Here is a 57147-nt window from a genome sequence, read left to right on the forward strand (position 1 = left end):
CTGAGCAGTTCCACGGAGGGGGTGGCGGCGGTCGGGTCGAGTTCGGCGAGGACGTCCTGCCGGCCTGTCCCGGCCGCGGCGGCGAGAACCTCCTCGCGGATGCCGGGGCCGAACAGCGCGGCCAGTTCCTCCGACCACTCGCGGACGCCGGGGAACGAGGGTTCCCGGCCGCCGCCCGAGCCGCCACCGGGGCCGGGCAGGCCGCCCCGGGATCCCTCACCGTGTCCCGCGCCGTAGAGCTCGTCGAGAGCGGTCGCCAGGCGGGCGGCGCCGGACGGCAGCCGCTCCGGGCGCCGGCCGAGCACGAGCCGCCACCGGTCGGCGGGCGCGAGGGTCCGCGTGGGGGCGGCCTCGGTGGTGGGCGCGGGGGCTGTCCCGGTGGTGGCTCCGTCGGTCGGGTGCGCTGCGGCGGGGCGGTCGACGGGCGGCGGTGGGAGGCGGTCGTCGTGCGCGGGCGGCGGGACGGGCAGGCCGAGGCCGGTCAGGAGCTCGCGTGCCGCGAGGTCGGCGGCCGTCCGGCGGGCCAGCTCCAACGGATCGTCCGCGTCGAGGCCGTCCACCCGTTCGCCCAGCCGCTCCTCGACGGTGTCCAGCAGCCGGTCCCGGGCGGCCGGGCTCAGGGTGTCGAAGCCACCGCGCAGGGCCGGCAGCCGGGCCAGGAACGCGGTGTCGTCCAGCTCGACGACCCGGTGCAGCAAGGGGTCCAGGGCGCCGGCGCCGACGGTCAGAAGGGGGCCCGCCACCGTCAGGACGCCGGTGAGGCGGGCGGTGAGCGCGGCCCGGGAGGCACTGTCCACGGCTCCGTCCACCCAGCAGGCGACGCGCCCTCCGAAGCTCTCGGCCTCTTCGTGGCCCGTGAGCACCCTGACCGCTCCGGCGGCCGCGGCGATCAACGGCGTCCCGTCGGCGGCCAGCCGGGCGAGGGCGTCGGTGAGCCGGATGCCGCCCACCCGGTCGGCCCGCTGGGACAGTTCGAGCAGCGCCCGCGCGTCCCCGGGCTCCTCCGAGCCGGTCAGTCCGTCGACCTGGCGGACCGCGGCGGAGGTCAGGAGTTCGGCCGCGTGCGCGGTGCGGGCGGCACGGGCGGCGACAGTGGCGCCCGGGGCCGGGTGGCCGTCGGAGGGGGCCAGGCCCGGCAGGTGGCCGGCGTCGATGCGGTCCAGCAGGTCGAGTCCGCCCAGGAGTTCGGGAAGGGTGCCGCTCGCGGGGAGTACGGACGCCAGTTCCGTCAGCCGTTCCTCGGCCAGGGCGGGGAGCCCGCACTCGGCGGCCTCCGTGAGGCCCCGGACGACCTGGGCGGCCGTCGGCCCGTCCGCCGCGCGCTCCGCCGCGTGCCGCTGCCGCAGCACGCCCTCGGCCGCCTGGACCGGGGTGACGCCACGGGCCCCGGCCGCGGTGAGCATCGCGGCCGTCGCCGGGGTCCACCGCACCTGCCAGCGCGTCGTGAGACCCTCGGTGCCCGCCGCGCCGGTCACCCGCTGCTCCTGCGCGTAGGGGATGCCGCACACCGTCAGCCTGCGCAGCAGCAGTTCGCGGCGCCCGTCCAGGGTGGAGCGCGCCGGGTCGAGCCGGAGGTCGCGCGGTGTCTTCTCGTGCGCGTCCTGCGGACCGGGGAGGGAGAGCGCCGCCGTCGCGGCCTCTACGGCGGGGGCCAGTCCGCTGCGCGGGGCGGCGGGCGCGGGGCGTCCGGTGCGGGTTCCGACGAGTACGCGTTCGAGGGCCAGGGCGACGGCGCGCCCCGTGCCGTAGGTCTCGCCGCGCCCCAGCACCGTCTGCACGGCCTCCAGGAGTTCGCCGCGGCCGGGGGCGGGCAGGTCGCGCAGGCGGGCCAGGTCACCGGCGACCCGGACGATCTCCCGTCCGTCCGCCGGGCCGTAGGGGTGGCCCTGTTCCCGCAGGGCGGCGCAGACGCGGACCGCGGTGCGGATCAGCGCCTCGTGCAGCGCGGCCGGGTCCCCGGCGGCGTCCAGGACGGTGTGCTGCCACTCCGGGTCCCGGATGCCGGCCGGGTAGCCGGACCGCGAGTCGAGCAGCGGGTACGTGTACGGGATCAGGGAGACCGTGCAGGCGTCCGGTACGGGGTCGTCGGTGGTACCGGGATCCCCCGCGACCTCAGGGACCCCGGGATCCGCGGTGGCCCCCGCAGCCCCGCCGGCGGACGGCAGCAGCGCCGGGGTGTGGAAGGCGCCCACCACCACGGCGGGCCGTTGCCCGCCCGCCAGGGCCAGCGCGATGTGGCCGCGCATACACGCCTCGCGCGCCAGGTCCGTACGGTCCGCCCCGCCCCGCGCCTCGGACTCGTGGCGCAGCGCCCATCCGGTGAGCAGGGCCGCGCGGCGGAGCGCCTCGGGTGCCGAACCCGGGGCGAGGGTCTCCACCAGCCGGTCCCACAGGTCGTCACCGTCCCGGCCGGTGAGCCGGGACCTGAGCGCGTCGGACAGCCCGAGCCCCTCCGCCGGCGTGGGTACGGAGCCGGCGCCCGGGACCGGGGCGGGCGCGTCCGGACCGGCACCCGCCCACGCCCGGTCGGCCAGCGGCAGATCGCAGGCCACCGCCGGGACCCCGTTTCTCGCCGCCCAGCGCAGCGCGGCCAGTTCGGGCGAGAAGTCCGCGAACGGGTAGAAGGCGGGCCCCCGTTCGTCCGCCGGACCGGCTGCGGGCACGGCGGCCAGCGCCACCGGGGCCTCGGTCTCCTCGTGGGCGAGCCAGCCCAGCCAGGGCTGGAACTCGGCGGGCAGTTCGACGAGGAGGACGTCGGGGGCCGCCGCGTCCAGCAGGGCCGGGAGGGCGGCCGCCAGCGAGGGCGCGTGGTGGCGCACCCCGATCAGGAACGGCGACCCGGGTCCGGTCGCCGCGAGGGCCGCCACCGCGGCCTCCGGAGTGGCGGGCCCGGCCGCCGTGGACCGCGCCGGGAGGACGGCGGTCTCGGGGATGGTCGACTCGCTCATCCGTCAGTTCTCCAGCACCGAGCGCAGGTCCCACAGGGCACGCCAGGTGGCCGCCCCCTGCTCCGCCCGCCTGCGCACCGGCCCGTCCCAGTACCCCAGCAGCCGTGCCGCGTCGGCGGGGTCGTCCTTCCTGACGACCCCGAGCAGGTGGCCGGGCAGGAGGGAGAGCACATCGCGGTCGCCGGGGAAGTAGGCGGCGGCCAGGCCCAGGGCCCCCGCCACGGAGACCGCCTCCGCGGTGCTCATCACCGTGGAGGGGCGCTCGACCTCCCAGCCCTCCGCGGAGCGGCCCTCGCGCAGGTCCCGGAAGGCGGTGACCAGGGCTTCGAGGACCGCGTCGTCCACCTGGAAGGCGGCGCCCACGCGTTCGACGGCCGCCCGCGACTGGCGCCGGACGAGCGCGGTCTCGGCGTCCACGTCCCCGATCGGGCCCACGGTCTCGAAGTTGAAGCGCCGCTTCAGGGCGGCGGACATCTCCGAGACGCCCTTGTCGCGCAGGTTGGCGGTGGCGATGAGGGTGAAGCCGGGGGCGGCGTGCACCTGGGCGCCCTCGCCGCCCGCGAGTTCGGGGACCGCGATCCGCCGCTCCGAGAGCAGCGACACCAGGGCGTCCTGGACCTCCGGCAGGCAGCGGGTGACCTCCTCGACGCGGGCGACGGCCCCCCGGGTCATCGCGGCGAGCACCGGGGAGGGCACCAGGGCCTGCTGGGTGGGGCCCTGGGCGAGCAGCAGCGCGTAGTTCCAGCCGTACTTGAGCTGGTCCTCCGTGGTGCCGGCGGTGCCCTGCACGGTGAGCGCGCTGGTCCCGCAGACGGCCGCCGACAGCAGCTCGGAGAGCATGGACTTGGCGGTGCCGGGTTCGCCCACAAGCAGGAGCCCGCGCTCTCCGGCAAGGGTGACCACGCACCGTTCGACCAGGGCGCGCTCACCGACGAACTTCTGCTCGATCACCAGTCGGCGCGGCACCCCGGTGCCCGACCGGGCGCCCTTCGGCAGGCTCAGTGCCTCGCCCGCGCTGCCCATCACGAAGGCGACGACGGCGCGCGGGGTGAGCAGCCAGCCGGGCGGGCGGGGCCCGGAGTCGTGGGCGGCCAGGAAGGCCAGCTCGGTGGCGTACCGGTCCTCGGGCGGGGTGACCTGGCGGTGTTCCCGGCCGGTCGCCGCCGCCCGGTCCGGGGCGCCGCCGGACGTGGTGGTGGTGTCCACGGTGGTGGTCGTGGTGTCGTTCGTCATCGGCGGCGGCCCTTCCGGGGTGCGCGGGTGTCCAGTTCTTCGAAAGCCGGGGCGTCGCCGCCGCGGACCCGTGCCCAGGCGGCTGCGAACAGCTCGGGCACGGGGAGGTGGGGCATGGTCCTGGCAGAGCCGTCCACGGGGTACAGGCGTTCCTTCCAGGTCTCCAACGGGAGCCCGGGGGCGCCGCGTTCGAGCCAGCCGCAAGGGAGGAACAGGGTGCGGCCGGCGCGGGAGCGCTTCGCCTCCACGACGAGGGCGGTGGCGGCGAGCTCGGCGCGGGCCTTCTTGATCCGGGCCGGCTTCCACTCGGTCCAGCGGACGCAGTTGCGGTCCGTCGGGTCGGGCAGGGCGAGCAGCATCAGGTAGAGGGCGGCGGCGTCCACGCTCAGGCCGAGGGTGTCGGCGGCCTCAGCCACCAGGTCGGGCACCGCACGCGTCGGGTCCTGGGCCGGGTGGTGCGGGGAGCCGTCGGGGGCGCCCGCAGAGGCCAGCGCGTCGGTCTCCTCGCCCAGCAGTGCGCGCAGGGCGAGGAGATCGACGGTGCCGTAACCGCCGACGGTGCCCTCGACGAGGCCGAACGCCGGGTCGTCGGGGCCGGTCAGTCCGGCCGAGCGGATCAGCAGCTTCTCGCTGTCGCCGTGGCCGGGGGCGAGGAGCAGCGCCGTGCCGGCCCTGACCAGCCCGTCGGGCCCGGCGCCGCCGGACTCGGGGAGCCCGTGGGCGGCGCGGATCGCGGGACCGATCGAGTGCCCGGACTCCGTCCAGTCCAGTCCGAGGTCCAGCACCAGGCCGGGGTCGGCGAGGCGGCCGCGGACGGCCGCCAGCCCCGTGGGCAGGTGCGCCCGCAGCGGATGCCCGTACGGCAGCGTGTAGGCGAGGGTGCGCAGGGCGGTCAGGGCGGTTGAGACCGCACCGCGTGCGCCCACCCGGCGCAGGGCCGGGCGGCCGCTGCCGTCCTCGACATCGGTGCCGTGGCTGAGCCAGGCCCGGGAGCCCGCGTTGAGGATCAGGTCGACGGCGCCCGGCGTGGTACCGGACAGGTCGAGGTCCAGTTCCTCCGGGACCCGGACGAGGGAGGCCAGGCGCTCCCGCCAGACCTCGGTGGCGGCGGGCACGTCGGGGCCCGTGGACCACAGCTCCGCCGGGTCTGCGGGCAGCAGTGCCTGGAGCAGGGCGTGCCGGTCGTCGCGGGGCAGGGCGTTCAGTCTGCCCTGGGCCGCTTCGAAGGCACGCGTCTTCACCCCGAGCAGCGCGAGCGCCTCCGCGCCGGGCTCCTCGACGGCCGCGGAGAGCAGGGCGAGGGACTGGAGCGCGCCGATTCCGGTGGCCGTGTGGAACGCCTCCGCGGCCTCCGGACGCCAGGGTGCCGGGCCCTGCTCCCGTACCAGGGCGATGAGCCGGGTGAGCCGGTCGCGGGCGATGCCGTGCCGGTAGACGTGCTCGTGGTCCAGGGTGAAACCGGAGACGGGGCCGAAGGCACCGGTCGGGTCGTGGTCGAGGGCGAGCCAGCGTTCCGCGTCGCTCCGGTAGTTCCGGCCCCGGTTGGCGAGGATCACGACGGTGCGGGCGCCCTTGCGCAGCACCTGGCCGAGGCGGTGCACGGCCTCGGGGCGTCCCGGCCGGGATGTCGCCACGGCGAACGGCTCGACGAGCTCGACCTGCCGTACCGTGCCCGCAGGCTCGGCCAGCGGGCCCGCGGCGAGGGTCTCCAGGAGTACGAGGAGCCCGCTGCGGTGCTCGGGGGAGGTGGTCGCGCAGGCGGCCCGGTAGGCCAGTTCGGGCAGGTTGTCGAGGAGGGAGGCCCAGGTCAGGGCGTCGCTGGGCACGGTGTACTCGTCGCGCTGCCAGCCGTCCGCGGAGGTGAACGGGACCTTGGACGTGATGGCCGGACCGAACGCCGGCTCGCCGCCGAGGATATGGTTGACGGCGAGGATCTGCCGGATCACGGTCCACCGCTTCCCGGCCCCCCACCAGCCGCCGCGCATCCGCTCGGAGTCCCAGGCGGAGGCGGTCTGCAGGGTCGTGTCGTCCCCGTGCTCGGGCTCGTGTTCGAAGAACATGCCCTGGACGCGCGCGGTGTTCCGGGACGTGGCCGGCTGCGCGGGCTCGGGCGGTTCCAGGTACCGGGCGGCCGCGGCGGCGCGGTCCACCGCGTCCCGGACGACGGCGGTGACGCCCGCGAGGAGCCGTGCGTCGGACACCTCGGGCAGCACCCGGGCCATGGCCTCCTCACTCAGCTCCCGCGCCGAGGGCCCGGTGTACTCCTGGGCGGCCCGGAACGCCTCCAGGTGCCGGGCGACCGCGGCGGCGACCACCTCGAACAGCTCTCCCGCCCGGGAGTCGGTCAGGTTCCGCAGGGCGGTGGAGCCCCGCTCGTCCCTCGGACGCAGCGCGTGCCAGTAGTCGACGGGAGGCACATACGGGGTGCCCGCCGCGTCGTTCCCGCCGGAGGAGCCGGTGGGGACGGACCACAGGCTGCCACCCGCTCCGTCCGCGTCCGCCGGGTGCGCCGCGACGGAGCGGTGGTAAAGGGCCACCAGGGGCCGTGACCCGCCGGGCAGGGTGAGCGCGCCGAGCGGCACCGGGGACCCGCCGTCGGGCAGCGGGTACGGCAGGGTGACCGTGTGGCCGTCGGGGGTGCCGGCGACGATCCGGTGCCCGTCGGCGGGGGCGGCCGTGCCGGGCTCGGTGGCCGTGCTGCGGACCCAGCGGCCGAGGACGATGCCGTCCGTACCGAACGGGGTGTTCTCCAGGCCGGGTTGGAGGGGTAGCACCTGACAGTTCTCGGTGAGCAGCCGGGTGCCGTCCCGCACCCCGGAGCGGAGGAAGGCGGGCAGGGACGCCCGGCCGTGCGTGCCGGCGGCCGGATCGTATTCCAGCCACACCCGCTGCGTGCCCTGGTGGCCTTCCCGCCAGTGCCCTGTGCCGTCGGAGATGACGGCGCGCTGCGGCGGGAGGGAGGTGTCGCCCGCGTGCAGGGCCTTGCCTCCGGTGGCGCGGCCGCCGCCGGGCAGCGGCAGGCAGACGTCGTCCGAGGGGCCGGAGCCGCCCCAGCGGGGTATCTGCTCGCCGCCGACGGTGAAGGGCTCGGCGGGGCGGTGCGACCAGTAGCCGCGCGGCTTGCCGTCCTCCCACCACATGACCAGCAACTCGCCGTCGACGTAACGGAAGGCGAGCGACCGCCAGTGGTCGACGGTGGCGGGCAGCCGCAGGGTGTGCCGCAGCAGTACGCCTTCCGGGCCGACGACTACGGCCCGTTCGAGCGTGTTCAGGATCAGCGCGGGCCAGGCGCCGGTGACACCGACGTCCTCGGAGCGGCGGCCCCGCCGCTGCACGCCGGCGGATTCGGCGGCCAGTTCGGCGTAGGCCGTATCGAGGGCGGGCCAGCCCAGTTCGTCGAGGACACCGGTACGCAGGGTGGCCGCGAGCAGCGGCACGACCTCGTGCCCCCTGAGGAGCCGCACGGCCTCCGGGGCGACGTCCGCGACCACGGTGCGGAACAACGAGAGCCTGTTGAGGGCGGCTTGCAGCCCGGGGAGGCCTCGCGCGGCCGTGTACTCCTCGGCGCAGGCGGTCAGCCACTCCCGCAGGATGCCGGAGAGCACGGGGTGCGCCGCCAGCTTCGCCAGGCCGGCGTCGCTCAGCCGGCGGCCGTACCCGTCGCCGAGTTCGCCGATGGTCCGGCGCAGAAGGGCGCGGTAGGCCGGCTGTTCGGAGACGGCGGTGAGGTCCCGTGCGCCGGGCGCGGTGTCGGTGAGCCAGGAGCCGAGCGGGACACCGGGGCCCTGCCTGGTGCCCGCTTCCCGCTCGTCCGGTTCGGCGACGGGGATGCCGGAGCCCAGGCAGAGGTCGAGGAGGTCCAGGTCGGCGTTGCGCTGCCAGCGGCCCTGGAACAGTTCTACGGGGCACCCGTCGGCGCGCAGCCGGTCCGCCATCCGGGCGGCCAGGTCGAGGGTTCCCGAACTGCGGCCCGCCGTGGCCCGGTTGCGCCGGCGGTGCGCCTCCCAGCGGGCGAGCCAGTCCGCCGGGGAGACGAACGAGACGGACGCGGCGGAGTCGGCGGGGGCGGCGGGGGCGTTCCCCGCTGTGTCCGGGAGGCCGGTCAGCAGCTCCTCCGCGCCGGACTCGGCCAGCAACGCGAGCCAGTCGGCTTCGCCGGCCTTCTCCCGGTCGTCCTCGCTGAAGGTCTCCGGGAAGAAGCCGAGGAGCCGGGCCCGTACGGACGCGTCCTGTCGGGCGAGGCCGACGATCGCGGAGCGGTAGGCGGCCCAGAACGAGGCGGGGGCGCGGACGACTCCCGGGGCGGCGATCAGATCGGCCACCAGCTCGCGTTCTGCGGCCTCCCGGTCCAGCCCGGCGGCCTTCACCAGCGCGCGCACGTCCTGCGGCAGCGCCGCGTACGGGGGCATGCCGGCCGCGCAGCGCTCGACCAGCAGCCGGCGGAACTGCGCCCAGGCGTCCGCCGGTTCGAGCCGGGCCACCAGGTCCCGCACGTACTGCCGCAGCGCCTTGACGGTCAGCGCGCCGGCGAAGGCGAACTCCAGGAAGACGGCCCGCTGCCGGTCCTCGTCCACGACCAGCCCGTGCACCCGCTCGGCCTCGCGGGCCTTGCCGAAGAAGGAGGCGGCGTAGCTGGTGTTCTCGGCCTGGAGGAAGAGGCGCGCGACCTGCTCGTAGTAGGTGGGGAGGAAGTGGGGTACGGCCCGGCCGAGCCGGGTGCCGAGTGCGTCGAAGCCCTCCTTGGCCGCTCCGGCGCGGGTCCTGGCCTGCCGGCCCAGCCGCTCGATGTCCTTGACCAGGGCCAGGGCGTGGTGTCCGTTGGCCGGGTCGTTGACCAGCGCCCAGGCGGGGAAGCCCAGCGCCTCGCGGCGCACCTGGCCGACGACGGGGGCCTCCTCCGACCGGGCCAGCCCGAGGAACTCCAGGGCCAGGTCCTCGGCCTCACCGAGGGTGCCGGGCACGAGCCGGACCACGGTGCGGTCGCCGAGGGCGCTGTGCGTGTAGGTGCGGGCGGTCAGCGCGTCGGCGTCGTCCCGCTCCGTGGTGCCGGCCGGGAGGATCGCGCCCGCGTCCAGCAGGGCCGCCGCGCGGGCCTCGGCCACGGGGCCCCGGGCCTGCGTGGGCAGGAACGCCTCCGCCGCCGCCGTCGTGTCCATGTGGGTGTTCGTGTGGGTGTTCGTCGTCGTGGTGCTCATGCCGCCCGCTCCTCGTCCGCCACGTCGCGTCCGGCGTAGAGCGCCGCCGCCATGCGCATACCTTCGGACCACGCGACGGGGCCGACCTCGGCGGCCGTCAGCGCGCGCCCCGCGGGGTCTGTCCAGCCCAGCGAGCCCGTCTCGGTGCCGTACTCGTCGTATCCGTCGTGCTCACCGATCCAGATGCGCGCCTCTGTGGTGGCGCCGTCCTCGACGACCGGGCAGATCGCGTATCCGCCGCGCGACCGGTATCCGAGCTGGGTGACGCGGCCGTGCAGGAAGCGCAGTTCCTTGAACACACCGCCGGCGTAGGTGTCCACGGACGTGGTGTCCGGGTCGAGGCCGGGCGGGCGGCGCCACACCTCGCGGAACAACTGGTCCACGTTCTGGCGCACCTCCAGTTCGACCGCGAACTCCCGCAGCTCGTCCAGGTCGTCGAGGAGGACGGGGTGCGGCACACTGACGACGTCCGGGGTGATGCGGACCGTGTCGCCGTCCAGGTCGACGAGGCCGAGGCCGCGCTCGGGATCGACATCACGCAGGAACCCGGCGACCCCGCCGTCCACGCCGGTGATCACCACGTCCCGCAGGGCCGTCTGCCACGCCGGGTCGGGCCAGACCCGGGCGAGCACGGCAGTGGGAACGGGAAGCGAACGCACCATCCACTGCTCGACGTCGGTCAGGCACTGGTGTGCGTGCTGCTCCAGCCACTCGGTCAGCTGCCGGAGTCCGACGACCGCCGGGTCGTCCTTCAATCTGGCCGGAACGGACTTCAGCCGCCGGCCCTTCCCATTGCGGCAGACCACCGTGCCCGCCTCCAGGGCGACTTCGTAGTCGCCCGCCGGAACCCACCCCATGCGCTGTTCTCCCCATCGTTCCGGACGGCCGCCGAACCGGCGGCACGCCGATGAAACCCGTCAGGGGCAACGCACCGTGACGAGTGGGAGAGACTCTAAGCGGCGCCTGTGACAACGAGCCCGGCACCTCCGTCCGATCAGCCGGCTCGCGGCGGGGCGGGGCGCGCTACCGGCCCGCAAGACGGGTGGTGAGGTCCTCGTCCGTGATCTCGCGGACCACCCGGCAGGGCGTCCCGAGAGCGACCGTCATCGGGGGATGTCGCGGCTGACGACACTGCCGGCGCCGATGACCGACCCGTATCCGATGCGCACACCAGGCAGCACCACCACGTTGCTGCCGATCCACACCTTGTCCTCGATGACGATCGGTCCGGAGAACCGCGCGAAGTCGACCCGGCGCGCAGGGTGCACCGGGTGTCCCGTCGTGGCCAGGGTCACGCCGGGCGCGATCATGACGCCGTTGCCTATGCGGATGTCCACGTCGTCGACGAACGTCAGATTCACGTTCCCGAAGAAGTCGTCCCCGATGTGGACGTTGCTGCCGAACGCGGCGTGGAACGGCGGCAGCAGCAGCACCGTACGTTCCCCGACCGAACCGAGGATCTCGACGAGCAGCGAGCGGCGTCTCTCCTCCTCGCGCGGCGGTGTGTGGCTGTAGTCGAAGATCTGCTCCGCCCGCCGCTCGGAGTTCAGGGAAGCCGCTTCCGACTCGGTGTAGATGAGCCCTTCGGCGATCCTGGCGAGCACTTCGTCCTCATGCACATGCGTCACAGCGGGACGTTCCCTTCATCCATCTGTTCCAGTACTTCGGCCTGCTTGGCGTACTCCCGGGCGATCGCCGCGTTCGGGGCGATCGACTCCGCCGTCCGGTATACCCCGGCCGCCTCACACGCGCGGCCGAGTCGGCGCAGCGCGTCCGCGCGGACCGCGGGCACGGCGTGGTTCCCGGCCAGCTTCTTCGACGTACCGAGAGCGTCCACGGCGTCCAGCTGCGCCTGAGGGCCCTGGTGCATCCCGACCGCGACGGCGCGGTTGCGCTCGACCACCGGGTTCGCGCGCAGGGCGAGGAGCCGGTCGTACCACGTCACGATCGCCGCCCAGTCGGTCGCGGCCGCGGTCGGGGAGAGGGCGTGCTGCGCGGCGATGGCCGCCTGGAGGGCATAGGGGCCGCCCGCCCCGACGGCCTCGCGGGCGAGGGCCACGCCCTCCGCGATGAGGGCGTGATCCCACCGGGTGCGATCCTGCCGGTCCAGCGTGACCAGCCCGCCGTCGGCGTCGAGCCGGGCGGCGCGCCTCTAATGCTGGAGCAGCAACAGCGCGAGCAGCCCCCGCGCCTCCGGCTCGTCCGGGGCCTCGGCGACGACGAGCCGGGCGAGGCGGACGGCCTCCTCCGCGAGGCTGTCGCGCCGCGTGTTGCCGTCACTCGGTGCGTAACCCTCGGTGAACATGAGGTAGATGACGGCGAGTACCCCGTCCAGCCGTTCGGCGCGTGCGCCGGGCGGCGGCACCCGGTACGGGATGCCTGCCGCCGCGATCTTGCGTTTCGCCCGCAGGATCCGTTGCGACACGGTGTCCTCGCCCACCAGGAAGGCGCGGGCGATCTCGCGTGTGGTCAGGCCGCTGACGGCCCGCAGGGTCAGCGCGACCCTGGATTTCAGGGGGAGCGCCGGGTGGCAGCAGGTGAACACCAGCCGTAGCCGCTCGTCCCCGGGCGGCTGCGGTTCACGGGCCGCCTTGAGCGCGGCGACCTCGGCCAGCTTGCCGCGCTCGGTCGTCCGCCGGCGCCCTATGTCGAAGGCGCGGTGGCGGGCGGCGGTCACCAGCCATGCCCCCGGCTTCTGCGGCACCCCTTCCCGCTCCCAGGCCGGCAGGGCGCGGGCGAACGCCTCCTGTGCGCAGTCCTCGGCAAGCTCCCAGTCGCCGGTCAGACGCACGATCGTGCCGAACACGACGCCCCACTCGCCCCGGTACGCCTCCGAGAGCGCCGCCCGCACCTGTGCCGGCCCGGTGCTCACGAGAAGTCGCTCCAGAACTCGCGCAGTTCGACGCTCCCGGACCGCGCCATGGGACAGCGGGCGAGGTAGCGGACCGCCTCCTCCCACTCACCGTCCACGAACACGATTCCGGACACCTGTTCCGGTCCGTCCGTGTAAGCGCCGTCGGTGATCAGCAACTCCCCTTCGCGGCGGCGTACGAGGGTGGCGTCCTGGACGGGACGCAGGTGCTCACCGGCCAGGTAGCGGCCGGAGGCGAGGCCGTCGCGGACCCAGTCGGCCACCTCGGCGGGTTCCGGGGTGCAGGCGGGCGCGTCCGGGTCCGTCCGCAGGATCGCGAAGAAGCGGGAGGCGGGCGCGTCGCCCTCGTGCGGGACGTTTCCGGTGCCGGGTCCGAGATCGATCGGTTCGGCCGGCCGGATCTCGATGCGTCCCGCGATGGCCATCGGGTGCGAGGCGGCGACCTCGATCGCCTCGTCGAGGTCGGCGGCCTCCAGGAGGTCGTACCCGGCGATCTACTCGGCCGTCTCGGCGAACGGGCCGTCGGTGACCAGCACCCGGTCCCCGCGCACCCGGACCGTTCTGGCCTCCTCGGCCGGCTTGAGCGGCATTCCCCCCCGGGGTCCGGGGCGATGAACAACACGTACTTCATGACCGTTCTCCTTTCGGACGCTTCATGAGGACGACGAACGGCCTTCGCGGAATCCGACAACGCGGCGCGGATTATTCTTCCGGTTCAGCCCTGCTCCCCCGCCAGGGCCTTGATGGCGGGTCGGAGCAGTGCCGCGACGCGTTCGGCCGGGGCGTCCCGCAGCGGGGCCAGTTCGAGGAACTGGTGGCCGATGGTGATTCCGAGCAAGGTGGTGACGATCAGCGCGGCGCGCAGCTCGGGATCCTCCGCGGCGGGCAGGGCCGCACCGATGCCGTCCAGCTGGCTGCCGAGGGCGACGCGGACGTGTTCGGCCGCTGCCGGGTCGGTGAGCATGGACCGCATCATCGCCAGCGTGCCCTCGGGAAGGCCACCGATTTTCAGTCCGAGCGTGGCCAGCAGCTGATCGACGAGCTCGTCGGCGTCAGCGGTGCCCGACGGTACGGGGATTGCCTGCACGGCCTGGGTGAACAGTCCGCGCTTGGAACCGAAGTACTGCATGACCAGAGCCGGGTTGACGCCCGCCGCGGCCGCGACGGCGCGAATGGTGGTGCGCTCGAATCCCTTGGCGGCGAACAGCTCACGGGCACTGGCGAGAATGCGCGCCTCGGTGGACCGGCGGCGGTCGGCGCGGGACTGGTGAGGAGTGGACACCGATTTACTCTATGGTCGTTGACCGAGCTCTCGGCAGCTGGTGCGGCGAGAAGATCAGCGAGCGCCGAGCGAGGAGGTCGCTTCGGTGTCAGCGATGAGTTCGGGCGGTGGACCGAGTCTGCCCCGGTATGACTCGCACCAGCATCGGCGCTCCCGACTCCGTCTCTCCCGACGTCTCCGCCACAGGGCGGCCCCACCGCCCCGTCGGCGCCCAGGAGGTCTCCTTGGGCATCGAGTCGTTCGGTGAAGAGGACGCGCCACTCGTCCTGCTCGTGGGCGGGACGACCATGCTCTCCTGGCCCGACGCGCTGTGCGAGCGCCTCGCCGGGGGCGGGCGCCGCGTGGTGCGCTACGACCTGCGCGACAGCGGGGAGTCGACGACGGCGGACCCGCAGGCGCCCGCGCGGTCGCCGGGCGCGTCTGGGACCGCACACCGGGCTCCGCGCCGCCGGTCCACCTGGCCAACCAGCTGGGCCTGGTGTTCTCCAAACTCGACTGCACGCCCCGCTGGCGCGAGCGTCTGCCCGGGATCGCGGTCCCCGCACTCGTCGTGCACGGCCGCCGAGACCCGTTCTTCCCCGTCGGCAACGGTGAGGCGATCGCGCGCGGGATCCCCGGCGCACGGCTGCTCGTCCTCGACGGGGCGGCCACCGCGATCCCCGACGCGGCCGTCGACGAGGTCGCGGAGGCGATGCTCACGCTCGGACAGCCGGGGTAGCGGAGCGCGGGGATCAGCGCAGTCCGGCGAAGAGATCGTTCTCGGGCAGGGCAGCGCCGGTGGCGTCCTTGACGCGCACGAAGGTCTCCAGGCCCGTGAACTCGCCGAACCTCTCCTTGCCCATCTTGAGGAAGAAGATGTTCTCGCCCTGGCTGGCGTGCGCGGCCAGCGAGTCGAACTTCTGACCGCTGAACGCGGTGGTGTCCACCCATGTGGTGATCTCGTCGTCGGGGAGGCCGATCTCGGCCAGCGCGGCGGCCTCTGCGGGGTCCGGCTCCGGCATGTCCTCGCCGAACTCGCGCATGGTCTCCCCGAACCGCTGCATCGCCGAGCGGGGCATCGTCGTCCAGTACACCTTCGGGGTCAGCGAGGTCATCTCCAGCGCCGCCATCGTGATGCGGTTGGCCTGGATGTGGTCGGGGTGGCCGTAGAAGCCGTTCTCGTCGTACGTGACGACCACATCGGGCCGGTAGTGCCGCATGAGCTCCGCGAGCCCGGCGGCGCCCTCCGCCACGGGGGTCTGCCAGAAGGATCCGGGGGCCTCGTTGCTCGGCCAGCCCATCATCCCGGAGTCCGCGTAGTCGAGCATCTCCAGGTCGCTGATCTTCAGGACCTCGCAGCTGGCCTCCAGCTCCTTGCGGCGCATCGAGGCGACGACCGCCGGATCGTGCCCGGGGCTGCCCGGCTTGACACCCCCCGGTCCGTCACCGCAACCGCCGTCGGTACAGGTCACGAGAACCGTGCGGATGCCTTCCGCCGCGTAGCGCGCGAGGATTCCGCCGGTTCCGGTGGCCTCGTCATCGGGGTGGGCGTGCACAGCCATGAGGGTCAACGGCCGGTCAGTCATGGAAAAGTCCTCCTGCGGAAATACTTCTTCGTACGAGTGCGCGGCGGGTGTACCGCGGTCCAGGGGCCGTCACCCGGCGGGGCGGCCGACACTGCGGTCGCTGCGATTCCCCGCCCGTGCGGCGCCGGTCCCCCGGTGATGCAACCGCGCCGGCCGGACCGTCTGTTCCCGACGAGGGCCCACTGACCCAACTATGTGATCAACGTTTGAAAGCACCGACACGGTAAAGACGGTTCTTGACAGCGTCTCTATACGACTAGGTAGGAGAGGCATTATGGGCATCATTGCTTGGATCATCATCGGCTTGCTCGCGGGCCTCATCGCCAAGGCCCTGATGCCGGGCAAGGACCCGGGCGGCATCATCATCACGATGCTCATCGGTATCGCGGGCGGTCTGCTCGGCGGCTGGCTCGGCAAGGTGATCTTCGGCGTCGACTCCATCGACGGCTTCTTCGACCTCTCCACCTGGATCGCGGCCATCGTCGGCTCGCTCATCCTCCTCGTGCTGTACCGCGTCTTCACCGGCAACCGCCGCCACGCCTGACCCCGTACGAACGTCACCGCGCATCGGCTCCGCCCTCCCCGAGCGGAGCCGTTTCGCGCTCATGGCGGCAGCGGAGCCGCCCACTCACCGGCGGGCGTTCCGTCGACGTTCCAGCCGTACCGGCGTACGCGGGCAACGGTGGCCTCTTCTCCCGGAGGGGAGGGGAGGGCCAGCATGCGCGGGCCGGTCCGGGCACCCCAGTACCTGCCGTACAGGACGAGGGCCTCCTGCTCCCTGCCCGCCGCGTACGCAGATTCGGCCGCACTCTTCAGCGCCTGGATCTCGCCCTGCCGCCAGGCCTTCTCGTACCAGGTCAGTGCCTCACCGAAGCTGCGCGCGGCGGTCAGGGTGCCGGCGAACCACTGTTGGGCCCGCGCGTCCCCTGCCTCCAGCGCGCGGGCGTAGTAGTGCGCCGCCCGCTCGTGACCGGCGCCCTCCAGGGCGCGGGCGGCGTCCACCAGCGTTGCCGGGTCGATCGAGGCGGCCTCGTCGAACCAGGCCAGGGCGGACTCGGGGCGGCCGGCGGCGAGCAGCCATGCCGCGCCCGCGTGGAGGGACGACGCCCTGCCCTTCGCGGGCAGGGCCGCGCAGACCTGCCGGGCCTCGCCCGCGCGGTCCGCGTGGATCAGCCGGCTGACGACAGACAGGACCGGCATCTCGCGTGCCGGCCAGGGAAATGCCTTCAGCCGTGCCACGGCTTCGTTCAGACGGTCGTCCGGCAGCAGCTGTGCGTACAGCAAAACCTCCTCTCCGTCCGTCGGCACCGCTTCCAGTACGCCCAGCGCCTCCTCCTGGCGGCGCGACGCGGCCAACGTCGACGCCCGTCAGGTCTGACCGGGCCTCGGTCAGACCTGACGCCACGGCTGCCCGGAAGAAGGCGTTGGCTTCCGGCCAGTCCTCGTCCGGCACAGGGGCGTAGGACTCGAAGAGGTGGCGGGTGCGGCCGACGGCGACGGCACGCGCCAGCAACTCCCGGGCCTCGCGCCAGCGACGGACGTAGACAGCGTCCACGCAGGCCAGTTGGTAGGCATCGAGGTTTCCGTCCCGCGCGGCATTCTCGTAGTAGCGCAGAGCTTCGTCCCACTCACCCGTTTCGACCAGTCGCCAGGCGAGATCCAGGGCCGCCGTGCCGTCCGGGAACCGGTCGATGATCACGTCGTACCACTCCCGCGCCCGCTTGCTGTCGCCGCACTCGTAGAGGTGCCCGGCGGCATCCACCAGCGGCTCCGGGTCTGCCGCGGCGTCCACCGCCCTGGCGAACCACGGATCGCCCGCAGGGTCCGTCTCCCACCGCAGGGAAGCGATCCACGCCAGCGCGGCCGCGTCCGAGGCCTCGGCGGCGGCATCGGTCCAGGCTTCGGCCTCGGGGATACGTCCCTGATGCCGCAGGAACTCGGCCGCCTGCCACCACGCGTCTCGGTTTCCGGCCCGCAGCGCGTCGCCGCACAGATCGTGGGCCAGCCGGTACAGCCCCCGGTGGTGAGCGGTCCGCGCCAGTTCCAGCAGACCGGTGGCATCCATGTGCGCGGCCAGTGTCCGCCACAGCGCGGGAGGGACCGGCTCGACGGTCCGCTGCTCCTGCCCGTACTGGTCCAGGACGTCGCTCAACCGGTAGTGCGGGACTCCCGGTGGGGCGTCCGCGGGCGGCGGCGTGGGGGTGAGGGGCCCGGCGGCTCCGAGGCACTCCTCGGTGGCGTACGAGAGGGCCTCGCGCAGCCAGTCGCGGCGGCGCAGCAGCCGCTCGCGCTGGGAGGGGCTGAGGTAGACCGGCACCGCGGCTTCGAGGAGTGCGAGCGGAATCCTCTGATCGTGTCCGAGCCGACGGATGTCCATGGCGGCGAGCAGCAGCGCCCGCGCGTTCTCCGGCGCGGCTTCCCACCGGGCCAGGACCACGGGCGTTCCGGCCAGCCACTGCGCGACCTCCCCGTCGGCGGCCTGTTCCGAGGCCGCCGCGAGCCTCGCGTCGGTGCTCGCCGCACGTCCCAGCGCCCGCATGTCGTCGTCGGTGAAGCGGGGCGGAACGGGGATCGGATCCCGCAGCAGTGACTGGAAGCACCGGGCCCTCGGGGCGGTTCCGGCGGTCAGCTCGTGCCACGTCCGCGTCCACATCGTCCCCAGAACGAGTACGGGCGCCCGCCGCGCGCTGTGGACGAGGTCGTCGATCCGGTCGGCGAGCTGCCTGCCGTCGGCACCGCCGGTAGCGGGCAGGCACGTGAAGCGGGTCTCATCCAGCCAGATCACGGTGTGCGGCGCCACCCGGTGGAGCCCGGCGAGAGCTTCCTCCGCGCTGTACGGTGCCCACAGCCGCCAGTCACCACGACGCCGCAGCGCGCCGAGCGCCTCCCAGCAGGCGCGGCTCTTGCCGTAGGAGGAATCACCGGTCAGCCAGAGCAGTGTGCTCTCCCCCGCCGTGACCGCCGCGTCGACTCCGGCCGCCAGCCGTTCGTCGTGTGCGCGGCGTACGTAGGGCGGCAACGGGGGCGAACCCGCCGACCGCCCCCTGCGCACAGCGATGCTGCGGTGAACTCCCAGCGCGAAGGGGTCGGTCGCCTCGGTCAGCCAGTCCCCCACCGGCTCGTGCGGCGGGCGGGACGCCGGACCGGCGGGCGTGTTCCGCGGCGCGATGGGCTCTGTGGGTACGTCGACGGGTGCTGGGGCCGGAAGGCCGGGACCGGGCGCTCGCTCGCCGGGCTGCCCGGTCGGTCGCTCGGCGCGTGCCAGGCGTCGCCGGCTGAGCCACCGGTCGAACGAGAGGAGTCCTGGCGTCAGACGGTTCGCAGGGGACAGGCCCTGGCTCCGTCGGGCCTGGACCGTCGTATGGACCAGGGCGGTGACGACCCGCTCGTTGGGAACGTTCCTGCCGGAGCACCAGTCACTGAGGCGCTGCTCCGAGAAGCTCGGGGCGCGCTTCGGGGGATCCGGGAGTTTCCGTTCGATCAGGGCGGCCCGGCGCGCGAACTCCGCCCTGCTCAGCCCGGAGGCGTCGATCAGATCGACAACACGCGCGGCGAACTCCCGACGATGTGACGGCGGTTCGTGGTCCGTCAACCCCACCTCCGGATATCTCCGGTCCGGATCCGCTCCGGACAGTTCGACCGTAACCCCTCCCGCCTGCGGTTCTTCCCGGTATGCCGAAACCGGACCCTGCCGCGACACGGCCTCCGCCCCACCATCGCCACCATGACGAACACACCCACCCGCCAGTCCGCCGCGGGATCCCTGCGGCGCCCGCTCGCCCGCCCCTCCGGGCCGGCGCGAACCCGCGCTCGTACGGCCCGTGCAATCCGCTCAGCCCGTGCGGGCATGGCTGCCGCCGTGCTGGTCCTGCCGGTCCTGCTGATCCTGTCGGCCTCCGCTCCTGCTCAGGCCGTCGCGGAACCGAGCACCACCCCGGCCCCCGCGTCCGCCCCGGCACCGATGCCCGCACGGACCGACCCCGCGCCCGCGACTCCCGTACCGGTCACGGTGGTTCAGCCGCCGGGCATCAGCGGATACCTGCCGGCCGATGACGTGCCGGTGCTGTTCATCGCCACGTTGATCGCCTTCCTCGCCTCCCGGCCCGGTGGCAGAGAGGCGGTCAGGGCACTGGTCGCGGTGTGGCGCGACGGAGGGGGCGCGCCTCCGCCGGCATAGCCGCGGGCCTCGTCGTCACTTGGTGAAGACGAGACTGACGTTGTGTCCGCCGAACCCGAACGAGTTGGCCAGCGCGGCGGACCACTGCCCGGTGCGCCGCTCACCGCGCACCACGTCCAGTTCGACGCGCGGGTCGAGTTCGTCGAGGTTGCGCGTGGCCGGGACCGTACCCTCCCTGAGCGCGAAGAGAGCGGCCATGGCACCCACCGTTCCGGACGCGCCGATCATGTGACCGGTCATCGACTTCGTCGCCGTCACCGCGGCGTGGCCGCCGATCACCAGGTTGATCGCCTCGGCCTCCGCCAGATCACCGGACTCGGTGGAGGTGGCGTGGGCGTGCATGACTCCGATGTCCGCCGGGGCCAGGCCGGCGTCGCGCAGCGCCAGTCTCATGGCGGAGGCCTGGCCTTCCGCGTCCGATGCCGTGATGTGGCCCGCGCTCGAACCCACGGCGCTGCCGGCCAGCGTGCCGTAGGCGCGTGCTCCACGGGCATGGGCCGAATCGGCGCGTTCGAGCACCATCATCCCCGCGCCCTCGGCCATGACGAACCCGGACCGCTTCACGTCGAAGGGGCGGGACACGGTCTCCGGGTCCGTGGACCACGTCGACAGGGCCTTCATCTGGGCGAACGCCGCGATGGTGAAGGGGTGCAGGCATGCCTCCACCCCGCCTGCGAGGACCACGTCGGCCCGGCCGCCGCGGATCAGATCCTGCCCGAGGGCCAGCGCCTCGGCCCCGGAGGCGCAGGCGCTCACCGGAGTTCTGGCGCCGCCCTTCGCGCCCAGGTCCATGCTCACCCACGCGGCCGGCCCGTTGGGCATCAGCATGGGGACCGCGAACGGCGACAGCCTGCGGATTCCGGCGCGTTCGAAGACGTCGTCCTGCCCCAGTGTGCTGAGGACACCACCGGTCCCGGTACCGATGACAACGGCGAACCGTTCCGGCTCGACCTGCGGAGCCCCGGCGTCCTGCCAGGCTTCGCGGGCACAGAGTATGGCGATCTGCTCGCCTCGGTCCAGCTTCCTGGCCTCGGCCCTCGGAAGCAGGGAGGCGGGATCCACCGTGAGCCCGGCCGCCACGTGCACGGGCAGGTCCTCGGCCCATTCCTCCGCGAGGAAACGCACCCCGGACGTACCGGCCAGCATCCCCGACCAAGTCGACGGCGCGTCGGCTCCCAGTGGCGTCATCGCACCGACCCCCGTCACCAGCACACGACTGTCTTGGGTCATACGAGCCTCCTTGAACTGTATGAATGCTACAGAGAACCCGACTTGCCCCATGGCGATCATTTCAGTGTTCAGAAGGGAAATCAGGGCAGGAGTCGATCGATCCGAAAGTGAGAAATTGTTATACCTCAACAAATCCAGCCCCCGGCCCGGGTGGCGGCGGCGGCTTCACGGAGTGAGCCCCGGTTGCCGCCGGTGCTGAACTACCGCATCACGGAACGGGACTCGTGCCCCGCACTGCGGCACCTCGGGATCGCCCCGCGCCACACATGGCCGAATCCTTCCGGGACCAGGGCAAACATCGCCCGGCTGCGATCATCGCATCGAGTTAATATCGGCGGATTTCCTTGGTCCGGGCGGCGGAGCGGCCATTACTGTTCCCCTGGATCTGGACGGATTCACCTTCGTATCCCACGTTTCCGTCCAGTTGTTTGGTCTGTTCGCATATGACCTCGACTGCCCTGACCAAGGAGAGCCTCCCCGATGACTGTTGACTCGAACTCGGATGCACGTCTGGAACTGCCCAAACAGTCCAGTCTCGGGACAGCGGCTGCCCGTAACCTCGCCACCACGACCAAGTCCGCCCCGCAGATGCAGGAGATCACCTCCCGCTGGCTGCTGCGGATGCTCCCCTGGGTGGAGACCAAGGGCGGTGCCTACAGGGTGAACCGCCGGCTCGCCTACACCGTCGGGGACGGCAAGGTGGAGTTCGTCCAGGACGGCGCCGAGGTCCGGGTGATCCCCCAGGAGCTGGGTGAACTGGCCCTGCTCCGCGGCTTCGACGACCTCGACGCGCTGACCGCCATCGCCGGCCGGTGCGTCCAGCGTGACTTCCGGGCGGGCGAGACTCTGGTCGAGCGGGGAGCGGCGGCGGACCGGATCCACCTCATCGCACACGGCCGCATCGGCCAGACCTCCGTGGGCGGTTACGGCGACGAGATCACCCTGGACGTCCTCGCGGACGGCGACCGGTTCGGGGACAACGCACTGCTGGACGAGGAAGCCCGGTGGGAGCAGACCGCTGTCGCCGAGACCTCAGGCACGCTGCTCACCCTGTCCCGGGCCGACTTCATGTCCGTGGTCGCCTCGGCCCCCGACCTCCGCGACCACATCGAACAGTTCACCTCGCGCTCCCGCCAGGCGCAGAACCACCGCGGTGAGGCCGAGATCGCGATGTCGGCCGGTCACACCGGCGAGCACGCGCTGCCCGGCGCCTTCGCGGACTACGAGCTGAATCCGCGCGAGTACGAACTCTCGGTCGCCCAGACCATCCTGCGGATCCACACCAGGGTCGCGGATCTCTACAACGGGCCGATGAACCAGACCGAGGAGCAGCTCAGGCTCACCATCGAGGCGCTGCGCGAGCGCCAGGAGCACGAGCTGATCAACAACCGGGAGTTCGGGCTGCTCCACAACGCCGACTTCAAGCAGCGCATCCAGCCGCACTCCGGCGCGCCGACCCCGGACGACCTGGACGAACTGCTCTGCCGCCGCCGCGGTTCCAAGTTCTTCCTCGCGCACCCCCGGACGATCGCGGCGATCGGGCGGGAGTTCAACGCGCGCGGACTCTACCCGGACCATGTCGACCTCGGCGGCCAGCAGGTCCCTGCCTGGCGCGGGGTTCCGATCCTCCCCTGCAACAAGATCCCCGTCACGCAGGAGCGGACCAGCTCGATCCTCGTCATGCGTACCGGCGAGGAGAACCAGGGCGTGGTCGGCCTGCACCAGACGGGTCTGCCGGACGAGTACGAGCCGGGGCTGTCGGTCCGCTTCATGGGGCTCGACGAGAAGGCGATCACGTCCTACCTCGTCACCACCTACTATTCCGCGGCCATCCTCGTGCCGGACGCGGTCGGTGTGCTGGAGAACGTGCAGATCGCCAACTGGCCCAAGTAGCCGGCCGGCCCGTGCCGCGTGGTGCGAGGCCCCGGATCCGGCGGGCCGATCGCGCTCGCCCGGTGCCCCGCACCCGGAAGCCTCCGGACAACCGCCCACCCACCAAGGAGTCATGGATGCCCGCACCCGAGCTGCCGCCTCCGCAGCCGAGCCTGCCGGAGGCCGCTTCCCGCTTCGGGGCCCACGTACTCACCGAGCCCGCGTCGCGCGCCCGGGACATCGGCGCCGCCGCCGGGGGCCTGCCCCGTCCGCCGGTGCTTTCCCGGGCGGCCGCGCCCACGCCGCCCGCCCCCACCCCGGCCGCGCCGGATGCCGGGTCCGGACGGGTCCTGGGAGGGCCCACCGGCCTGGGTACCGCAAGCCTGCGCATGCTGCTGCGGGACGCGCCCCGGCGACCCCGGCCGCCACGCCGGAGACCGGTGCGGCGGCGGGTGCCCAGGCCGGCGCCGAGGGCAAGGTGATCCCGGGGCTCTACTACCACCCGATCCCCGAGCCCGATCCGGTGCGGGTCGAGGAGGTCAGCCGGAGGATCAAGGCCTGGGCCCTGGACGAGGTCTCGCTGTATCCCGAGGACCGGGAGGAGGAGTTCGACGGCTTCTCCGTGGGCCGCTACATGGTCGGCTGCCATCCGGACGCGCCCACCATCGACCATCTGATGCTCGCCACCCGCCTGATGGTGGCCGAGAACGCGGTGGACGACTGCTACTGCGAGGACCACGGCGGATCGCCCGTTGGCCTGGGCGAGCGGCTGCTGCTGGCGCACACCGCCCTGGACTCCCCGCACACCACAGCGGAGTACCAGCCGCAATGGGCGAAATCGCTGCACGCGGACGCGCCCCGGCGGGCCCACCGCTCCGCCATGGAGTACTTCGTCCGAGCCGCCGGCCCCTCCCAGGCGGACCGGCTCCGGCACGACATGGCCCGGCTGCACATGGGCTACCTCGCCGAAGCGGCCTGGGCGCAGATGGATCACGTCCCGCAGGTGTGGGAGTACCTGGCGATGCGCCAGTTCAACAACTTCCGCCCCTGCCCCACCATCACCGACACCGTCGGGGGTTACGAGCTCCCCGCGGACCTGCATGCCCAGCCGGCCATGCAGGAGGTCATCGCCCTGGCGGGAAACGCGACGACCATCGTGAACGACCTGTACTCGTACACCAAGGAGCTCAACGCACCGGGCCGGCACCTGAACCTGCCCGTCGTGATCTCCGAACGCGAGGGGATCTCCGACCGCGACGCCTATCTGAAGTCGGTCGAGATCCACAACGAGCTCATGCACGACTTCGAAACCGCCGCGGCGTCCCTGGCCGCGGAATCCCCCGTGCCGAGTGTGCAGCGCTTCCTGCGCGGCGTGGCCGCCTGGGTCGACGGCAATCACCACTGGCATCAGTCGAACACCTACCGCTAGAGCTTGCCCGACTTCTGGTAAGAGAATGGATTCATCCGTGACCAACGCCGAACTCACCGCCACCGTCGGCTCCACCCGCGCATCCGCCTCCGCCCCGGTGCGCATCCCCGGCCCCGCGCCCCCGTACCAGGGAGACATCGCGCGCTACTGGGACGGCGAGGCCAGGCCCGTGAACCTGCGCCTGGGCGATGTCGACGGGCTCTACCACCACCACTACGGCATCGGTGAGATCGACACCGCCGCGCTCGCCGCCGCCGGGGACGGCGCGGGCGAGAAGGCGCTGATCTCCGAGCTGCACCGGCTGGAGTCGGCGCAGGCCGAATATCTCCTGGGGCACCTGGGTGACATCGGGCGGGAGGACACCCTGCTGGACGCCGGCTGCGGCCGGGGCGGCTCGATGGTGATGGCGCACCAGCGCCTCGGGTGCAAGGTCGAAGGGGTCACGCTCTCCGCCAAGCAAGCCGAATTCGCCAACGGCCGGGCCCGCGAACTCGGCCTTCAGGACCACGTACGGGCGCGTGTCTGCAACATGCTCGCCACCCCGTTCGAGACCGGCTCCGCGGCGGCCTCCTGATCGCGGCGGACCGCGTCTGACCTCGCGCGCCGCGCCCCCTGACGCCCCGTCGGCCGCGGTCGGCGGGGGTGTCAGGGGGTGGCCGCGGACACGACGTACACGACGGGGGCCATCGGGTCGGTCATGTCGACAGTGATGTCCTGGGTGGGGCGCGGGTCCTTGTTGGTGTGCGTGGTTCCCGCCCACGCGACGCCCTTGCCGAAGTACCAGCCCGCGACCTTCGTGTCACGGGCGCCGACCGTGATCCTGCCCTCGGTCAGGGCCGCCCGGCCGGTGCCGACGTTGGTCAGGAACCGGTCGAGGCCGTTGGACGACGTGCGGAACTGCACGTACATCCGGCTGGCCTTCCAGTTGTTCGTCTCGTAGTACTCGACGTCCTGCGCGTCCCAGGGAATGGGCACCTCGAAGATCCGGCGCAGCATCCGGGACGGCCAGCCCTCGCGCAGACCCTGCGCGGCGGCCTCCGCGGCCTTGTCCTGGCCGGAGCGGCGGCTCTGACTCGCGGAGATCAGCAGATATCCGGCCGGGACGCCGATGAGCAGCACGATGATGGTCGCCGTGATCAGGCGCCGGCGGATCGTTCTGCGCCGGTCCTCCGGCAGCCGCCCGTCGCCCGGTTCGGGCGGCGGGGACTGACGCGGCACGACGGGGTGCTCGGCTGCGTTCATCGCTCTGGGAGTCCCTAGGAAGTGCGGGTGTTGCGGGTGTTACGGATGGTGCTCGCCGCCTGGTCGTAGATCTGCGCGTACCGCTCGTACCGCTCGACGCGGCGGCGGTTGGTACGGCGGAACCTGCGGGCCACCAGTCTGGCGAGGTCGGCGGCGCCGACCATACCCGCCTCCGGGCCGAGCTGCGCCTTCGCGATGCGCGCCTCCGGGCGGTAGCCGCGGCCGGTGAGGTGGCGTTTGAAGGCGTCCCTGGCCGGTCCGATCAGCAGGTCGTCGGCGGCGCTGACGCCGCCTCCGATGACGAAGCAGGAGGGGTCGAGCGCGGCGGCCAGGTTGGCGATGCCGACGCCGAGCCACTGGCCGATGTCCTGGAGGAGTTCGATGCACATCGCATCGCCCTCGCGGGCCAGTTCGGTGATGAGCGGTCCGGTGATCTCGGGGACGTTGCCCTTGACCCGTTCGATGATTCCGTGGGCCACCGGGGAGTCCGCCGCGGCCAGTTCTCTGGCCTCCCGGACGAGTGCGTTCCCGGAGCTGTACTGCTCCCAGCAGCCCCGGTTGCCGCAGGGGCAGCGGTGGCCGCCGGGCACCACCTGCATGTGGCCGAACTCACCCGCTACGCCGTATTTGCCGCGCTTGACCTGACCGTCCTCCAGGATCGCGCCGCCGATGCCGGTGCCGAGCGTGATCATGACGAGGTGGTCCTCGCCCCGGCCGGCGCCGAAGCGCCATTCGGCCCAGGCGGCGGTGTTGGCGTCGTTGTCGACCATCACCGGGACGACGAGCCGGGAGGCGATGGCGTCGCGCAGCGGTTCGTCGCGCCAGGCGAGGTGCGGGGCGAACAGCACCTTGGAGCGGTCCGCGTCGACCCAGCCGGCCGCGCCGATGCCCACCGCGTGCACGTCGTGCCGGTCGGAGAGGTCGAGGACCAGCTCGACGATGGTGTCCTCGACGACCTTGGGGCTCTTGGACTTGTCCGGCGTCTCGGTGCGCAGGGTCTCCAGGATGTTGCCGTCGGCGTCGACGACGCCGGCCATCACCTTCGTCCCCCCGATGTCGATGCCGACGGTGGGGACCCGCGGCGCGGTGAGGTGCGAGCGCCGCTCCCGGGTGCCGACGGTCCGCAGGACGGTGGCGCGGGCGGAGCCGCGGTGCGTGAAGTCGCGGTACGTGCTCATCGTCCCTGGGGGGTCGGGGGTGGCCGGGCTCGTGCCGATCCCGGCGGCGGGCGGCGCCCGTCGGCCCCGATTCTGCCACTGCCGGAGGGACGGGGCTGCCGGACGGGCTCCGCGGCCCGGCCGGACTACGGGGTGTCGTCCTTCGTCGCGGGGCCGCCCGGCAGGTCCGGTCCGGGGGTCCGCTCCAGCTCGTGGCTGAGCTCCTCCAGCTCGCTGCCGCCCGCCATCTGGCGGGTGAGCTCGTCCAGCGTGATGCTGCCCCGGGTGTGGCTGCCGGCCATCGCGCCGCGCTTGAGCAGCACGAAGCGGTCACCGACGAGGTACGCGTGGTGCGGGTTGTGCGTGATGAGAACCACGCCCAGCCCGGCGTCCCTGGCCGCCGCGACGTACTTGAGGACGACGCCGGACTGCTTGACGCCGAGCGCCGCGGTCGGCTCGTCCAGGACGAGCACCTTGGCGCCGAAGTGGACGGCCCGTGCGATGGCCACGCACTGGCGCTCACCGCCCGACAGGGTGCCGATGGGCTGGTCGACGTCGCGCAGGTCGATGCCCATCCGCAGCAGCGCGGAGCGGGTCGTCCCGCGCATCAGCCGGACGTCGAGGCGCTTGAAGGGACCCACGCCGGTCGTCGGCTCGGAGCCGAGGAAGAAGTTCCGCCAGACCGGCATCAGCGGGACGACGGCGAGGTCCTGGTAGACCGTGGCGATGCCCCGGTCCAGGGCGTCGCGCGGGTTGGCGAGGGTGGTCTCCTCACCGTCGACGAGGAAGCTTCCGGCGTCGTGCCGGTGCAGCCCCGCGATGATCTTGATGAGGGTGGACTTGCCGGCGCCGTTGTCGCCGAGGACGCAGGAGATCTCGCCCGCGTGCACCTCCAGCGAGACGTCCTCCAGCGCCTTGATGTTGCCGTAGTACTTACTGACGTGGTCGAGCTCGACCAGCGCCTGCGGCACGGTGTCCTTCGGCACGTCCGGTGCCTTGGGGGCCGTCATTTCGTCGCCTCCGCGCGCTTGCGTACCCATGCGTTGAGCAGGGTGGCCAGGAGCAGCATCGCTCCGAGGAAGAATTTGAACCAGTCCGGGTTCCACTCCGCGTACACGATGCCCTTGCTGGTCATGCCGAAGATGAAGGCGCCGACCGCCGAGCCGATCGCGGAGCCGTAGCCGCCGGTGATCAGGCAGCCGCCGATGACCGCCGCGATGATGTAGATCAGCTCGTTGCCGACCCCCTCGCCGGACTGCACCACGTCGTAGCTGAACAGCAGGTGCTGTCCGGAGACCCAGGCGGCGAAGGCGACGCCGAGGTACAGCCCGATCTTCGTCCGGATCACCGGGACGCCGACCGCGCGGGCCGAGTCGGCGCCGCCGCCGACCGCGTAGATCCAGTTTCCGAAGCGGGTGCGGAGCAGGATCCAGGTGGCGACGGCGACGAGGACCGCCCACCACAGGATGGTCACCTTGAGCTCGACGCCGCCGACGGTCCAGTAGGAGGCGAAGAGCTTGCGGGCGGAGGGAAAGCCCTCCATGTTGCCGATGGTCTTCGTCGAGACGGTCTTGCTGATCAGCTTGGTGAAGCCGAGGTTCAGTCCGGTCAGCATCAGGAACGTACCGAGCGTGATGATGAAGCTCGGCAGTTTGGTGCGGGTCAGCATGAAGCCGTTGAACGCGCCGATGGCGAGCGTGACCAGCAGCGACACGAAGACGCCGACCCAGACGTTCGCCGTCATCTGGTAGCTGAACATCGACGAGATCAGCGCGGAGCTGGTGACCATCACCCCCGCGGAGAGGTCGAACTCGCCGCCGATCATCAGCAGCGCCACCGGCGCGGCCATGATCCCGATGGTGGAGGCCGCGTACAGCACCGTGCCGAAGCTGGTGGCGCGCAGGAAGCTGTCGGCCACGATCGCGAAGAAGAGGAAGACGGCCAGCGCGCCGACGACCGAGCCCAGCTCGGGGCGGCCGAGCAGCTTGCGCAGCGGTGAGGTGCGCAGCAGCCGCTCGTCCGTCCCGGCGGGCGACGAGGATCCGGAGGCGGCGGTCATCGGGTTCCCCGGTCCGCGTACTCGGCGAGCTGGGCGGCGTCGGCGGAGGTGATGACCTGGGGGCCGGTGAGGACCGGGCGGCCGCCGCCGAGCACGTTGCGGTTGTAGCGGTAGAGCCAGAGCAGGTCGATGGCCTCGTACCCCTGGAGGTAGGGCTGCTGGTCGACGGCGAAGCCGAGGGTCTTGGCCTTCAGCTCCGCGGCGACCTTGGCGTTCAGGTCGAAGGTGTCGATCTCGGCCTTGCTGCCCGCGGTCTGCTTCGCCTTGACGGCGGCGTCCGCGAACGGCGCGCCGAGGGTGACGACCGCGTCGATGTCCTTGTCGGCCTGGAGCTTCGCCTCGATGGAGGCCTGGACGTCCGGCATGTTGGTGCCCTCGACGTACAGGTTCTGGATCTGGCCGTCGAAGGCCTTCTTCGCTCCGGCGCAGCGCTGCTCGTGGCCCACGTTGCCCTGCTCGTGCAGGATGCACAGGGCTTTCTTGCGGCCGCGCTTGTTGAGCTCCTCACCGACGGCCTCGCCGGCGATGGACTCGTCCTGGCCGATGTGGGTGAGCGCGCCGAACCGCTTGGACTCCGCGACGCCCGAGTTGACCGTGATCACCGGGATGCCGGCCTTGGTCGCCTTGGCGACGACGTCCTTCATGGCGTCGGGCTTGGCGAGCGTGACGATCAGCCCGTCGACCTTCTTGTCGATGGCGGCCTGGACCAGCTGGGCCTGCTGCTGCGCCTCGTCGTTGTGCGAGTACAGGAAGTTGATGTTGTCCTTGCCGGCCGCCATCTTGGCGCCCTTCTGGACGATGTCCCAGAAGGTGTCGCCGTCGCCCGAGTGGGTGACCATGGCGAAGGTCCAGCGGGGCGTGTTCACCGCGGACCGGCCCTCGGCGGCGGACTGCGCCGCTCGCTCCTCCGCCCGCTTGCCGCCGGTGCTGCTGCATCCCATGAGGGAGGCCCCGAGCACCGCCGCAAGCACGGCGCCCATCGCACGTACCCCTGTCCGAACCCTTGCCACGACTGCGTGCCCTTCTCGTGCTGCTCGTTGTGCTGCCGGCCCAGCCGGGGCCCGTACGGTCCCGGTCCGGCTGGGCAAGTATCCCCGAGAAGCCGGGAAGCCTCCGACACCGTACGGAAGTCATGGGGCGCTGTCACCGTACGGGGCGGCGGGAATCGAAGGAGTGAGGCGGGGGGCCCGGCAGGGCGGGCACGGGCCGCACTCCGACACCTGGCCGACTTTGTCAGGACATACAGTTGACAGCGTTGCCGGTGACCGGCACGTTGGGTCCATGCGCATCGGACTCATCGGCACCGGCCGGATCGGCTCCTTCCACGCGGCGGTGCTGTCCCGCCACCCCTCGGTGGACGCCCTGGTGGTGACGGACACGGACCCGGCCCGCGCGGCGGAGGTCGCGCGCCGGACCGGGGCGGCCACCGCCGGCTCCGCCGTGGAGGTGTTCGGCGCGGGCGTGGACGCCGTGGTGATCGCCTCGGCCACCGCGGCGCACGCCGAGCTGATCGGCCGGGCCGCCCGCGCCGGGGTGCCCGCGTTCTGCGAGAAGCCCGTCGCCCTCGACCTGGCGGGCACGCTGGCCGCGCTGCGCGAGACGCGGGAGGCCGGGAGCGTGCTCCAGCTCGGGTTCATGCGACGGTTCGACGCGGGGTACCTGGCGGCGCGCTCGGCCGTACGCGGCGGGGAGCTCGGCCGGCTGCATACCGTGCGGACGGTGACCTCGGACCCGGCGCCGCCGCCCGCTGCCTACCTGCCGCTCTCCGGCGGGCTGTACCGGGACTGCCTGATCCACGACTTCGACATGGTGCGCTGGGTGACGGGCCATGAGGTGGCCCGGGTGTACGCCACCGGCTCGGACGCCGGACCCGCGATGTTCCGCGAGGCCGGTGACGTGGACACCGCGGCGGCGCTGCTGACCCTCGACGACGACACCCTCGTCACGGCGACGGCGACCCGCTGCAACGGCGCCGGGTACGACGTGCGGATGGAGCTCGCCGGGGAGCTGGACCAGCTCGCGGTCGGCCTGGACGACCGCACCCCGCTGACCTCCGCGGAACCGCAGGGCCCCGCCGCCCCGGCCAAGCCCTGGCCGGGGTTCCTGGAACGCTTCGCCCCGGCGTACGAGGCCGAGCTCGACGCCTTCGTCCGGCTGGTGCGGGGCGAGGCGGCCAATCCCTGCGACGGTCGGGAGGCCCTGCACGCGCTGCGGGTCGCGGAGGCGTGCGAGGTCTCCCGCCGGGAGCGCCGGCCGGTGGAAATGGCGGAGATCCCCGGGGCCTGAGGGTGATCACGCGAAGGAGCCCGGCCGCCCTCACCACCGGACCGGCAGCGCCTCCGGCCCCCCTGATGAGCATCCCCGTCCGCCAGGTCAGCGTGTCCGGATCGGTGTCGAGCGCCAGTTCCGGGCAGCGCTCCAGGAGCGATCCGACCGCCACCGCCGCCTCGATACGGGCCAGCGGCGCGCCCAGGCAGTAGTGGATCCCGTGGCCGAAGGCGACGTGTCCCCGGGCGTCCCTGGTGATGTCGAACCGGTCCGCGTCCGGGTAGCGGTCCAGGTCGCGGTTGGCGTCGGCCATCGCGATCAGGACCAGCTCGCCGCCGCCCGGGACGAGCGTGCCGCCGATGTCGATCGGGCCGGTCGTGAAGCGGTACGTGGGGGTCTCGATCGGGCCCGCGTAACGCAGCATCTCCTCCACCGCGTTGTCGATCAGGCCGGGATCCGCCCGCAGCGCTGCGAGCTGCTCCGGGTGGGTGAGCAGGGCGAGCACCCCGTTGGAGATGAGGCTCACCGTGGTCTCATGGCCGGCCACGAGCAACAGCCAGGCCTTGCCCAGCAGTTCACCGGCCGAGAGCCGGTCGCCTTCCTCGTCGGCCGTGTGGATCAGCGCGCTCATCAGGTCGTCGCCGGGCTGTTCGCGCTTGTCGTCGAGGAGCCCGGCCAGATAGCGGGACGTGTCGGCGGTCGCCTCGCTCCGCGCCGCCGCGTCGATGGAGGACACCGCGGTGTTGGACCACGCCCGGAAGGCCTGGCGGTCCAGGAAGGGGACGCCGAGCAGTTCACAGATGACGGACATCGGGAGCGGGAACGCCAGCGACTCGACGAGGTCGGTACGGCGGCCGGGCAGCGCCAGCATCGTGTCGAGCAGTTCGTCGGTCATCCGCCGCACACCCGGCAGGAGTTGCTGCATGCGGCGGGGCGTGAAATCCCGGGTGACCAGCTTGCGCAGCCGGGTGTGCTCGGGTGCGTCCGTGCTGATCATGGACGTCCCGGAGGAGACCTTGCTCACGCCGAGGTCGGGCGAGGCCAGGGCCCACTGTTTGGAGAGCCGCTGGTCCGCGAGCGCGGCCCGGCCCTCCTCGTACCCGACGACGAGCCAGGCGGGCGCGCCCTCCGGGATGCGGACCCGGTGGACGGGGCCACGGGCCCGCAGGGCCGCGTAGACACTGTCCGGATCGCGGGTGAACCTGTCCCCCATCGCTCCGAGATCGACTGCCTCTTCCGTGGTCAATCCGGGCTCCCTCAGGACGACCCGGCATTCAGCACGGTGCCCTGGGCGACCGCGCACAGGGTTTCTGCCCCGCTCCCGTCCACGGTGAACAGATCGCAGCGCGCCACCGCCTGCCGGCGGCCGGAGTGGACGACGAAGGCGCGGGCGACGAGTCCGCCGCCGGTGGCGGGCCGCAGGTACTGGATCGAGAAGCCGCCGGTCAGCGCGGCCGGGCCGAGTGCCGTTCCGGCGGCGAAGGTGAGCGCGTTGTCGGCGGCGTACGCGAGCACCCCGCCGTGCAGGAACCCGTTCTGCTGCTGGAGTTCCTCCCGGCCGTCGATCTCCAGCGTGACCCCGCCGTCCCCGAACGCGGTGATCCGCGCGCCGACGAGCCCGCTGAACGGCTGGCTGTCGAGCACCTTCTGCGCCATCTCCAGGTCGAGTCCGGCCATGACGAGTTCCTCTCTGTCGGCTGTCCTGCGCAAAGGTCTGCTGACCTGCGCAAAGGTCCGCTGACCTGCGGCGAGGTCCGCTGACCTGCGGCGAGTCTGCCTCACCAGCGCACGGACAGCTTCCGCGTCCCCCTGATCAGCATGCCGGGCAGCCAGTCCGGTTCCCCGGCGTCCGGATCGAGCCGGAGTCCGGGGCACCGCTCCAGCAGCGCCCGCACCGCGATGCGGCCCTCCATCCGGGCCAGCGGCGCGCCCAGGCAGAAGTGCGTCCCGTGCCCGAAGGCCAGGTGTCCCTGCGCCTCGCGGCGGATGTCGAAGCGGTCCGGTTCCGGGTAGCGGGCGGGGTCACGGTCGGCGCCCGCCAGGGCGACCAGGACCGAATCGCCCTCCGCGATGGTGGCGGAGCCGATCGGCACGGCCTCCCGGGCGAACCGGAAGGTGGCGGCCTCCACCGGACCGTCATAGCGGAGCATCTCCTCGACCGCCCCGTCGATGAGTCCGAAGTCGGCTCGCAGAGCCGCCAGTTGCTCAGGGTGTTCGAGCAGCGCCCGCACCCCGTTGGAGATCAGGTTGACGGTCGTCTCATGGCCTGCGACGAGCAACAGGAAGGCCATGCCGACCAGTTCGTCGGGCGACAGCGCGTCCTCGTCCTCGTACCGGGCGGCGATCAGCGCACTCAGCAGGTCCTCGCCCGGCGAGCGGCGCTTGTTCTCGATCAGTTCGGCGAGGTAGCCGCCCATGGCGCGGACCGCGTCGCCCTCCTGGTTCGCGCTCGCCGGGGAGACCACGCCGTTCGACAGCAGCCGGAAGGCATCCCGGTCCAGGTCGGGGACGCCGATGAGTTCGCAGATGACGGTGATGGGCAGCGGGAAGGCGAAGGCGTCGACGAGGTCCGCCCGGCCGGCGGGCACCATCGCGTCGAGCAGTCCGTCGGTGATCTGCCGCACGCGGGGCCGCAGCGCCTCGATCCGGCGGGCGGTGAACTCCCGCGCGACCAGCTTGCGCAGCCGGGTGTGGTCGGGTGCGTCCATCTCCAGCATGTTGGCGTTGATCGGGTCGCCCATGCCCGTCTGGCCGGGCAGCGTCCGCCAGTCCTTGCCGAACCGCTGGTCGGCCAGGACCGACCGTCCCTCGTCGTACCCGACGACGAGCCACACCCGGTCGAACTCGTCCGTCCGCACGGAGTGCACCGGACCCGCCGCGCGCATCTTCTCGTAGTACGGGTACGGATTCGCGGTGAAGTCCGCGACCCCGCGCAGATCTACGTCGACATCGGACATGGGCCCACCCTCCCGGTCTGATCGGTCCGGCCGCGAGGGACCGGCCGGTTCAGCGTATGCCGCCGGGTCCGGGACGGGCGGAGAGTTCAGGACAGCCCCGGGCCGTCGCCGTCGTCGAGCAGGCCCGCATCGTGGACCAGCAGGGCGATCTGGACTCGGTTGTTGAAGTCGAACTTGGCCAGAATCCGTGACACCTGGGTCTTCACGGTGGCCACGCTCAGATAGAGCGCCGCGGCGATCTCGGCGTTGGAACGGCCGTGCCCGACGGCGATGGCCACCTCGCGTTCCCGTTCCGCGAGCGAGGCGAGCCGTCGGCGGGCCCCCTGCGCGCGGTCGGCCTTCTCCTCCCCGCCGGGGCTCGCGGCGCGGGCCATCAGCTGCCGGGTCACCGCGGGCGACAGAACCGGGTCACCGGCCGCCACACGGCGTACCGAGTCGACGATCTGTCCGGGCGGGGTGTCCTTGAGCACGAAGCCGGCCGCTCCGGCACGGATCGCGCGCAGCACCTGTTCGTCGGCGTGGAAGGTGGTCAGGACGATGACCTCGGGTGCGTCCGGGCGGCCGCGCAGCGTCTCGGTGGCGGTCAGCCCGTCCATGACCGGCATCCGGATGTCCATCAGGACGACGTCCGGGCGGAGCCGCTCGACGAGTCCGGGCGCCTCGCTGCCGTCGGCGCCCTCACCCACGATGTCGATGTCGTCGGCGCCGCCGAGCATCAGGGCGAGGCCGGCCCGTACGAGCGGGTCGTCGTCGACGATGAGGAGCCGGACGGGGCGGTCGGCGGGAACGGGGATCGGGGTGGTCATGACGGCCACGGTAGCCAAGCCCGGACCCCGAACCCGCCGCCAGGTTCGGGTCCGTGGTCGAGTCGGCCGCCGGCGAGGGTGGCCCGTTCGGTCAGCCCGATGAGCCCCTGTCCGGAGCCGGGCACCTGCTCGAAGGGTTCGGTGGGGGCCGGGTTGCGCACCTCGACGGTGATGCCCTGGCCGGGGCCGCCGCTGACCCTGACGGTGACCTCGGTGCCCGGTGCGTGCTTGCGGGCGTTGGTCAGGCCCTCCTGGGCGATGCGGTAGACGGTGCGGCCGGTGGCGGCGGGCGCCGCGTCCGGCTCTGCCAGGCCGTTGTCGAGGGCCACCTTCATCCCGGCCAGCCGGGATTCGGCGACCAGCGCGTCGAGCGTGGCGAGGGTGGGCTGCGGCCGGTCGCCCTCGCTGTCCCGGGGGCTGCGCAGCACCCCGATGATCTCGCGGAGGTCCTGGAGCGCCTCGTGCGCGCTGTCCCGGATGACCCCGGCGGCGCGGGCCACCTCCGCTGGGGGCGCGTCGGGCCGGAACTCCAGGGCTCCGGCGTGCACGGAGAGCAGGGTCAGCCGGTGGGCGAGGACATCGTGCATCTCCCGGGCGATGTCCTCGCGGGCCAGCCGCTGGGCCTGTTCCGCGCGCAGTCCGGCCTCGGTCTCGGCGCGCCGGGCCCGCTCGCGCAGGGTGACGACGAGCTGGCGTCTGGAGCGTACGACCATGCCCCAGCTGAGCACCAGCAGGATCAGCAGCACGCCGATGATGGTGGACGCGATGAACGAGGTGGTCGGGTCGGGGCGCACGTAGGGCTGGATCGGGGCGACGGCCAGGGCCCCCGCGCCGACGAAGGCGACGGGCCGGAACGGCCGGTGCACGGCCACGCTGAACAGGGCCACCAGCAGCGCCCCGGCCGCGACGGGCTCCACGATGGAGAGCGCCGTCATCGCCACCGCGAGGCCGACCGGCCACCGCCGCCGGACCCACAGCGCGCAGCAGGCCGCGGCGCCGACCAGCGAGTCCACGAAGACGACACCCTCGGGCGTGGTGGGGTCGGCCTCGATCGTCGCGATGGTCGCCAGGCCGATGCCCGCCGCGCAGAGGAACGCCGTGATGTCGACGATCCAGTCGCGCACGGTGCGGCGGGAGCGGGCGCCTCGGTCACCGGGCAGCTCGGGGTCGGCCATCGCAGAGGGCAGCAGCCAGGGGTACTCCGTGCGCGTCATATCGACAAAGCTACGCAGTGGAATCGCGGCTTCCGGCGGTTCGGGGCCGGGAGGCGACCAAAGTCGTGGAAGGGAAGACTTTCGGACGAGCGGCCCGGACCTCCGGCCGATGCGGCGGCGGTGCCCGGCGCGCCAGGCTCACTCCCATGAAGAGACTCTGCGAGACGGTCGGCTTCCTGGTCTTCGCCCAGGGGGCCGCGGGGCTGCTCCACGAATGGTTCGACTGGTTCCACTTCTTCAACCTGGTGCAGCGGCTGCCGTTCGTCGGCGACTACTCGTTGTTCGTCAGCATCGTGCTGGTGGTGGCGGGGATCGCCGTCATGATCGCGTCGGACTCGGTCAAGGAGTAGCCGGGGCCACGCTGCGGCGCCCCCAGGCCGTACCCGCGAGCACCAGGACCGCGCCCGCCGCTCCGAGTACGCCGAGGCGTTCGCCGCCGATCGCGATGCCGACGGCGGCGGCCCAGAGCGGTTCCGTACCGAGCAGCAGGCTGACCCGGGACGGCGAGGTGCGGCGTACGGACCACATCTGCACGAAGAACGCGAAGAGCGTGCAGAAGACCGACAGGAAGAGCAGCCCGCCCCATTCGCGGACACCGAATCCGGCGGCGACCGACCACGGCGAGTCGCCGGTGCCGGGGACGGCGGCCAGAGCTGCGAAGACGGCGACCGCACTGCCGAGCTGGACGGTGGTCAGCGACAGCGAGTCCGCGGAGCGGACGGACCTGATGTGCGCCATGAGCAGTACGTGGAGGGTGCGGGCCAGGGCGGCGACGAGCATCAGCAGATCGCCCGCGGAGGGGCTGGTGAATCCGCTGCCCTGGGTCAGCAGCACCACACCGGCCACGGAGAGCGCGGCCGCGGCGAGGAAGCTCCCGGCCGGCCGGACGCGGGTCACCGCGGCCTCGGCGAGCGGGGTGAAGACCATGGTGAGGCTGATGATGAGCCCGGCGTTGGTCGCCGAGGTGTGCACGATGCCGTACGTCTCCACCAGGAAGATCCCGCTGAGCACCAGGCCCAGCAGCCCCGCGCCCCGCCACTGCGCCGCGGTCAGCGCCGACAGCCTGCGCCGTCCGGCGATCACCAGGACGGGCAGCACGACGGCGAACCTCAGCACCATGACCGCGATGACGGTCTGCGCCGTGGTGATGCCCTTGGCCGCCAGGTAGCTGGAACCCCAGACGACCGCGACCAGCAGGACGGGCAGATCGGTGAGCCACGCCCGGCGCGGCGGTGCGAGGGCGGGAACGGCGATCGAGGACACCCGGAACTCCTGGTTCTCCACAGGCAGGATGCGGAGACCTCACTGGCTCGCACGCGGAACGATCACCGTACCGGTCGCCCTCCTACAATGGCGAGCCCCGGGACCGGTCCGACGTCGGCCGCCCCGCACCCCACCGAGCACGGAGTCGCCAGATGGCGGGAGCACGCCAGGACGGAAGGGTCGAACGGGGCAACCGCACCCGGCAGCTGGTGCTCGCGCACGCTGCCGCGGTCGCGTCGGTGGAGGGCCTCGAAGGCCTCTCGCTCGGCCGGCTCGCCACCGAGCTCCGGCTGAGCAAGAGCGGCGTGTTCGCCCTCTTCGGCTCCAAGGAGGAGCTCCAGCTCGCCACCGTGCGGGCCGCCGCCGCGGTGTACGACGAGCATGTCGTGCGGCCGGTACGGGCCGTTCCGGCCGGGCTGGGGCGCGTCCGGGAGCTGTACGAGCGCTGGATCGCGTACTCGGAGCAGCGGGTGTTCCCCGGGGGGTGCTTCTTCTACGCGGCCATCGCGGAGTTCGACGCGCGGGAGGGCCCGGTGCACGACGCGCTCGTGGCCGCGCAGGCCGGCTGGGTCGCCTTCGTGGAGCGGCGCATCGAGGAGGCGCGGGTGCTGGGCGAGCTCCGGGCGGACTGCGATGCCGCCCAGCTCGCCTTCGAGATCATCGCGTTCCTGGAGCTGGCCAACGGCGACTCGGTACTCCGGAGGAGCTCGGAGGGCTATACGAGGGCGGCGCACGCGATCCTGGAGCGGCTGCGGGCGGTGGCGGTGGACGCCTCTTCGCTGCCCGGCACCGCGTAGCGCCGGCAGACGCGGGCCTGAGGACCTGCGGACCTGTCTCTTGGGACTCGGCCGAAACTAATAGCACGATCGTTCGTTCAAATGTATGGTCGCAGTCATCCGCCGCGGAACGCCGCGCCGCCACGGCCGCCGTACTGCTTGTACCGCCCGTACCGCTCGTACCGTTCGACGAAGGGAACCCCCGACCATGGACATCGTGCAGATCGACCGGACCGCTGTGCTGGAATCCGCGCGCATCGTGCGGAGCGCGGGCCCCGGCGACTGGGACCGCCCCTCCCCCTGCTCCGACTGGACGCTGCGCCGCCTCGTCGAGCACATGGGCGCCCAGCACCACGGGTTCGCCGCCGCCGCGCGGGGTCAGGGGGCCGGTCCGGCGGACCCGCCCGTACGGGGACGATCCGGCCGCCCGGTACGCCGAGGCGGCCGACGCGGTGCTGGACGCGTTCGCCGAACCGGGCGTGCTGGAGCGGCGGTTCGCGCTTCCGGAGATCGATGCCGCCGCGACGTTCGCCGCGTCCACCGCGATCGGGTTCCACTTCATCGACTACGTCGTGCACTCCTGGGACGCGACGACCTCCCTCAGGCTGCGTACCGCCTTCTCTCCGGCCGTCGTCGAGGCCGCGCTGCCCATCGCCCTGCGCGTCCCCGGCGGCGAGGCGCGCGAGCGGCCGGGTGCGGCCTTCCGGCCCGCCCTGCCGGCGGGTTCCGGCAGCCCGGACGCCTTCCGGCTCATGCTGTCGGCGCTCGGCCGTTCGCCGGACTGGAGCCCGCCGCACGGCGGCTGACCGCACAGGCCATTCACGTACTGCACATTCGCGTGCTGGACATTCACGTGCCGTCGGGGATGGAGCCGAACTCGGCCCGCCCGGTGGGCCGGTAGGTGTTGATCGCGATGCCGTTGGGGGTCGTGCGGGCGCCGGTCAGCTCGAAGGCGGTCGGCGGTCCACCGTCCGTGAACAGCCGCTTGCCGGCCCCGAGTACGACCGGGTGGACCAGCAGGTTGTACTCGTCGATCAGGCCGTGCTCCATCAGGGACCGGGCGAGCACACCACTGCCGTAGATCTGCACCTCACCTCCCCGCGTGCGCTCCTTGACCCGGGCGATCTCCGCGGGGACATCGGTGGAGATCACGGTGGTGTTCTCCCAGTCGGCCTTCTCCAGCGTGGTCGAGACGACGTACTTGGGGTACCGGTTGAGCCGGCCGGCGATCGGGTTGTCCGGGTCGGTGATGCCCGGCCAGTACCCCGCGAAGATGTCGTAGGTACGCCTGCCCAGCAGGAAGGCCGCCGAGCGGTCGAACAGCTCCGCGACGAACCGTCCGCTGTCCTCGTCGATGACCGGGGCCTGCCAGCCGCCGTACTCGAATCCTCCACTCGGGTCCTCCTCCGGGGCGCCGGGGCCCTGCATGACGCCGTCGAGGGTCAGAAAGGTGATGAGGGTCAGCTTCGCCATGGTCCTGCTCCTTCGGGGCTCGGAAATGGCCGCGGATTCCGCTTCCATCTGTTCTGACCCCCGCGCGGGCCGCAACTCATCGGCCGGTCAGGGCGGCGTAGCGGAGTGGGCGTCCGTTTACCGCCGGTCTCCGGTCCGCGGAGGAACTTTCCTTGTCCTTGTCAGCCAACCGGCGACACCACCACCGGCAACCGGACAGGACCCCCGATGAACAGCACGAGCACCATCAGCACCGGCTCCGACCGCGTCGCACTCGTCACCGGCGGCAGCCGCGGCATCGGCGCCGCGACCGCCCTGCGGCTCGCCCAGGACGGCGCCGATGTGGCACTGACCTACGCCAGGGACGAGGCCGCCGCCCAGGAGACCGTGCGGAAGATCGAGGCGTGCGGCCGCCGCGCGGTCGCCCTGCGCGCCGATGCGGCCGATCCGGAGGCCGTCCCCGCGGCGGTGCACCGGACGGTGGAGACGTTCGGCCGGCTCGACGTCCTGGTGAACAACGCGGGCATCGGCGTCCTCGGCCCCATCGGCACCCTCAGCACCGCCGATGTGGACCAGGTGCTCGCGGTCAACGTGCGGGCCGTGTTCCTGGCCTGCCGGGAGGCGGCCGGCGTGATGGAGCGCGGCGGCCGCATCATCACCCTCGGTACGGCCCTGAGCCGGTTCGCGGGCGGACCGGGCGGCACGCTCTACGCGATGAGCAAGTCGGCGCTGTCCGGACTCACCAAGCCGCTCGCCCGCGAGCTCGGCCCGCGCGGGATCACCGTCAACCTGGTCCAGGCCGGACCGGTGGACACCGATCTCAACCCGGCCGACGGCCCGTTCGCCGCCGGGCAGCGGGCCTCGACCGCGCTGGACCGGTTCGGCACGGCCGGTGAAGTGGCCTCGCTCATCGCCTATCTGGCCGGTGACGAGGCCGCCTACATCACCGGAACCGAGGTCGTGGTGGACGGTGGCCACGCCGCCTGAGTTCCGTGTCAGGGTGGGCGGACGTTCGGTCCGTCCGCCCACCCTGCTGGAGGAGGCGCCCACGTTCTGGTCACGCGCGTCACGTGAGACACATGAGGAGTACGAACACCCGCTGCACGAGGAGTTCGGCTTCACCATCGCCCGGCGCGGATACGACCGCGATCAGGTCGACGCCTACATCACCCGGCTCCGCGGCGGCACCCCACCGGCCGAAGTCGCGGCCTTCGAGCTCGTCCGCCGAGGCTACGAGCGGAGCCGGGTGGACGAGGTCATCGCGCGGTTGCACCGCGAGGCCGACCGCGAGAAGTGACCCTAGGCTGGCCAGGCAGGCAACCAGCCTGCCGTCCGACGAGAGGAACCCGACCATGCCCGAGACCCCGTCGCACAAGCTGAACGACGGCCGAACCGTGCCCTCGGTCGGGCTCGGCACCTGGCCGCTGGACGACGACGCGGCAGAGGAGGCCGTCGCCGGGGCCCTGGGCCTCGGCTACCGGCTCGTCGACACCGCGCTGAACTACGGCAACGAGACCGGCACCGGGCGCGGGATCGCCCGGAGCGGGGTGGACCGCGAGGACGTCTTCGTCACCACCAAGGTGCCGGGCCGCCACCAGGGGTACGAGAAGACGCTGGCCTCGTTCGAGGAGTCCCGGCGCAACCTCGGCCTCTCCTACGTGGATCTCTATCTCATCCACTGGCCGCTGCCCCGCGTCGATCTGTACGTGGACACCTGGAAGGCCATGATCCGGCTCCGCGAGGAGGGGCTCGTACGGTCGATCGGGGTCTCCAACTTCACCGCGGACCACCTGGACCGGCTGGAGCGGGAGACGGGGGTGCTGCCCGCCGTCAACCAGATCGAGATGCATCCTCGGCTGCCGCAGGAGGAGCTGCGGGCCGTGCACGCTGCCAAGGGCATCGTCACGGAGAGCTGGAGCCCGCTGGGGCGGGGCCGCGATCTGCTGGCCGATCCCGGTCTCGTCGCCGTCGCGCGGGCCCACGAGGTGACGCCGGGACAGGCGGTGCTGCGCTGGCACACCCAGCTCGGGGCCGTCCCGATCCCGAAGAGCTCTGATCCGGGACGGCAGCGCGAGAACCTGGACCTCTTCGGTTTCGAGCTGACGGCGGACGAGCTGGCCCGGATCTCGGCGGGGCGCCAGGAGCGGTTCGGCGGGGACCCCGAGACGCACGAGGAGTTCTGAGCGGGGCCGGAAGGCGGCGCGGCAGTGGCGCGGTTCAGCTCTCCCGGGGCTGGATCTCCGCCATCCGGGACCAGCCCTCGCCGGGTACCTCGACGTTGATGATCTCGGGCGTCTCGGCCACCAGGCCCGCCATCGTGTCCATCGCCGCCGCGAAATGCGCCGACCGCACATGGGCCGCACCCGCCTCGGCGGAGGCGAACGCCTCCAGCAGTACGAACTGGTCCGGGTTCTCGACGCTGGACGACCAGTCGAAGAACACGTTGCCCGGCTCCTGGCGGGTGGCGGTGGTGAAGTCCTCGACGGCCGGAAGCCAGTTGTCGCGCTCGGCGCTGCGGACGGTGAACCTGACTGCGATGAAGATCATGACGACTCCTGCTCGGGGCGCGGCAACCCGGCCAGGTCCCCGCATCACCACCGTATCCCCCGAATACGGACAGCCACCCGCGGGCCCCGGCCGTCACCCGGCCGACGGGACCGCGCGCCCGTCGCCGGCCGGGCGCGCCCCGTTCGCTGCCGTGTTCGCCGCCTTGTTCGCCGCCGTGTTCAGCGGTCCCTTTCGAGGAGACGGCCGGTGGGGGCCTCCAGCACGCCGTCCGACGCGATCCGTACGCCGCGCAGCCAGGTGGACCTGACGACGCCGTGCAGGGTCCGGCCGGCGTACGCGGTGACCTGGTTGCGGTGGAAGAGCCCGGCCGGGTCGACGGTGAAGGTGGCGTCGGGGGCGAGGACCGCGAAGTCGGCGTCCCGGCCGGCCTCGATCGCGCCCTTGGAGCGGAGCCCGGCCAGTTCGGCGGGGGCGGCCGACATCCAGCGGGCGACGTCGTCGAGCGAGTGGCCGCGCTTGCGGGCTTCGGTCCAGATGGCGGGCAGACCGAGCTGGAGGGAGGAGATCCCGCCCCACGCGGAGGCGAAGTCCGGCGTCTTGAGGTCCGTGGTGCAGGGCGAGTGGTCGGAGACGATGCAGTCGATGGTGCCGTCCGCGAGCCCCTCCCACAGCGCGTCCTGGTTGGCCGCCTCACGGATGGGCGGGCAGCACTTGAACTCGGTGGCGCCGTCCGGGACTTCCTCCGCGGTGAGGGTGAGGAAGTGCGGGCAGGACTCGACCGTGACGCGTACCCCCTCGCGCTTGGCCGCGGCGATCAGCGGCAGCGCGTCGCTGGAGGACAGATGCAGTACGTGGACACGGGCGTTCAGCCGCTTGGCGTGGGCGATCAGCCCCTCGATCGCGGTGTTCTCGGCGTCGCGCGGCCGGGAGGCCAGGAAGTCCGCGTAGGCGGGGCCGCCGCGCTGGGGTGCGGCCGCCAGGTGGTGCGGGTCCTCGGCGTGCACGATCAGGAGCCCGCCGAACCCGGCGATCTCCGCCATCGAGCAGGCCAGCTGCTCCTGGTCCAGCTCGGGGAACTCCTCGACGCCGGAGGGCGACAGGAAGCACTTGAAGCCGAAGACCCCGGCCTCGTACAGCGGGCCTAGGTCCTTCACGTTGGACGGGATCGCACCGCCCCAGAAGCCGGTGTCGATGTGCGCCTTGGGGGCGGCCACCCGCTGCTTGACGCGCAGGTGCTCGACGGTGGTGGTCGGCGGGAGGGAGTTGAGCGGCATGTCGAGCAGGGTGGTGATCCCGCCGGCCGCGGCGGCTCGGGTGGCGGTGTTGAAACCCTCCCACTCGGTGCGGCCGGGGTCGTTCACATGGACATGGGTGTCCACCAGGCCGGGCAGCAGGACGTCGTCACCGAAGTCCTCCAGCCGGGCGCCCTCGGGCACCTCCGCGTCGTACGCCAGGACGGCGTCGATCTTCCCGTCGGTGACGGCGACCGTCGCGGCCCGCGTCCCCTCGGGAGTGACGACCCGCGTCGAGCGCAATACCAGCTTCACGTCCGTAGCGGACACCCGTGCTCCCCACTTTCAGAAATTCAACGAACTGTTGAAGGAGTCTTCACTCGCGAAAGCGGCCCGTCAAGACCCCCGTTCTCCGCGTCGGCCACCCAGCCGACCACGCGGGATGTCGACTGGAGATTTCCACAAAGTAAAAGACTAATTCCGGAGAGCGGAACGTAGAATAAGCCGGAGGCCGTGCGCCGGAACCGTCCGGGCGCCGGTGGACACCCGGACAAACGGGCCCTGACCGGCCAGGACGCCGACCCGGAACAGTGGGCCGATCGGGAAGCGCCCGGTAGGCTGCTGCCTTGCTCTTCCGCTTCGAAAGGACCGTTGACGTGCCGCCGTCCCACGCCAGCACATCCGACTCCAAGCCCGCCGGACCCAGCGGTGGTGTGCAGTCCCTTGAACGCGCCTTCGATCTGCTGGAGCGGATGGCCGACGCGGGGGGCGAGGTCGGTCTGAGTGAGCTCTCCGCGAGCAGCGGGCTGCCGCTGCCCACCATTCACCGGCTGATGCGCACGCTCGTGGTCTGCGGATACGTCCGCCAGCAGCCCAACCGGCGTTACGCGCTCGGCCCGCGCCTGATCCGGCTCGGCGAGTCCGCCGCACGGCTGCTCGGCACCTGGGCCCGCCCGTATCTCGCGCGGCTGGTCGAGGAGACCGGCGAGACCGCGAACATGGCGCTGCTCGACGGCGACGAGATCGTGTACGTGGCGCAGGTGCCGTCCAAGCACTCGATGCGCATGTTCACCGAGGTGGGCCGGCGGGTGCTGCCGCACTCCACGGGTGTCGGCAAGGCGCTGCTCGCGCACACCTCGCCGGACGAGGTGCGGGCGCTGCTGGCGCGCACCGGGATGCCGGCCGCCACCGAGAAGACGATCACCACCCCCGAGGGCTTCCTGGACGCGCTGGAGCAGGTCCGCCGGGCGGGCTACGCGGTGGACGACAACGAGCAGGAGATAGGGGTCCGCTGCCTCGCGGTCTCGGTACCCAACTCACCTACCTCCGCCGCGATCTCGATCTCGGGTCCGGCGGGCCGGGTGACGGAGGCGGCCACCGAGCGGATCGTGCCGATCCTCCAGCAGGCCGCCAAGGAGCTCTCCGAGGTGCTGGCCAGCAGCGGGACGTCCAGCGGCTGAGCGGGGCTCAGGCCAGTGCGGGGCGGCCGTCAGGCCAGTGCCGGGGTGGGCTCAGGCCAGTACCGAGGCAAGCTCAGGCCAGTGCCGGGGCGGTCAGCCGGCCGTCCCGCATCGTGACCGTCACGTCCATCCGGTCCAGATGGGTCCGGTCGTGGGTGACCATGACGGTCGCCGTGGACCCTTCGCGGGTCAGCGTGACGAGCAGGTCCAGCACGGCCGCACCCCGTTCGTGGTCGAGCGCGCTGGTCGGCTCGTCGACGAGCAGGACCGCCGGGTCGTTCATCAGGGCCCGCGCGACGTTGATCCGCTGGCGCTGACCGCCGGAGAGCTGGTGCGGCCTGCGGTCGGCCTTGTCGGCCAGGCCGACCGCGTCGAGCAGTTCCAGCGCCCGGGTCCGGGCGGTCCGGGGCGCACCGCCCGACAGATGGGCCATCACCTGGAGCTGCTCCGCGGCGGTCAGCGACGGCAGCAGATTGGGCTGCTGGAAGACGATGCCGATCCGCTCGCGGCGCAGCGCCGCCTTGTCCGCGCGGCTGAGCCCCACCGTGTCGGTCCCCGCGACGACGACGGCGCCCTCGTCCGGGGTGACCAGGGTGGCGGCCAGGGCCAGCAGGCTCGACTTGCCGGAGCCGGAGGGGCCGACGACCGCGGTGAGGGTGCCGGCGGGCACATCGAGTGCCACCCGGTCCAGGGCGGTGAGCCGCCCGTCGCCGTCGGGGTAGGTGAGCGTGACATCGGTGAGCATGAGGGTCATCGGGCACTCCCGAGTGCGGTGAGCGGGTCGACGGCGGTGATCCGCCGGATGGACAGGGCCGCCCCGACGGCGCCGAGGGCGATCATGACGGCTGCCGGGACAAGGACGGTCGACGCCTCCAGGACGAAGGGCACGGCGCCGCCGCTGACCAGGGCGCCGATGCCGGAGGCGAGGGCGGTGCCGATCCCGGTGCCGATGGCGAGCATCACCACGGCCTGCCCGAGCGCGTCCCGGAGCAGATAGGGCGTGGAGGCACCGAGTGCCTTGAGGACGGCGACGTCGCCGCTGCGCTGGATCGTCCAGACGGTGAAGAAGGCGCCTATGACCAGGGCGGAGATGGCGAAGAGGAATCCGCGCATCAGCTGGAGCGAGCCGTTCTCGGCCTGGTAGGAGCCGATGGCGGTGAGGGAGCCGTCCAGGGTGAGCGTGCCGGTGCCGGCCGCGCGGTCGCCCGCCGCCAGGTCCGCGCCGTCGGTGGTGGTCAGGGCGATCACGGTGGCGCGGGCCGCGCCGTCGGCCCCGAGCCGCTGCCAGTCGGCCAGCGCGGTCCATACGACCGGGGTGTGGCTGTACGAGGCGTCGCCCGCGACCGCCGCGACGGTGACTTCGGTGCCGCCGAGCCGAATCCGGTCACCCGTCCGGGCGGAGAGGTCCTCCGCCGCCTGCTCGGAGAGCACTGCCTTTCCGGGTCCCACCGGGGTGCCGGAGGGCGCCAGTCCGCTGCCCGGTTCGACGCCGAACGCCGAGACGGCCGCCGTCCGCTCCCCCGCCACCGCGGCGGCGTCGATCGTGCGGATGCCGAGGGGCCGGGCCTTCTCGACGCCGGGCTGTCCGGCCCAGCTCCGCCAGGCGCTCTCCTTGACGGTGGAATTGGTGAAGGACACCGACTGGCCGTCGGGCGGGGCGGCGAACGCCAGGTGGTCGGCGCTCAGCCCCGTGACGGCCGAGGTGTTCTCCCGGGCCAGTCCTGCCGTGTGGCCGGACAGCAGGCCCACGAGCAGCGTGATCAGCACCACGACCGTGCCCGTGAGCGCGAACCGGCCCCTGGCGAACCGAAGATCTCTCCATGCGACGAACATGACTCCAGCGTCGGTCCGGGCGGCCCGGGAAACATCGCCCGCGGGCTGGGCCCGACATCAACCTTTCGATTGACCGGCCCTGGGCACCGCCCGCCTACGCTGGACGAATCATGGAATCACGTGTTCATCCGCCGGTGGCCGCCGCGCTGCGGCTGTGTCTGCACGCGCTGCTGCTGGGACGTCTGGCGCTGGCGGCGGTCAAGGCCGTGAGCGCCGGGGACCCGCACGCCGCCGCGGTCGTCGTGGTGTCCTGCGTGCTGGCCTCGGTGTACGCGGCGGGTGCGCTGGCCCCCGTCGTGCAGCCGGGGACCCTGGCCGGGGCGTGCTGGCTCGCCGTGCTGGGGGCGCTCTGGCTGGTGCTGCTGGCGCTGTCGCCGGACGGGCTGTGGGTGGCGTTCCCGCTCTACTTCCTCCAGTTGCACCTGCTGCCGATGCGCTGGGGGCTGCCCGCCGTGGCGGTGACCGCGGCCGCCGCCATCACCAGCTTCCTGGTGCACGGGCAGGAGGTCACGCCCGGCACCTTCATCGGCCCGGTGCTCGGCGCCGCGGTGGCCGTCGCGACGGTGCTCGGGTACGACGCGCTGTTCCGGGAGAGCGAGCGGCGCCGCGAACTCATCGAGGAGCTCGTCTCGACCCGGGCGGAGCTGGCGGCGGCCGAACGCACCGCGGGCACCCTCGCGGAACGCGAACGCCTGGCGCGGGAGATCCACGACACCCTCGCGCAGGGCCTCTCCAGCATTCAGCTGCTCCTGCGCGCGGCCGAACGCACCCTGGAACCGGACGCGCCCGCCACCCCCCATGTCCGCCAGGCCCGCGAGGCCGCCCAGGACAACCTCGCGGAGGCCCGCCGCTTCGGTCCGCGCCCTGACCCCGCCCGACCTGGAGAACGGCTCCCTCGCGGCCGCCCTGGAACGACTCTCGGAGCGCGGCACGGACGCCGCTCTCACCGTCCAGTTCGCCGTCAGCGGCACCCCGGTGGAGCTGCCGACCCCGTACGAGGTGGCGCTGTTGCGTACCGCGCAGTCGGCGCTGGCCAACACCGTGCGGCACGTCGGGGCGCGGCGGGCCGAGATCACGCTGAGCTTCATGGACACCTCGGTGTCGCTGGACGTGGTCGACGACGGTCACGGCTTCTCGCCGGACGCTGTCCCGGCCGGCGGCAGCGGCACGGGGACCGGTGGCTTCGGGCTGCCCGCCATGCGGTCGCGGGCCCGTTCGCTGGGCGGCACACTGAGCGTCGAGTCCGCGCCCGGCCAGGGCACCGCCGTCGCCCTCACCCTGCCGCTCCCCGCCGGTACGAACGCGCCGCTCTCCGCCGGCACGATTTCGCCGCTGCGCGCCGGCACGAACGGACAGGACTCCGCATGACCACGCCGATCAGGCTGCTGCTCGCCGATGACCACCCGGTGGTCCGGGCGGGGCTGCGGGCCGTACTGGACACCGAGCCGGACTTCCACGTCGCGGCGGAGGCGGCCACCGCGGAGCAGGCCGTCGCCCTGGCCGCGACCGGCGAGTTCGACGTCGTCCTGATGGACCTCCAGTTCGGCGCCGGTCTGCACGGCTCGGAGGCGACCGCGGCGATCACCTCGGTGCCGGACGCGCCCCGGGTGCTGATCCTGACCACCTACGACACGGACGCCGACATCCTGGCGGCGGTCGAGGCGGGGGCCGCCGGCTATCTGCTGAAGGACGCCCCGCCGGAGGAGCTGGCCGCCGCGGTCCGTACGGCCGCGGCCGGCCGGTCCGCGCTCGCCCCGGCCGTCGCGCACCGGCTGATGGACCGGATGCGGACCCCCTCGGAGGCCCTCACCAAGCGCGAGCTGGAGGTCCTGCAACTGGTCGGCGAGGGGCTGTCGAACCTGCGGATCAGCAAGCAGCTGTTCCTGAGCCAGGCGACGGTGAAGTCCCATCTGGTGCACATCTACGCCAAGCTGGGCGTCGACTCACGCACGGCGGCGGTCGCGGCGGCGACGGCCCGCAGGCTCATCCGCCGCTGAACCGGAGCCGCCGCCCTCCCCCGGACATCGGGGAAGCGCGGCGGCTCGGGTTCCGCAGGCGCGGCGGCTCCGCTGCGGCGGCGCGGGTTCAGCGGCGCGGCGGCTCCCCGAAGAGGTCCACGGCGACCCGTACGTCCCTGAGCGCCGACGCCAGCGCGCTGACCGAGCCGATCGCCCCCGCGATCAGCAGCAGCGAGCGGCGGAGTCGGGGAATCTCGGGCGCGCCGCTGACCGCCATCGCGTCCAGCGCCGCCAGCTCGTCCTCGGCGATCGCGCGGTCCGGGAACTCCGCGGGATGTCCGGCCAGCTCGCGCCGGAGCCGGGAGACGGCCGTACGCAGCTCCGTCACCCTCGGGTCCTCGTTGCTGCTGGTCACCCGCGCCTGCCCCACGCTTTTCAACAAAGCACTCCCCCTCGCACATCCTTGTGCCGGTGTTTCGACCGAGTCCCGGACCGTGGTCAAGTGTCCGGAGATGCGGGCAAGTTAACGCCATGAAAGGTGCCGTGCGCCACTCCACGGACGCAACTCGGTGTGTCCCGCGCGATCACAGCCGGTTGCAGAAACGGTCCATCCGTGCAGGAGCCCGGCTTGTGAGGTATCCAGGCCGCATGACAAGCAATCCGCTCCATTCTTCCCCCTCCGTCAACCCGGCCGTCGCCGGACTACTCCTCGCCGCGGGCGGCGGCCGCCGGCTGGGCGGCCGCCCCAAGGCGCTGCTGGAACACCGTGGCGGCCTCCTCGTCGACCACGCGGTACGCACCCTGCGGGACGGCGGCTGCGGCCCGGTCCATGTGGTGCTCGGTGCGGCGGCCGACGAGGTGCGGGCCAGGGCGGAGCTGTCCGGCTGCGCGGTGACCGTCAACCCGCAGTGGACCGAGGGCATGGGCTCCTCCCTGCGGGCGGGGCTCGCCGCCCTCACCGGGACGGACGCGGACGCGGTCGTCGTCCTGCTGGTCGACCAGCCCGGCATCGGCGCCGGGGCGGTGGCGCGGGTGCGGTCGGCGTACCGCTCCCGTACGAGCCTGGCAGCGGCCTCGTACGCGGGGGAACGCGGCCATCCGGTGATGTTCGGGGCCGATCTGTGGGCAGACATCTCGGTGGGGGCGGTGGGCGATCAGGGTGCGCGCGCCTATCTGCGGGAGCACCGCGATGCGATCACGCTCGTCGAGTGTTCCGATGTGGCTCAGGCGTACGACATCGACACGGCGGAGGACCTGTCCCACCTTGAGTGAACGCACTGGCACGCTGCGCCAGCGAGAGCCCACTTCTGTCGACCCGGAGAATCTCGACATCAACAAACCATTGAACTTCCACCATGAGGAAACTACTATCCACTGGTCAGAAGCCCTCTGCACCCCAGACGGCGGCCACGACCGTATCCCGGAGCCATGGCACGCCGTGCCATCTCAGGCGACCCGGCGGCCGTGAGACGCCGTCCGCACCGCCCGCTGAAGGAGTGACAGCTCATGTCCGCACCAGCGCCGTCCTCGCTGGCCATCGTCGATGCCGAGCCCCTGCCCCGGCAGGACGAGGTCCTCACCCCCGCGGCTCTCGCGTTCGTGGCCGAGCTGCACCGCCGGTTCACCCCGCGCCGTGACGAGCTCCTCGCCCGCCGCGGCGAGCGCCGCGCCGAGATCGCCCGCACCTCCACGCTGGACTTCCTGCCGGAGACCGCGGCGATCCGTGCGGACGACTCCTGGAAGGTCGCCCCGGCCCCCGCGGCCCTGAACGACCGCCGGGTGGAGATCACCGGTCCCACCGACCGCAAGATGACCATCAACGCCCTGAACTCGGGCGCCAAGGTCTGGCTCGCCGACTTCGAGGACGCGTCCGCCCCCACGTGGGAGAACGTCGTCCTCGGCCAGCTCAACCTGATCGACGCCTACAACCGCGCCATCGACTTCACCGACCCGAAGTCCGGCAAGTCCTACGCCCTGAAGCCCGCCGACGAGCTCGCGACCGTCGTCACCCGCCCGCGCGGCTGGCACCTGGACGAACGCCACCTCCTGCTCGACGGCGCCCCGGTGCCCGGCGCGCTGGTCGACTTCGGCCTCTACTTCTTCCACAACGCCCAGCGCCTCATCGACCTCGGCAAGGGCCCGTACTTCTACCTGCCGAAGACGGAGTCGCACCTGGAGGCCCGCCTCTGGAACGACATCTTCGTCTTCGCCCAGGACTACGTGGGCATCCCGCAGGGCACGGTCCGCGCCACGGTCCTGATCGAGACGATCACGGCCGCGTACGAGATGGAGGAGATCCTCTACGAGCTCCGCGACCACGCCTCCGGGCTGAACGCGGGCCGCTGGGACTACCTCTTCTCCATCGTCAAGAACTTCCGTGACGGCGGCGCCAAGTTCGTCCTGCCGGACCGCAACGCGGTGACGATGACCGCCCCGTTCATGCGGGCGTACACCGAACTCCTCGTCCGCACCTGCCACAAGCGCGGCGCCCACGCGATCGGCGGCATGGCGGCCTTCATCCCGTCCCGCCGCGACGCCGAGGTCAACAAGGTCGCCTTCGAGAAGGTCAAGGCCGACAAGGACCGCGAGGCCGGCGACGGCTTCGACGGCTCCTGGGTCGCCCACCCCGACCTGGTCCCGATCGCGATGGCCTCCTTCGACGCGGTCCTCGGCGAGAAGCCGAACCAGAAGGAGCGCCTGCGCGAGGACGTCTCGGTGGCCGCCGGCGATCTGATCGCCATCGACACCCTGCACGCCAAGCCCACCTACGACGGTCTGCGCAACGCCGTCGCGGTCGGCATCCGCTACATCGAGGCCTGGCTGCGCGGCATGGGCGCGGTCGCCATCTTCAACCTGATGGAGGACGCGGCCACCGCCGAGATCTCCCGCTCACAGATCTGGCAGTGGATCAACGCGGACGTGGTCTTCGAGAACGGCGAACACGCCACGGCGGACCTCGCCCGCAAGGTCGCGGCCGAGGAACTGGCCGCGATCCGCGCCGAGACCGGCGACGAGGCCTTCGCCGCCGGCAAGTGGCAGCAGGCCCACGACCTCCTCCTCCAGGTCTCCCTGGACCAGGACTACGCGGACTTCCTGACACTGCCCGCGTACGAACAGCTGCGCTGACGCCTGCCGAGCACGCCTCCGCCCCCGGTACCGCACGGCGCCGGGGGCGGAGCCGTCTCCCGTGCCGCCGGACCCCGAGGAGACGACGGGTTCAGACGATACGGATCGACGTGGCCTCGTGGACGGTTGCGGAGCTCATCGCCGGGCCGTGGCAGGTCAGCTGGTGCGGTGGGGCGCGGTGGGCCCGTACCTCGACGTCGTAGGCCGTCGGGCGGGGCCGGTGACCGATGATCCGGATCAGCCAGTGGGCACCGACGCGGGAGGTCCCGGTGACCGTGTAGTCGTGCCGGCCGGCCGGGCCGTAGCGTCCGAGCAGGGCTGCCACAGCCGCCTGCTGGGGTGGACGGAGATCCGTGTATCCGCGCAGATGTTCCGCGTGGATCCGTCCGGCCAGGTGTTCGCCGACCACTTCGACGGCTGACCCGGCGTCCAGACCCCCGTAGTAGACACCGTCGGGTGCGACGACGATATTGGCGGCGAACCGGTCACCACCGACATGCGTGCACTCCCACACCAGGCCGGGCCAGCGCTCGTCCAGGGCGCGCCCCACGGGCCGTCCGCGCACCGCGCAGCAGGTGTCGTGCTGACCGTGGGTGCAGACGAGCACGACGGGAGGGAGGCCGGTTTCTCCCGGAGCGCCGAGCTCTCCCGGGGTACTGAGCGCTCTGGCGACCTCCGCCAGGTCCTCGCCCCGGCTCCAGGTGCCCCATTGCTGGCGATGGGCGCCGGAGAACTCGTGGCGCAGCACCGCCCAGCACTTCGGGCCTTCGTGCCTGCGGCGGCCACGGCGCCTGATCAGCAGGACGCGCGCCCGCACCGCCTGGGCGGAGGCGAACAGGAGCGCTTTGACGGCGGGCGGCAGATCGAGGCCGTCGAAGCCGTTGACCGGCCAACCGCCCCGGTACTCGATGAGGACCCAGACGAGGCCGTACGGGGCCGTGCCGATCATGGAGTCGCCCCGGCCGCGGGCGGCGTCGGCGCAGAAGAAGCGCTCCGTCTCCCTCACTGGGTCACCGCGGCGGTGTCACGGTCCGGCGGGCACGAGCACGCCCGCGCGCAGCAGTCTCCCGGCGAGCTCGACGCCGAGGTCCCCGGCCGTGCGGACCTGGCCGTCGAGCAGGCGGGTCAGCGACGGCAGATCCTTCTCCGGTACGTCGAGCCGGCCCACGCGGGTGGCCAGCCGCCCGCCCTCCAGCCGGGCTTCCAGTGCCTCCCGGAGCCGGACGGGGGTCCGGGGGCCGAGTCCGTCGACGGCCGCGAGCTGGGCCAGTGGCCCCAGCGGTGCCGGCCGCCCCTGCGCCCGCCGGGCGTGGTGGAACAGCGGAGCGGCGTCGGACTCCGTGACCGCCGCGACGAGCCGTTCGCGCACCAGGTCCATCTCGCCGCCCGGCCCGTCCACGCCCAGAGGCAGGGAACCTCGCATGCCCGGGTCGTCGCGCAGCGCCGCGAGGGCTGCCTGGGCGAGCTGTTCCGCCAGCTCGTAGCGGGTCCGGTTGTGGACCCCGAGCGTCAGGTGGATCGAGACCTCACCCTGCGCCTCGGCGGCGTGCAGCCAGCCCCGGGGCAGGTAGAGGACGTCGCCCGGCGCGAGCACGGTGTCGATGCAGGGCTCGCCCTGGGCGGCCTCCGCTACGGCGGAGCGGCGATCGGTCCAGGGCTGGTCACGCAGCGGGTCCGGGTGTACGGGCCGGTGGACGATCCAGCGCTTGCTGCCCTCGATCTGGAGGACGAAGACGTCGTGGACGTCGTAGTGGGCGTCGAACCCCCGGTTCTGGGGTGGGGTGACGTAGGCGTTGGCCTGTACGGGATGTCCCAGCTCCCCGCTCAGCCCGGTACTGAAGTCCGCGACCGGGCTCCAGGTGCGCTGGAGGGCTTGCAGGACGAGCGTGGCGCCGTCGGCGAACTCGCGCCACAGGGCGGTGTCGTCGAGCTGGTCGGCGATGGTGGCGCCGACGCCCGCGGAGGAGGTGAACGAGGACGCGGGAAGCGTGGCGCCGTTCTTGGCGACGCGGAGGAATGGGGTGCGCAGTCCGCGGCGCGAGACGAGTTCGTCCACGGCGTCGGCGGAGAACAGGTCCGAGAAGTCGTCGGCGCCGCGGGTGAGCAGCGCCGTGCGCGCCCAGACGTCACGGGCGAACTCCTCCCGGCCCAGTCGGGTCAGACGCGTCTCCAGGACCCCGGCGCCCACCGTTGCGGCACCGGGGTCCTGGAGCTCGGTCCGGGACGCGCTCAAGAACCGTCGCCGGACCGGTCCGCACCGCCGTCCGCACCGCCGTCGTGGACACCGGGCGTACCGGCAGCCCCACCGTCCGCGGGACCTTCCGCACCGCCGTCGGCGCCGCCATCGGCACCGCCGTCATGAACGCCCGGCGTACCCGCCGCGCCACCGTCCGCCGGACCCTCCGCACCGCCGTCGGCACCGCCATCGGCACCGCCGTCATGAACGCCCGGCGTACCCGCCGCGCCACCGTCCGCCGGGCCTTCTTGCTGGTTCGGGTCCTGCTCGGAGTTGGTCATGGTTCCTCCCGCGCATCGATAGAGCTGGGGCAGGGTGACCGCTCATGGGCACCGCGATAAGCGTACCGCTATGCGTGGAAAGTATCGATTTGGGGCCATATGCCCAGGTCTGTGCTGGCCGGCTCGTGGAGTCCCGGCGGGGCTCCACGAGCCGGTACGCGTCCTCCCGGCCGCTACTTCAGTCCGGAATCGAGGGCGCCCAGCAGGGTGCCCTGCGGGGTGTCGCCCGACATCTCCCAGACCATGACGCCCAGCAGGCCCTTGTCCTTCACGTAGGCCGTCTTCCTGCCGATGGACCAGGTGTCGTCGAAGGACCACCACTGGTTGCCGGTGTAGCCGTACGTGGAGACGGACTGCTCGTCGTGATGGACCGTCATCGTCGGGTAGGCGCCGATGAGGTTGGAGTAGCCGCGGGTGCCGGCCTCCTCGGCGAACTGGCCGGGGGCGGCGCCGCCCGCTGGCTGCCATTCACCCGCCGCGCCGCCATCCGTGACGTTCTGCCAGCCCCGGCCGTAGAACGGGATGCCCAGGGTCAGCTTGCGGGGTTCGACGCCCGCGTCGGTGTACGCCTTGATGGCGGTGTCCGCGCTGAAGTGGAAGTCGTACGGGTCCTGGGCGTCGTTGTACAGGCTGGCCTGGTGGCCGGTGCGGTCCGGTTCCCAGGAGTTGTCGCTGCCCGAGCCGTGGAAGTCGTAGCCCTGGACGTTGGCCACGTCAAGGGAGTCGAAGACCTTGCCCAGGTCCCAGCCCTCGTCGATCTTCTGCGGGTCGGCGGGGGTGAAGGCGGTGAGCAGGCGGTGGCCGCCGCCGAGCGCGTCCAGCTGCCTGCGGAACTCCGCGAGCAGCAGGGTGAGGTTGTCCTTGTCGTCGGGTGAGTAGTGGTTGCCGGGGTGCCCGGTGCCGGTGCCCGGCCACTCCCAGTCGATGTCGAAGCCGTCGAAGATGCCGGCCGCCGTGCCGGCGCCGCCCGCGCCTCCGTACTCGGGCAGGTTGCCCTTGATGTACATGTCGATGCAGGAGGAGACGAACTTCTTGCGGGCCGCGTCGTCGGCCGCCACGTCGGAGAAGTACTTCGAGTACGTCCAGCCGCCGAGGGAGACCACGATCTTCAGGTCCGGGTGGAGCTTCTTCAGCTTCTTCAACTGGTTGAAGTTGCCGCGCAGTTTGCCCCAGCCGTCGTCCGCGACGCCGTCGACCGACTGGGCGGCGCTGAACGGGCGGGCGTAGTCGGCGTCCGCGTCACCGGCGCCGGTGCCCTGCTCGGGGTCCTCGGGGTCGGCGGTGGTGCCTTTGGTGACGCCGTTCAGACAGGTGAGGTTGTTGGGGTCGATGTTGGCGAAGGCGTAGTTGACGATGTCGAGCTTGTCGGCGGCCCCGGAGTCCTGGAGGTTCTTCACGAAGTACTGGCGGCCGTAGATGCCCCACTGGACGAAGTAGCCGACCTTCGCGTAGTTGCCGGCGCCGACGATGTCGTCGGTCTTGACCGTGAGCGTGTTGCTCGCCGCCGAGGCGTTGTCGGCGGGGTCGCGGGCCTTGACCGTGAAGATGTACGAGGTCGAGGGCGACAGGCCGCCGATGGTCGCGGTGGTCGTGGCGCCGGAGACCGTGGTGGCCGGGGCGCCGCCCTTGTAGATGTCGTACGCGGCGACCCGCTGGTTGTCCGTGGCGGCGGTCCAGGCCAGCGTGACGGACGAGGAGTCGGTGGCGGTGGCGTGCAGCGCGCCGGGGGCCGTCGGCGGAGAGGTGTCGGTGGCAGGATCGACGGTGGTGACGGTCAGCGGGGCGCTCTCGGCGGAGGTGTTGCCCCGGGTGTCCTTGGCCCGGACGGTGAAGGCGTAAGCGGTGGCGGGAGTCAGGCCGGTGACCGTGGCGGAGGTCGCGGCCGTGGCGGACCCCACCACCTTGCCGCCCGCCAGGATGTCGTACGAGGCCACGGGGAAGTCCCCGGCGGTGGCGGCCGTCCAGGACAGCGACGCGGTGCGGGCGGTGACATCGGTCTGCTTCAGCCCGCCGGGCGCGCCCGGCGGGGCGTCCGGGGAGCCGTCGCACTTGTCGCCGTTGATCCGGCAGCCGGTGGGCGCGGTGATCGGTCCGGTGGCGACGAACCAGAAGCTGTACGGCTCGGTGGTGCTGTGTGCGGCGACCGTGCCGTTGTAGTGGGCGTTGACCGCGGTGATGTGGCTGCCCTGGGTGGTGACGGTGCCGTTGTAGGAGGTGTCGATCGCGACCCCGGACGGCAGGTCGAATTCGAGGCTCCAGCCGGTGACGGCGGTGTCGGTGTCGTTGTGCAGGATGTACGTCCCCTTCCACCAGGGGCCGTTGTCGGCCGAGGTGAACGTGGCCGTGAGCTTGCCCGCCGCGTGGGCGGGCGTGGCCTGGAGGGACAGCAGGGCGAGTAGGAGGGCGAGTGCGGCGACCGGTGCGGTCACCGTTCTCCGTCTGAGAGACATGTGCTCGAACATGGTTCTCCCTTGTGGCAGGGACCCGTGAGGAGGTCCTGAGGGGGGAGCTGGTGTCCTTCGTTCCATGGAGCACAGGGGAAACTAAGTGGTCTGGACCACCACGTCAATAGGTACAGACCAATGGGTGTGGACCGTGTATGACGTCCCTACCGCGCCCAGCGCCACGAACGCGCAGATCAGCACCGCCAGCACGGCGAGCAGCGGCCAGACGAAGCGGAGGTACCTGTCGTACCCCACCTTGGCCAGCGCCACCCCGCCGATCGTCACCGCCGTCGTGGGCACCCACAGGTTCATCCAGCCGCTGGCCGCCTGCCAGGCCGTGACGACGACGGCACGCGAGACGCCCGCGAAGTCGGCCAGCGGGGCCAGGATCGGCATGGCCAGGGTCGCGTGCCCCGAGGTGGACGGGATGAGGAAGGCCAGCGGCAGGTTGACGACGAACACGACGACCGCGAACACCGCGGAGGAGGTGCCGGAGACCAGGCCCTCGATGGAGTGCAGGACGGTGTCGGTGATGCGGGAGTTGTTCATGATGACCGTGACCCCGCGGGCCAGCACGATGACCAGTGCGGGCGAGATGAAGTCGGCGGCGCCCTGGACGACCGTCGCGCTGATCCTCTGCTCCCCGAACCGGGCGACGACGCCGACGAGAACGGCCGCGACCAGGAAGAGCGCGGCGAGCTGCGGGAAGGACCAGCCGAGCTCGAAGTCGTACGGGGTGGCGTCCGCTTCGCCGGTGAGGGCGCTGGACCAGGGGACCACGGAGAAGATCATGAAGGCGAAGGTCAGCCCGACCAGGACCAGGACCAGGCGGTGCAGCGGGGTGAGTTCGGGCGGTTCGTCCGTGTCCGCCGCCGCGTGTTCGCGGTCGCCGGGCAGGAAGCCGGAGAGCGAGCGGTCCGGGTCCTTGCGCACACGGTTGGCGTACCGGATCACGTAGCCGATCGTCACCGCCGTCAGGACGACCCACATCACCGCGCGCAGCACGATCCCGTCGCCCAGCGAGATGTCGGCGGCCGCGGAGGCGACCCCGGTGGCGAACGGGTTGACCGTG

45 protein-coding genes and 6 pseudogenes (2 of these 51 only partly in view) are annotated in these 57147 nt (G+C 72.4%); 19 read left to right on the plus strand and 32 right to left on the minus strand.

The window, feature by feature from the left end; all coding sequences use genetic code 11:
* The 8 genes and pseudogenes from RLT59_RS05400 to RLT59_RS05435 all read right to left on the minus strand — a co-directional run.
* A protein-coding gene (locus RLT59_RS05400) for a vWA domain-containing protein (protein ID WP_311302320.1) crosses the window boundary here: on the minus strand, positions 1–2948 show its 5' portion. The gene continues 778 nt to the left of window position 1, outside the view; 2948 of the gene's 3726 nt are visible here — the first part of the coding sequence; its start codon is at positions 2946–2948; its stop codon lies off the left edge, out of view.
* Between the two features lie 3 nt (positions 2949–2951).
* A complete protein-coding gene (locus RLT59_RS05405) occupies positions 2952–4181 on the minus strand; it encodes an ATP-binding protein (RefSeq protein WP_311302321.1) in 1230 nt (409 codons plus the stop codon).
* Complete coding sequence (locus RLT59_RS05410) at positions 4178–9376, minus strand: hypothetical protein (RefSeq protein ID WP_311302322.1); 5199 nt, start codon at positions 9374–9376, stop codon at positions 4178–4180. The genes RLT59_RS05405 and RLT59_RS05410 overlap by 4 nt, the downstream gene beginning before the upstream one ends.
* Entirely contained in the window at positions 9373–10233 is an 861-nt protein-coding gene (locus RLT59_RS05415; RefSeq protein WP_311302323.1) for a DUF4132 domain-containing protein, read from the minus strand. The genes RLT59_RS05410 and RLT59_RS05415 overlap by 4 nt, the downstream gene beginning before the upstream one ends.
* A gap of 166 nt (positions 10234–10399) precedes the next feature.
* A pseudogene (locus tag RLT59_RS05420) lies at positions 10400–11004 on the minus strand (sugar O-acetyltransferase).
* Positions 11001–12227, minus strand: a pseudogene (locus RLT59_RS05425) (RNA polymerase sigma factor). Before RLT59_RS05425 ends, RLT59_RS05420 begins: the two co-directional pseudogenes overlap by 4 nt.
* A gap of 17 nt (positions 12228–12244) precedes the next feature.
* Entirely contained in the window at positions 12245–12673 is a 429-nt protein-coding gene (locus RLT59_RS05430; RefSeq protein ID WP_311302324.1) for a YciI family protein, read from the minus strand.
* 290 nt (positions 12674–12963) lie between these two features.
* Complete coding sequence (locus tag RLT59_RS05435; protein WP_311302325.1) at positions 12964–13530, minus strand: TetR/AcrR family transcriptional regulator; 567 nt, start codon at positions 13528–13530, stop codon at positions 12964–12966.
* A 310-nt stretch (positions 13531–13840) separates the two neighbouring features.
* Here RLT59_RS05435 and RLT59_RS05440 point away from each other — a divergent pair, with 310 nt between their 5' ends.
* Positions 13841–14248 (plus strand): alpha/beta fold hydrolase, encoded by a 408-nt coding sequence (locus RLT59_RS05440; protein ID WP_399124854.1) that lies wholly within the window; start codon positions 13841–13843, stop codon positions 14246–14248.
* A 13-nt stretch (positions 14249–14261) separates the two neighbouring features.
* Here the strand turns inward: RLT59_RS05440 and RLT59_RS05445 are convergent, their stop codons facing one another.
* A complete protein-coding gene (locus RLT59_RS05445) occupies positions 14262–15095 on the minus strand; it encodes a PIG-L family deacetylase (RefSeq protein ID WP_311302326.1) in 834 nt (277 codons plus the stop codon).
* A 274-nt stretch (positions 15096–15369) separates the two neighbouring features.
* Here RLT59_RS05445 and RLT59_RS05450 point away from each other — a divergent pair, with 274 nt between their 5' ends.
* Positions 15370–15639: a GlsB/YeaQ/YmgE family stress response membrane protein gene (locus RLT59_RS05450; protein WP_073735114.1), complete on the plus strand. Its 270-nt coding sequence runs from the start codon at positions 15370–15372 to the stop codon at positions 15637–15639.
* A gap of 321 nt (positions 15640–15960) precedes the next feature.
* On the opposite strand, the gene RLT59_RS05455 is transcribed toward RLT59_RS05450, so the two are convergent.
* Positions 15961–18687: a tetratricopeptide repeat protein gene (locus RLT59_RS05455; protein ID WP_311302327.1), complete on the minus strand. Its 2727-nt coding sequence runs from the start codon at positions 18685–18687 to the stop codon at positions 15961–15963.
* 132 nt (positions 18688–18819) lie between these two features.
* Between RLT59_RS05455 and RLT59_RS05460 the strand changes: the two genes are divergently transcribed.
* Positions 18820–19272, plus strand: a complete 453-nt coding sequence (locus RLT59_RS05460) for a hypothetical protein (protein WP_311302328.1) — start codon at positions 18820–18822, stop codon at positions 19270–19272.
* A gap of 15 nt (positions 19273–19287) precedes the next feature.
* Here the strand turns inward: RLT59_RS05460 and RLT59_RS05465 are convergent, their stop codons facing one another.
* Entirely contained in the window at positions 19288–20502 is a 1215-nt protein-coding gene (locus tag RLT59_RS05465) for a beta-ketoacyl-[acyl-carrier-protein] synthase family protein (protein ID WP_311302329.1), read from the minus strand.
* A gap of 480 nt (positions 20503–20982) precedes the next feature.
* On the opposite strand from RLT59_RS05465, the gene RLT59_RS05470 reads away from it, so the two are divergent.
* From RLT59_RS05470 to RLT59_RS05480, 3 genes and pseudogenes are all read left to right on the plus strand, one after another.
* A complete protein-coding gene (locus RLT59_RS05470) occupies positions 20983–22395 on the plus strand; it encodes a family 2B encapsulin nanocompartment shell protein (protein ID WP_311302330.1) in 1413 nt (470 codons plus the stop codon).
* Positions 22396–22511: 116 nt separating this feature from the next.
* A pseudogene (locus RLT59_RS05475) lies at positions 22512–23803 on the plus strand (family 2 encapsulin nanocompartment cargo protein terpene cyclase).
* 37 nt (positions 23804–23840) lie between these two features.
* Positions 23841–24374 (plus strand): annotated as a pseudogene (locus tag RLT59_RS05480) (SAM-dependent methyltransferase); the annotation flags it as partial.
* 74 nt (positions 24375–24448) lie between these two features.
* Here the strand turns inward: RLT59_RS05480 and RLT59_RS05485 are convergent.
* The 5 genes from RLT59_RS05485 to RLT59_RS05505 all read right to left on the minus strand — a co-directional run bounded on the left by RLT59_RS05485 (position 24449) and on the right by RLT59_RS05505 (position 29241).
* Complete coding sequence (locus tag RLT59_RS05485; RefSeq protein WP_311302331.1) at positions 24449–25045, minus strand: hypothetical protein; 597 nt, start codon at positions 25043–25045, stop codon at positions 24449–24451.
* 14 nt (positions 25046–25059) lie between these two features.
* Complete coding sequence (locus tag RLT59_RS05490; protein WP_311302332.1) at positions 25060–26223, minus strand: ROK family glucokinase; 1164 nt, start codon at positions 26221–26223, stop codon at positions 25060–25062.
* A 125-nt stretch (positions 26224–26348) separates the two neighbouring features.
* On the minus strand, positions 26349–27212 hold the full coding sequence (locus RLT59_RS05495; protein WP_311302333.1) for an ATP-binding cassette domain-containing protein: 864 nt from the start codon (positions 27210–27212) through the stop codon (positions 26349–26351).
* A complete protein-coding gene (locus RLT59_RS05500) occupies positions 27209–28261 on the minus strand; it encodes an ABC transporter permease (RefSeq protein ID WP_311302334.1) in 1053 nt (350 codons plus the stop codon). The genes RLT59_RS05495 and RLT59_RS05500 overlap by 4 nt, the downstream gene beginning before the upstream one ends.
* The gene (locus RLT59_RS05505) at positions 28258–29241 is read right to left on the minus strand and encodes a sugar ABC transporter substrate-binding protein (RefSeq protein ID WP_311302335.1); all 984 of its coding nucleotides are present in this window, start codon (positions 29239–29241) and stop codon (positions 28258–28260) included. The genes RLT59_RS05500 and RLT59_RS05505 overlap by 4 nt, the downstream gene beginning before the upstream one ends.
* A gap of 301 nt (positions 29242–29542) precedes the next feature.
* Between RLT59_RS05505 and RLT59_RS05510 the strand changes: the two genes are divergently transcribed.
* Positions 29543–30547: a Gfo/Idh/MocA family protein gene (locus RLT59_RS05510; protein WP_311302336.1), complete on the plus strand. Its 1005-nt coding sequence runs from the start codon at positions 29543–29545 to the stop codon at positions 30545–30547.
* Between the two features lie 30 nt (positions 30548–30577).
* Here RLT59_RS05510 and RLT59_RS05515 read toward each other — a convergent pair.
* From RLT59_RS05515 to RLT59_RS05535, 5 genes and pseudogenes are all read right to left on the minus strand, one after another.
* Positions 30578–31742, minus strand: a pseudogene (locus tag RLT59_RS05515) (cytochrome P450).
* A 44-nt stretch (positions 31743–31786) separates the two neighbouring features.
* The gene (locus tag RLT59_RS05520) at positions 31787–32206 is read right to left on the minus strand and encodes a PaaI family thioesterase (protein WP_311302337.1); all 420 of its coding nucleotides are present in this window, start codon (positions 32204–32206) and stop codon (positions 31787–31789) included.
* A 101-nt stretch (positions 32207–32307) separates the two neighbouring features.
* Entirely contained in the window at positions 32308–33486 is a 1179-nt protein-coding gene (locus tag RLT59_RS05525; protein WP_311302338.1) for a cytochrome P450 family protein, read from the minus strand.
* Between the two features lie 86 nt (positions 33487–33572).
* Positions 33573–34292 carry a response regulator gene (locus RLT59_RS05530; RefSeq protein WP_311302339.1) on the minus strand — a complete coding sequence of 240 codons (720 nt, stop codon included), beginning with the start codon at positions 34290–34292 and terminating at the stop codon, positions 33573–33575.
* Positions 34289–35506 (minus strand): sensor histidine kinase, encoded by a 1218-nt coding sequence (locus tag RLT59_RS05535; RefSeq protein WP_311302340.1) that lies wholly within the window; start codon positions 35504–35506, stop codon positions 34289–34291. Before RLT59_RS05535 ends, RLT59_RS05530 begins: the two co-directional genes overlap by 4 nt.
* A 146-nt stretch (positions 35507–35652) precedes the next feature.
* On the opposite strand from RLT59_RS05535, the gene RLT59_RS05540 reads away from it, so the two are divergent.
* A complete protein-coding gene (locus tag RLT59_RS05540) occupies positions 35653–35856 on the plus strand; it encodes a hypothetical protein (RefSeq protein WP_311302341.1) in 204 nt (67 codons plus the stop codon).
* On the opposite strand, the gene RLT59_RS05545 is transcribed toward RLT59_RS05540, so the two are convergent.
* A complete protein-coding gene (locus RLT59_RS05545; RefSeq protein WP_311307621.1) occupies positions 35846–36769 on the minus strand; it encodes a DMT family transporter in 924 nt (307 codons plus the stop codon). The two genes, RLT59_RS05540 and RLT59_RS05545, sit on opposite strands and share 11 nt — an antisense overlap.
* 152 nt (positions 36770–36921) lie before the next feature.
* Between RLT59_RS05545 and RLT59_RS05550 the strand changes: the two genes are divergently transcribed.
* Together RLT59_RS05550 and RLT59_RS39305 are read left to right on the plus strand one after the other, a co-directional pair.
* Positions 36922–37566, plus strand: a complete 645-nt coding sequence (locus RLT59_RS05550; RefSeq protein ID WP_311302342.1) for a TetR/AcrR family transcriptional regulator — start codon at positions 36922–36924, stop codon at positions 37564–37566.
* Positions 37567–37753: 187 nt separating this feature from the next.
* Positions 37754–38446, plus strand: coding sequence for a maleylpyruvate isomerase N-terminal domain-containing protein (locus RLT59_RS39305; RefSeq protein ID WP_399124862.1), 693 nt, complete (start codon positions 37754–37756; stop codon positions 38444–38446).
* On the opposite strand, the gene RLT59_RS05560 is transcribed toward RLT59_RS39305, so the two are convergent.
* Positions 38395–39018, minus strand: a complete 624-nt coding sequence (locus tag RLT59_RS05560) for a dihydrofolate reductase family protein (RefSeq protein WP_311302344.1) — start codon at positions 39016–39018, stop codon at positions 38395–38397. The genes RLT59_RS39305 and RLT59_RS05560 overlap by 52 nt on opposite strands.
* Positions 39019–39225: 207 nt before the next feature.
* Between RLT59_RS05560 and RLT59_RS05565 the strand changes: the two genes are divergently transcribed.
* Genes RLT59_RS05565 through RLT59_RS05575 form a run of 3 tightly spaced genes read left to right on the plus strand, consistent with a single transcriptional unit; the run spans position 39226 to position 41180 of the window.
* Positions 39226–39984: an SDR family NAD(P)-dependent oxidoreductase gene (locus tag RLT59_RS05565; RefSeq protein WP_311302345.1), complete on the plus strand. Its 759-nt coding sequence runs from the start codon at positions 39226–39228 to the stop codon at positions 39982–39984.
* A 13-nt stretch (positions 39985–39997) separates the two neighbouring features.
* Positions 39998–40294, plus strand: coding sequence for a hypothetical protein (locus RLT59_RS05570; protein ID WP_311302346.1), 297 nt, complete (start codon positions 39998–40000; stop codon positions 40292–40294).
* 55 nt (positions 40295–40349) lie between these two features.
* Positions 40350–41180, plus strand: coding sequence for an aldo/keto reductase (locus tag RLT59_RS05575; protein ID WP_311302347.1), 831 nt, complete (start codon positions 40350–40352; stop codon positions 41178–41180).
* Positions 41181–41214: 34 nt separating this feature from the next.
* Here the strand turns inward: RLT59_RS05575 and RLT59_RS05580 are convergent, their stop codons facing one another.
* Positions 41215–41544, minus strand: coding sequence for a putative quinol monooxygenase (locus tag RLT59_RS05580; RefSeq protein WP_311302348.1), 330 nt, complete (start codon positions 41542–41544; stop codon positions 41215–41217).
* A gap of 179 nt (positions 41545–41723) precedes the next feature.
* The gene (gene allB / locus RLT59_RS05585; RefSeq protein WP_311302349.1) at positions 41724–43067 is read right to left on the minus strand and encodes an allantoinase AllB; all 1344 of its coding nucleotides are present in this window, start codon (positions 43065–43067) and stop codon (positions 41724–41726) included.
* 326 nt (positions 43068–43393) lie between these two features.
* On the opposite strand from allB, the gene RLT59_RS05590 reads away from it, so the two are divergent.
* Positions 43394–44197: an IclR family transcriptional regulator gene (locus tag RLT59_RS05590; RefSeq protein WP_311302350.1), complete on the plus strand. Its 804-nt coding sequence runs from the start codon at positions 43394–43396 to the stop codon at positions 44195–44197.
* A gap of 73 nt (positions 44198–44270) precedes the next feature.
* Here RLT59_RS05590 and RLT59_RS05595 read toward each other — a convergent pair whose 3' ends face one another.
* On the minus strand, positions 44271–44951 hold the full coding sequence (locus RLT59_RS05595; protein ID WP_311302351.1) for an ABC transporter ATP-binding protein: 681 nt from the start codon (positions 44949–44951) through the stop codon (positions 44271–44273).
* The gene (locus tag RLT59_RS05600; protein ID WP_311302352.1) at positions 44948–46030 is read right to left on the minus strand and encodes an ABC transporter permease; all 1083 of its coding nucleotides are present in this window, start codon (positions 46028–46030) and stop codon (positions 44948–44950) included. The genes RLT59_RS05595 and RLT59_RS05600 overlap by 4 nt, the downstream gene beginning before the upstream one ends.
* A gap of 110 nt (positions 46031–46140) precedes the next feature.
* Here RLT59_RS05600 and RLT59_RS05605 point away from each other — a divergent pair.
* Together RLT59_RS05605 and RLT59_RS05610 are read left to right on the plus strand one after the other, a co-directional pair.
* Positions 46141–47398, plus strand: a pseudogene (locus RLT59_RS05605) (sensor histidine kinase).
* Positions 47395–48027, plus strand: a complete 633-nt coding sequence (locus tag RLT59_RS05610) for a response regulator (protein ID WP_311302353.1) — start codon at positions 47395–47397, stop codon at positions 48025–48027. The pseudogene RLT59_RS05605 and the gene RLT59_RS05610 overlap by 4 nt, the downstream one beginning before the upstream one ends.
* Positions 48028–48115: 88 nt before the next feature.
* Here RLT59_RS05610 and RLT59_RS05615 read toward each other — a convergent pair whose 3' ends face one another.
* Positions 48116–48418: a DUF5955 family protein gene (locus tag RLT59_RS05615; RefSeq protein ID WP_199884385.1), complete on the minus strand. Its 303-nt coding sequence runs from the start codon at positions 48416–48418 to the stop codon at positions 48116–48118.
* Positions 48419–48636: 218 nt separating this feature from the next.
* Between RLT59_RS05615 and RLT59_RS05620 the strand changes: the two genes are divergently transcribed.
* Both RLT59_RS05620 and aceB read left to right on the plus strand, forming a co-directional pair.
* Positions 48637–49260, plus strand: coding sequence for a nucleotidyltransferase family protein (locus RLT59_RS05620; RefSeq protein WP_311302354.1), 624 nt, complete (start codon positions 48637–48639; stop codon positions 49258–49260).
* Positions 49261–49494: 234 nt separating this feature from the next.
* Positions 49495–51114 carry a malate synthase A gene (gene aceB, locus RLT59_RS05625; RefSeq protein ID WP_311302355.1) on the plus strand — a complete coding sequence of 540 codons (1620 nt, stop codon included), beginning with the start codon at positions 49495–49497 and terminating at the stop codon, positions 51112–51114.
* A gap of 91 nt (positions 51115–51205) precedes the next feature.
* Here the strand turns inward: aceB and RLT59_RS05630 are convergent, their stop codons facing one another.
* Positions 51206–52120, minus strand: a complete 915-nt coding sequence (locus tag RLT59_RS05630; protein WP_311302356.1) for a ferredoxin family protein — start codon at positions 52118–52120, stop codon at positions 51206–51208.
* 18 nt (positions 52121–52138) lie between these two features.
* Complete coding sequence (locus tag RLT59_RS05635; RefSeq protein ID WP_311302357.1) at positions 52139–53347, minus strand: cupin domain-containing protein; 1209 nt, start codon at positions 53345–53347, stop codon at positions 52139–52141.
* A 44-nt stretch (positions 53348–53391) separates the two neighbouring features.
* Between RLT59_RS05635 and RLT59_RS05640 the strand changes: the two genes are divergently transcribed.
* Positions 53392–53691: a hypothetical protein gene (locus RLT59_RS05640; RefSeq protein WP_311302358.1), complete on the plus strand. Its 300-nt coding sequence runs from the start codon at positions 53392–53394 to the stop codon at positions 53689–53691.
* A 113-nt stretch (positions 53692–53804) separates the two neighbouring features.
* On the opposite strand, the gene RLT59_RS05645 is transcribed toward RLT59_RS05640, so the two are convergent.
* The gene (locus RLT59_RS05645; protein WP_311302359.1) at positions 53805–56093 is read right to left on the minus strand and encodes a glycosyl hydrolase family 18 protein; all 2289 of its coding nucleotides are present in this window, start codon (positions 56091–56093) and stop codon (positions 53805–53807) included.
* An 81-nt stretch (positions 56094–56174) separates the two neighbouring features.
* On the minus strand, positions 56175–57147 hold the 3' portion of the coding sequence (locus tag RLT59_RS05650) for a YfcC family protein (RefSeq protein ID WP_311302360.1). The gene runs 614 nt beyond the window's last position; the window shows 973 of its 1587 coding nt (coding positions 615–1587); its start codon lies off the right edge, out of view; the stop codon is at positions 56175–56177.

Origin of the sequence: Streptomyces sp. ITFR-6 (genome assembly GCF_031844725.1) — a bacterium.
Classification (GTDB): Bacteria; Actinomycetota; Actinomycetes; order Streptomycetales; family Streptomycetaceae; genus Streptomyces.

Excerpts from the sequence above, each read along its gene's own strand:
- RLT59_RS05525 (WP_311302338.1), bottom strand. The coding sequence starts at position 33,486 with ATGTCCGATGTCGACGTAGATCTGCGCGGGGTCGCGGACTTCACCGCG.
- RLT59_RS05450 (WP_073735114.1), top strand. The coding sequence starts at position 15,370 with ATGGGCATCATTGCTTGGATCATCATCGGCTTGCTCGCGGGCCTCATC.
- RLT59_RS05430 (WP_311302324.1), bottom strand. The coding sequence starts at position 12,673 with ATGGCCATCGCGGGACGCATCGAGATCCGGCCGGCCGAACCGATCGAT.
- RLT59_RS05595 (WP_311302351.1), bottom strand. The coding sequence starts at position 44,951 with ATGACCCTCATGCTCACCGATGTCACGCTCACCTACCCCGACGGCGAC.
- RLT59_RS05520 (WP_311302337.1), bottom strand. The coding sequence starts at position 32,206 with ATGGCCGGACTCGACCTGGAGATGGCGCAGAAGGTGCTCGACAGCCAG.
- RLT59_RS05530 (WP_311302339.1), bottom strand. The coding sequence starts at position 34,292 with ATGACCACCCCGATCCCCGTTCCCGCCGACCGCCCCGTCCGGCTCCTC.
- RLT59_RS05405 (WP_311302321.1), bottom strand. The coding sequence starts at position 4,181 with ATGACGAACGACACCACGACCACCACCGTGGACACCACCACCACGTCC.
- RLT59_RS39305 (WP_399124862.1), top strand. The coding sequence starts at position 37,754 with ATGGACATCGTGCAGATCGACCGGACCGCTGTGCTGGAATCCGCGCGC.
- RLT59_RS05560 (WP_311302344.1), bottom strand. The coding sequence starts at position 39,018 with ATGGCGAAGCTGACCCTCATCACCTTTCTGACCCTCGACGGCGTCATG.
- RLT59_RS05565 (WP_311302345.1), top strand. The coding sequence starts at position 39,226 with ATGAACAGCACGAGCACCATCAGCACCGGCTCCGACCGCGTCGCACTC.
- RLT59_RS05510 (WP_311302336.1), top strand. The coding sequence starts at position 29,543 with ATGCGCATCGGACTCATCGGCACCGGCCGGATCGGCTCCTTCCACGCG.
- RLT59_RS05485 (WP_311302331.1), bottom strand. The coding sequence starts at position 25,045 with ATGAACGCAGCCGAGCACCCCGTCGTGCCGCGTCAGTCCCCGCCGCCC.
- RLT59_RS05505 (WP_311302335.1), bottom strand. The coding sequence starts at position 29,241 with ATGGGCGCCGTGCTTGCGGCGGTGCTCGGGGCCTCCCTCATGGGATGC.
- RLT59_RS05610 (WP_311302353.1), top strand. The coding sequence starts at position 47,395 with ATGACCACGCCGATCAGGCTGCTGCTCGCCGATGACCACCCGGTGGTC.
- aceB (WP_311302355.1), top strand. The coding sequence starts at position 49,495 with ATGTCCGCACCAGCGCCGTCCTCGCTGGCCATCGTCGATGCCGAGCCC.
- RLT59_RS05620 (WP_311302354.1), top strand. The coding sequence starts at position 48,637 with ATGACAAGCAATCCGCTCCATTCTTCCCCCTCCGTCAACCCGGCCGTC.
- RLT59_RS05445 (WP_311302326.1), bottom strand. The coding sequence starts at position 15,095 with ATGACTGACCGGCCGTTGACCCTCATGGCTGTGCACGCCCACCCCGAT.
- RLT59_RS05415 (WP_311302323.1), bottom strand. The coding sequence starts at position 10,233 with ATGGGGTGGGTTCCGGCGGGCGACTACGAAGTCGCCCTGGAGGCGGGC.
- RLT59_RS05460 (WP_311302328.1), top strand. The coding sequence starts at position 18,820 with ATGACGAACACACCCACCCGCCAGTCCGCCGCGGGATCCCTGCGGCGC.
- RLT59_RS05600 (WP_311302352.1), bottom strand. The coding sequence starts at position 46,030 with ATGTTCGTCGCATGGAGAGATCTTCGGTTCGCCAGGGGCCGGTTCGCG.
- RLT59_RS05550 (WP_311302342.1), top strand. The coding sequence starts at position 36,922 with ATGGCGGGAGCACGCCAGGACGGAAGGGTCGAACGGGGCAACCGCACC.
- RLT59_RS05495 (WP_311302333.1), bottom strand. The coding sequence starts at position 27,212 with ATGACGGCCCCCAAGGCACCGGACGTGCCGAAGGACACCGTGCCGCAG.
- RLT59_RS05645 (WP_311302359.1), bottom strand. The coding sequence starts at position 56,093 with ATGTTCGAGCACATGTCTCTCAGACGGAGAACGGTGACCGCACCGGTC.
- RLT59_RS05540 (WP_311302341.1), top strand. The coding sequence starts at position 35,653 with ATGAAGAGACTCTGCGAGACGGTCGGCTTCCTGGTCTTCGCCCAGGGG.
- RLT59_RS05470 (WP_311302330.1), top strand. The coding sequence starts at position 20,983 with ATGACTGTTGACTCGAACTCGGATGCACGTCTGGAACTGCCCAAACAG.
- RLT59_RS05535 (WP_311302340.1), bottom strand. The coding sequence starts at position 35,506 with ATGACGCGCACGGAGTACCCCTGGCTGCTGCCCTCTGCGATGGCCGAC.
- RLT59_RS05490 (WP_311302332.1), bottom strand. The coding sequence starts at position 26,223 with ATGAGCACGTACCGCGACTTCACGCACCGCGGCTCCGCCCGCGCCACC.
- RLT59_RS05465 (WP_311302329.1), bottom strand. The coding sequence starts at position 20,502 with ATGACCCAAGACAGTCGTGTGCTGGTGACGGGGGTCGGTGCGATGACG.
- RLT59_RS05575 (WP_311302347.1), top strand. The coding sequence starts at position 40,350 with ATGCCCGAGACCCCGTCGCACAAGCTGAACGACGGCCGAACCGTGCCC.
- RLT59_RS05500 (WP_311302334.1), bottom strand. The coding sequence starts at position 28,261 with ATGACCGCCGCCTCCGGATCCTCGTCGCCCGCCGGGACGGACGAGCGG.
- RLT59_RS05410 (WP_311302322.1), bottom strand. The coding sequence starts at position 9,376 with ATGAGCACCACGACGACGAACACCCACACGAACACCCACATGGACACG.
- RLT59_RS05580 (WP_311302348.1), bottom strand. The coding sequence starts at position 41,544 with ATGATCTTCATCGCAGTCAGGTTCACCGTCCGCAGCGCCGAGCGCGAC.